The organism is Chitinophaga chungangae (assembly GCF_017742215.1).
GTDB classification, from domain to species: Bacteria; Bacteroidota; Bacteroidia; order Chitinophagales; family Chitinophagaceae; genus Chitinophaga; species Chitinophaga chungangae.
Map to the genome: position 1 here is coordinate 875,789 of NZ_JAGHKP010000002.1, position 56,291 is coordinate 932,079.

Annotated in this window: 60 protein-coding genes (2 of these 60 running past the window's edge); 34 read left to right on the plus strand and 26 right to left on the minus strand. The window is 52.9% G+C overall.

All coding sequences use genetic code 11. From position 1 onward, the window contains the following. The 4 genes from J7I43_RS11735 to J7I43_RS11750 all read left to right on the plus strand — a co-directional run. On the plus strand, positions 1-65 hold the 3' portion of the coding sequence (locus J7I43_RS11735) for a PadR family transcriptional regulator (RefSeq protein WP_209145865.1). Its footprint begins 274 nt before the window's first position; only the last 65 of its 339 coding nucleotides appear in the window; the start codon falls outside the window, past its left edge; its stop codon occupies positions 63-65. 42 nt (positions 66-107) lie between these two features. Continuing rightward, the gene (locus J7I43_RS11740; RefSeq protein ID WP_209145866.1) at positions 108-1,916 is read left to right on the plus strand and encodes a PspC domain-containing protein; all 1,809 of its coding nucleotides are present in this window, start codon (positions 108-110) and stop codon (positions 1,914-1,916) included. 188 nt (positions 1,917-2,104) lie between these two features. Then, positions 2,105-4,231, plus strand: coding sequence for a ferrous iron transport protein B (gene feoB / locus J7I43_RS11745; RefSeq protein WP_209145867.1), 2,127 nt, complete (start codon positions 2,105-2,107; stop codon positions 4,229-4,231). A gap of 123 nt (positions 4,232-4,354) precedes the next feature. Further along, positions 4,355-5,242, plus strand: a complete 888-nt coding sequence (locus J7I43_RS11750; RefSeq protein ID WP_209145868.1) for a M20/M25/M40 family metallo-hydrolase — start codon at positions 4,355-4,357, stop codon at positions 5,240-5,242. Positions 5,243-5,246: 4 nt separating this feature from the next. On the opposite strand, the gene J7I43_RS11755 is transcribed toward J7I43_RS11750, so the two are convergent. Further along, positions 5,247-5,864, minus strand: coding sequence for a hypothetical protein (locus J7I43_RS11755; protein WP_209145869.1), 618 nt, complete (start codon positions 5,862-5,864; stop codon positions 5,247-5,249). 133 nt (positions 5,865-5,997) lie between these two features. Here J7I43_RS11755 and paaA point away from each other — a divergent pair, with 133 nt between their 5' ends. From paaA to nadD, 5 genes are read left to right on the plus strand one after another with little or no spacing between them, the layout of a single operon-like run. Continuing rightward, on the plus strand, positions 5,998-6,996 hold the full coding sequence (gene paaA / locus J7I43_RS11760) for a 1,2-phenylacetyl-CoA epoxidase subunit PaaA (RefSeq protein WP_209145870.1): 999 nt from the start codon (positions 5,998-6,000) through the stop codon (positions 6,994-6,996). A 13-nt stretch (positions 6,997-7,009) separates the two neighbouring features. Next, complete coding sequence (locus tag J7I43_RS11765; RefSeq protein WP_209145871.1) at positions 7,010-7,390, plus strand: 1,2-phenylacetyl-CoA epoxidase subunit B; 381 nt, start codon at positions 7,010-7,012, stop codon at positions 7,388-7,390. After that, positions 7,377-8,141 (plus strand): 1,2-phenylacetyl-CoA epoxidase subunit PaaC, encoded by a 765-nt coding sequence (gene paaC / locus J7I43_RS11770; RefSeq protein ID WP_209145872.1) that lies wholly within the window; start codon positions 7,377-7,379, stop codon positions 8,139-8,141. Before J7I43_RS11765 ends, paaC begins: the two co-directional genes overlap by 14 nt. A 9-nt stretch (positions 8,142-8,150) precedes the next feature. Next, the gene (gene paaD / locus J7I43_RS11775) at positions 8,151-8,639 is read left to right on the plus strand and encodes a 1,2-phenylacetyl-CoA epoxidase subunit PaaD (RefSeq protein WP_209145873.1); all 489 of its coding nucleotides are present in this window, start codon (positions 8,151-8,153) and stop codon (positions 8,637-8,639) included. 27 nt (positions 8,640-8,666) lie between these two features. Continuing rightward, positions 8,667-9,239 (plus strand): nicotinate (nicotinamide) nucleotide adenylyltransferase, encoded by a 573-nt coding sequence (nadD, locus tag J7I43_RS11780; RefSeq protein WP_209145874.1) that lies wholly within the window; start codon positions 8,667-8,669, stop codon positions 9,237-9,239. A gap of 16 nt (positions 9,240-9,255) precedes the next feature. Here nadD and J7I43_RS11785 read toward each other — a convergent pair whose 3' ends face one another. Continuing rightward, the gene (locus tag J7I43_RS11785) at positions 9,256-10,332 is read right to left on the minus strand and encodes an AI-2E family transporter (protein WP_209145875.1); all 1,077 of its coding nucleotides are present in this window, start codon (positions 10,330-10,332) and stop codon (positions 9,256-9,258) included. A 214-nt stretch (positions 10,333-10,546) separates the two neighbouring features. On the opposite strand from J7I43_RS11785, the gene J7I43_RS11790 reads away from it, so the two are divergent. Genes J7I43_RS11790 through J7I43_RS11800 form a run of 3 tightly spaced genes read left to right on the plus strand, consistent with a single transcriptional unit; the run spans position 10,547 to position 11,573 of the window. Then, positions 10,547-10,741: a YtxH domain-containing protein gene (locus J7I43_RS11790; RefSeq protein WP_209145876.1), complete on the plus strand. Its 195-nt coding sequence runs from the start codon at positions 10,547-10,549 to the stop codon at positions 10,739-10,741. 29 nt (positions 10,742-10,770) lie between these two features. After that, positions 10,771-11,187 (plus strand): hypothetical protein, encoded by a 417-nt coding sequence (locus J7I43_RS11795; protein WP_209145877.1) that lies wholly within the window; start codon positions 10,771-10,773, stop codon positions 11,185-11,187. Between the two features lie 17 nt (positions 11,188-11,204). After that, positions 11,205-11,573: a hypothetical protein gene (locus J7I43_RS11800; RefSeq protein WP_209145878.1), complete on the plus strand. Its 369-nt coding sequence runs from the start codon at positions 11,205-11,207 to the stop codon at positions 11,571-11,573. A 2-nt stretch (positions 11,574-11,575) separates the two neighbouring features. On the opposite strand, the gene J7I43_RS11805 is transcribed toward J7I43_RS11800, so the two are convergent. Next, complete coding sequence (locus J7I43_RS11805; protein WP_209145879.1) at positions 11,576-12,601, minus strand: radical SAM/SPASM domain-containing protein; 1,026 nt, start codon at positions 12,599-12,601, stop codon at positions 11,576-11,578. 90 nt (positions 12,602-12,691) lie between these two features. Here J7I43_RS11805 and J7I43_RS11810 point away from each other — a divergent pair, with 90 nt between their 5' ends. After that, a complete protein-coding gene (locus J7I43_RS11810) occupies positions 12,692-13,453 on the plus strand; it encodes a glycoside hydrolase family 25 protein (RefSeq protein WP_209145880.1) in 762 nt (253 codons plus the stop codon). 9 nt (positions 13,454-13,462) lie between these two features. Next, a complete protein-coding gene (locus J7I43_RS11815) occupies positions 13,463-13,729 on the plus strand; it encodes a hypothetical protein (protein ID WP_209145881.1) in 267 nt (88 codons plus the stop codon). Between the two features lie 13 nt (positions 13,730-13,742). Here the strand turns inward: J7I43_RS11815 and J7I43_RS11820 are convergent, their stop codons facing one another. Continuing rightward, entirely contained in the window at positions 13,743-14,282 is a 540-nt protein-coding gene (locus tag J7I43_RS11820; protein ID WP_209145882.1) for a CAP domain-containing protein, read from the minus strand. 235 nt (positions 14,283-14,517) lie between these two features. Then, positions 14,518-15,072, minus strand: coding sequence for a CAP domain-containing protein (locus J7I43_RS11825; RefSeq protein ID WP_209145883.1), 555 nt, complete (start codon positions 15,070-15,072; stop codon positions 14,518-14,520). Positions 15,073-15,676: 604 nt separating this feature from the next. Here J7I43_RS11825 and J7I43_RS11830 point away from each other — a divergent pair. The 3 genes from J7I43_RS11830 (at position 15,677) to J7I43_RS11840 (ending at position 17,806) form a co-directional block, all read left to right on the plus strand. Then, positions 15,677-16,363 (plus strand): DUF4241 domain-containing protein, encoded by a 687-nt coding sequence (locus tag J7I43_RS11830; RefSeq protein WP_209145884.1) that lies wholly within the window; start codon positions 15,677-15,679, stop codon positions 16,361-16,363. A gap of 10 nt (positions 16,364-16,373) precedes the next feature. After that, entirely contained in the window at positions 16,374-16,982 is a 609-nt protein-coding gene (locus J7I43_RS11835; protein ID WP_209145885.1) for a YiiX family permuted papain-like enzyme, read from the plus strand. A 104-nt stretch (positions 16,983-17,086) separates the two neighbouring features. Next, positions 17,087-17,806, plus strand: coding sequence for a DUF4377 domain-containing protein (locus J7I43_RS11840; protein ID WP_209145886.1), 720 nt, complete (start codon positions 17,087-17,089; stop codon positions 17,804-17,806). A gap of 2 nt (positions 17,807-17,808) precedes the next feature. Here J7I43_RS11840 and J7I43_RS11845 read toward each other — a convergent pair whose 3' ends face one another. After that, entirely contained in the window at positions 17,809-18,402 is a 594-nt protein-coding gene (locus tag J7I43_RS11845) for a DJ-1/PfpI family protein (protein WP_209145887.1), read from the minus strand. 165 nt (positions 18,403-18,567) lie between these two features. On the opposite strand from J7I43_RS11845, the gene J7I43_RS24850 reads away from it, so the two are divergent. After that, on the plus strand, positions 18,568-18,699 hold the full coding sequence (locus J7I43_RS24850) for a hypothetical protein (RefSeq protein ID WP_262898705.1): 132 nt from the start codon (positions 18,568-18,570) through the stop codon (positions 18,697-18,699). A gap of 64 nt (positions 18,700-18,763) precedes the next feature. Here the strand turns inward: J7I43_RS24850 and J7I43_RS11850 are convergent, their stop codons facing one another. From J7I43_RS11850 to J7I43_RS11885, 8 genes are all read right to left on the minus strand, one after another. Further along, positions 18,764-19,804, minus strand: a complete 1,041-nt coding sequence (locus J7I43_RS11850; protein ID WP_209145888.1) for a BamA/TamA family outer membrane protein — start codon at positions 19,802-19,804, stop codon at positions 18,764-18,766. 196 nt (positions 19,805-20,000) lie between these two features. Further along, positions 20,001-20,429, minus strand: a complete 429-nt coding sequence (locus tag J7I43_RS11855; RefSeq protein ID WP_209145889.1) for a hypothetical protein — start codon at positions 20,427-20,429, stop codon at positions 20,001-20,003. Continuing rightward, complete coding sequence (locus J7I43_RS11860) at positions 20,426-21,139, minus strand: hypothetical protein (protein ID WP_209145890.1); 714 nt, start codon at positions 21,137-21,139, stop codon at positions 20,426-20,428. The genes J7I43_RS11855 and J7I43_RS11860 overlap by 4 nt, the downstream gene beginning before the upstream one ends. Before the next feature lie 4 nt (positions 21,140-21,143). Further along, complete coding sequence (locus tag J7I43_RS11865; protein ID WP_209145891.1) at positions 21,144-21,551, minus strand: hypothetical protein; 408 nt, start codon at positions 21,549-21,551, stop codon at positions 21,144-21,146. A gap of 66 nt (positions 21,552-21,617) precedes the next feature. Further along, complete coding sequence (locus J7I43_RS11870) at positions 21,618-23,021, minus strand: nicotinate phosphoribosyltransferase (RefSeq protein ID WP_209145892.1); 1,404 nt, start codon at positions 23,019-23,021, stop codon at positions 21,618-21,620. 211 nt (positions 23,022-23,232) lie between these two features. After that, complete coding sequence (locus tag J7I43_RS11875) at positions 23,233-23,925, minus strand: NUDIX hydrolase (protein ID WP_209145893.1); 693 nt, start codon at positions 23,923-23,925, stop codon at positions 23,233-23,235. A 19-nt stretch (positions 23,926-23,944) separates the two neighbouring features. Then, positions 23,945-24,334 (minus strand): hypothetical protein, encoded by a 390-nt coding sequence (locus J7I43_RS11880; protein WP_209145894.1) that lies wholly within the window; start codon positions 24,332-24,334, stop codon positions 23,945-23,947. Positions 24,335-24,357: 23 nt separating this feature from the next. Beyond that, positions 24,358-25,983, minus strand: a complete 1,626-nt coding sequence (locus J7I43_RS11885; RefSeq protein WP_209145895.1) for a M28 family peptidase — start codon at positions 25,981-25,983, stop codon at positions 24,358-24,360. Positions 25,984-26,142: 159 nt separating this feature from the next. Here J7I43_RS11885 and gcvT point away from each other — a divergent pair, with 159 nt between their 5' ends. From gcvT to J7I43_RS11900, 3 genes are all read left to right on the plus strand, one after another. Further along, positions 26,143-27,231 carry a glycine cleavage system aminomethyltransferase GcvT gene (gene gcvT / locus J7I43_RS11890; RefSeq protein ID WP_209145896.1) on the plus strand — a complete coding sequence of 363 codons (1,089 nt, stop codon included), beginning with the start codon at positions 26,143-26,145 and terminating at the stop codon, positions 27,229-27,231. A 93-nt stretch (positions 27,232-27,324) separates the two neighbouring features. Continuing rightward, entirely contained in the window at positions 27,325-27,798 is a 474-nt protein-coding gene (locus J7I43_RS11895; RefSeq protein WP_209145897.1) for an SRPBCC family protein, read from the plus strand. 14 nt (positions 27,799-27,812) lie between these two features. Further along, entirely contained in the window at positions 27,813-28,538 is a 726-nt protein-coding gene (locus J7I43_RS11900) for a 2-phosphosulfolactate phosphatase (RefSeq protein ID WP_209145898.1), read from the plus strand. A gap of 60 nt (positions 28,539-28,598) precedes the next feature. Here J7I43_RS11900 and J7I43_RS11905 read toward each other — a convergent pair whose 3' ends face one another. Next, positions 28,599-29,048: a DoxX family protein gene (locus J7I43_RS11905; protein WP_209145899.1), complete on the minus strand. Its 450-nt coding sequence runs from the start codon at positions 29,046-29,048 to the stop codon at positions 28,599-28,601. 284 nt (positions 29,049-29,332) lie between these two features. Between J7I43_RS11905 and J7I43_RS11910 the strand changes: the two genes are divergently transcribed. Then, on the plus strand, positions 29,333-33,061 hold the full coding sequence (locus tag J7I43_RS11910; RefSeq protein ID WP_209145900.1) for a DEAD/DEAH box helicase: 3,729 nt from the start codon (positions 29,333-29,335) through the stop codon (positions 33,059-33,061). Here J7I43_RS11910 and J7I43_RS11915 read toward each other — a convergent pair. Together J7I43_RS11915 and J7I43_RS11920 are read right to left on the minus strand one after the other, a co-directional pair. Continuing rightward, positions 33,054-33,734 (minus strand): response regulator transcription factor, encoded by a 681-nt coding sequence (locus tag J7I43_RS11915; RefSeq protein ID WP_209145901.1) that lies wholly within the window; start codon positions 33,732-33,734, stop codon positions 33,054-33,056. The two genes, J7I43_RS11910 and J7I43_RS11915, sit on opposite strands and share 8 nt — an antisense overlap. Before the next feature lie 4 nt (positions 33,735-33,738). Continuing rightward, a complete protein-coding gene (locus tag J7I43_RS11920; protein ID WP_209145902.1) occupies positions 33,739-35,256 on the minus strand; it encodes a sensor histidine kinase in 1,518 nt (505 codons plus the stop codon). A gap of 122 nt (positions 35,257-35,378) precedes the next feature. Here J7I43_RS11920 and J7I43_RS11925 point away from each other — a divergent pair, with 122 nt between their 5' ends. Beyond that, the gene (locus tag J7I43_RS11925; RefSeq protein WP_209145903.1) at positions 35,379-36,257 is read left to right on the plus strand and encodes a GLPGLI family protein; all 879 of its coding nucleotides are present in this window, start codon (positions 35,379-35,381) and stop codon (positions 36,255-36,257) included. Between the two features lie 23 nt (positions 36,258-36,280). Next, positions 36,281-39,010 (plus strand): TonB-dependent receptor family protein, encoded by a 2,730-nt coding sequence (locus J7I43_RS11930; RefSeq protein ID WP_209145904.1) that lies wholly within the window; start codon positions 36,281-36,283, stop codon positions 39,008-39,010. 6 nt (positions 39,011-39,016) lie between these two features. On the opposite strand, the gene J7I43_RS11935 is transcribed toward J7I43_RS11930, so the two are convergent. Then, the gene (locus J7I43_RS11935; RefSeq protein ID WP_209145905.1) at positions 39,017-39,319 is read right to left on the minus strand and encodes a hypothetical protein; all 303 of its coding nucleotides are present in this window, start codon (positions 39,317-39,319) and stop codon (positions 39,017-39,019) included. 232 nt (positions 39,320-39,551) lie between these two features. Here J7I43_RS11935 and J7I43_RS11940 point away from each other — a divergent pair, with 232 nt between their 5' ends. After that, positions 39,552-40,445 carry a hydroxypyruvate isomerase family protein gene (locus J7I43_RS11940; protein ID WP_209145906.1) on the plus strand — a complete coding sequence of 298 codons (894 nt, stop codon included), beginning with the start codon at positions 39,552-39,554 and terminating at the stop codon, positions 40,443-40,445. 12 nt (positions 40,446-40,457) lie between these two features. Here the strand turns inward: J7I43_RS11940 and J7I43_RS11945 are convergent, their stop codons facing one another. From J7I43_RS11945 to mqnC, 3 genes are all read right to left on the minus strand, one after another. Further along, positions 40,458-41,003: a GNAT family N-acetyltransferase gene (locus tag J7I43_RS11945; protein ID WP_209145907.1), complete on the minus strand. Its 546-nt coding sequence runs from the start codon at positions 41,001-41,003 to the stop codon at positions 40,458-40,460. A gap of 114 nt (positions 41,004-41,117) precedes the next feature. Then, on the minus strand, positions 41,118-41,768 hold the full coding sequence (locus tag J7I43_RS11950; protein WP_209145908.1) for a hypothetical protein: 651 nt from the start codon (positions 41,766-41,768) through the stop codon (positions 41,118-41,120). 155 nt (positions 41,769-41,923) lie between these two features. Continuing rightward, positions 41,924-43,048: a cyclic dehypoxanthinyl futalosine synthase gene (gene mqnC, locus J7I43_RS11955; protein WP_209145909.1), complete on the minus strand. Its 1,125-nt coding sequence runs from the start codon at positions 43,046-43,048 to the stop codon at positions 41,924-41,926. 119 nt (positions 43,049-43,167) lie between these two features. On the opposite strand from mqnC, the gene J7I43_RS11960 reads away from it, so the two are divergent. From J7I43_RS11960 to J7I43_RS11975, 4 genes are all read left to right on the plus strand, one after another. Further along, the gene (locus J7I43_RS11960) at positions 43,168-44,379 is read left to right on the plus strand and encodes an aspartyl protease family protein (RefSeq protein WP_209145910.1); all 1,212 of its coding nucleotides are present in this window, start codon (positions 43,168-43,170) and stop codon (positions 44,377-44,379) included. Positions 44,380-44,451: 72 nt separating this feature from the next. Beyond that, a complete protein-coding gene (locus J7I43_RS11965) occupies positions 44,452-45,690 on the plus strand; it encodes a M16 family metallopeptidase (protein WP_209145911.1) in 1,239 nt (412 codons plus the stop codon). Between the two features lie 4 nt (positions 45,691-45,694). Beyond that, positions 45,695-46,978 (plus strand): M16 family metallopeptidase, encoded by a 1,284-nt coding sequence (locus tag J7I43_RS11970; RefSeq protein ID WP_209145912.1) that lies wholly within the window; start codon positions 45,695-45,697, stop codon positions 46,976-46,978. Positions 46,979-47,041: 63 nt separating this feature from the next. Then, a complete protein-coding gene (locus J7I43_RS11975) occupies positions 47,042-47,392 on the plus strand; it encodes a phage holin family protein (protein WP_209145913.1) in 351 nt (116 codons plus the stop codon). Here the strand turns inward: J7I43_RS11975 and J7I43_RS11980 are convergent, their stop codons facing one another. Continuing rightward, complete coding sequence (locus tag J7I43_RS11980; RefSeq protein ID WP_209145914.1) at positions 47,393-48,967, minus strand: N-acyl-D-amino-acid deacylase family protein; 1,575 nt, start codon at positions 48,965-48,967, stop codon at positions 47,393-47,395. Between the two features lie 202 nt (positions 48,968-49,169). Next, positions 49,170-49,601, minus strand: coding sequence for a YybH family protein (locus J7I43_RS11985; protein WP_209145915.1), 432 nt, complete (start codon positions 49,599-49,601; stop codon positions 49,170-49,172). Positions 49,602-49,691: 90 nt separating this feature from the next. Between J7I43_RS11985 and J7I43_RS11990 the strand changes: the two genes are divergently transcribed. The 5 genes from J7I43_RS11990 to J7I43_RS12010 are packed head-to-tail and all read left to right on the plus strand — an operon-like array spanning position 49,692 to position 53,721. Further along, positions 49,692-50,885 (plus strand): DegT/DnrJ/EryC1/StrS family aminotransferase, encoded by a 1,194-nt coding sequence (locus J7I43_RS11990; RefSeq protein WP_209145916.1) that lies wholly within the window; start codon positions 49,692-49,694, stop codon positions 50,883-50,885. Between the two features lie 14 nt (positions 50,886-50,899). Further along, complete coding sequence (gene kdsB / locus J7I43_RS11995) at positions 50,900-51,634, plus strand: 3-deoxy-manno-octulosonate cytidylyltransferase (protein WP_209145917.1); 735 nt, start codon at positions 50,900-50,902, stop codon at positions 51,632-51,634. A gap of 30 nt (positions 51,635-51,664) precedes the next feature. Then, on the plus strand, positions 51,665-52,741 hold the full coding sequence (locus J7I43_RS12000; RefSeq protein WP_209145918.1) for an iron-containing alcohol dehydrogenase family protein: 1,077 nt from the start codon (positions 51,665-51,667) through the stop codon (positions 52,739-52,741). A 48-nt stretch (positions 52,742-52,789) separates the two neighbouring features. Further along, positions 52,790-53,284, plus strand: a complete 495-nt coding sequence (locus J7I43_RS12005; protein ID WP_209145919.1) for a hypothetical protein — start codon at positions 52,790-52,792, stop codon at positions 53,282-53,284. 56 nt (positions 53,285-53,340) lie between these two features. Continuing rightward, entirely contained in the window at positions 53,341-53,721 is a 381-nt protein-coding gene (locus tag J7I43_RS12010) for a group III truncated hemoglobin (RefSeq protein ID WP_209145920.1), read from the plus strand. Here the strand turns inward: J7I43_RS12010 and J7I43_RS12015 are convergent. The 3 genes from J7I43_RS12015 to J7I43_RS12025 form a co-directional block, all read right to left on the minus strand. Beyond that, positions 53,718-54,929 (minus strand): MFS transporter, encoded by a 1,212-nt coding sequence (locus J7I43_RS12015; protein WP_209145921.1) that lies wholly within the window; start codon positions 54,927-54,929, stop codon positions 53,718-53,720. The two genes, J7I43_RS12010 and J7I43_RS12015, sit on opposite strands and share 4 nt — an antisense overlap. Positions 54,930-55,028: 99 nt before the next feature. Then, positions 55,029-56,135 carry a 2-iminoacetate synthase ThiH gene (thiH, locus tag J7I43_RS12020; protein ID WP_209145922.1) on the minus strand — a complete coding sequence of 369 codons (1,107 nt, stop codon included), beginning with the start codon at positions 56,133-56,135 and terminating at the stop codon, positions 55,029-55,031. A 58-nt stretch (positions 56,136-56,193) separates the two neighbouring features. Then, positions 56,194-56,291, minus strand: partial view of a thiazole synthase gene (locus tag J7I43_RS12025; protein WP_209145923.1) — the final stretch only. 676 nt of this gene lie beyond the right edge of the window; 98 of the gene's 774 nt are visible here — the last part of the coding sequence; its start codon lies beyond the right edge, outside the window — the gene reads right to left on this strand; the stop codon is at positions 56,194-56,196.

Here is a 56,291-nt window from a genome sequence, read left to right on the forward strand (position 1 = left end):
AAAACACCTGGAACGAACTCGCCAACGCCGTGCAGCAACTCACTCAACCTAACACCATCCAATAAACGTCCATCCGTTTACCTAAAACCTAAAAACACGATTGGAAAATGAAAAAGATCATCAATATAAACTTGTCCAGCCGCCTGATCCCGATCGAGGATTCGGCTTACGAGATCCTGCGGCAGTACCTGGACAGCCTGAAGCGTTATTTTTCGCAGGAAGAGGGTGCAGATGAAATCGTAGGGGATATTGAAAGCCGCATCGCGGAGATCTTCCAGGATAAAATCCGTAAAGGCGCACATTGCATCACCGATGAAGATGTGCAGGCCATTAAAACATCCATGGGCACGCCCGAGCAGTTCGGGGAAGAGGCCGGTGGAAGTACGAACGCGAATCAGTCCAATACCTCTTCTTCCGCCACAGAATCGTTCGCTCCGTACATCCGCCCGCGTAAAAGGTTTTACCGCGATACCGACAACAAAGTGCTGGGTGGCGTTTGCTCCGGCCTCGGCGCTTATTTTAATGTGGACCCCATCGTGTTCCGCATCATTTTCGCCCTGATGGCCATCGGCCTTTATGGCGGCGGTATCGTGCTCTACTTCATCCTCTGGTTCGCCACGCCCGAAGCCGTTACGGCCGCGGAAAAACTCGAAATGCGGGGCGAGCGGGTAGACCTTAACAATATCAAGAACACCGTACAGGAAGAAATGAACTCCTTCCGCAGCCGCATGGAAAAAATGGGAGACGATGTCCGAAATTTTTCGGAGGGCCGCGGGAAACAGTTCGGTAGAGATGCCGGTTCTGCAATAGAAGGGTTCTTCCGGGGAATATTGAACATCATCGGCTTCATGGCTAAAGGGTTCTTCCTGTTCCTCGGCGTGGTAATGCTCTTCGTATTGGTGGTGACGCTCATTATGGCTGCCATCTTTTCCGCGGTCCTTATCCCGGTTAAAGACCTCATTTTCGACGCCGGCCCGCAAACTTTCCTGTTCTGGCCCGCCCTCGCACTGCTGATCGGTATCCCCATCCTGGCGCTGATATTGTTCCTCGTGCGCAAAATGACCGGTATCAAACAGACAAATAAATACGCAGGTTACACCCTGGGTTTCTTCTGGATCCTGGGCATTGTATTCGCCGTGTGGCTGGCCGTTTCCGTCACCCGCGACTTCACCGGCGCCACACGTTACGTGAAGGAGCCCGTCGCCATCACACAGCCTTCCAAAGGCCGGCTCGTGATCCGCAAAGCGGAAGACATGCTGGTGATAGACGACCTGAACATTTTCGACGGCAATCTCCGTGTGGTAGACGATACCGCCATCATCGGCGACATCAGGCTGTATCTCAGGCCCAGCCCTACAGACAGCTTCGCGCTGGAAGTGAGAAAGTCATCCCACGGCCGTACTTCCAGCCAGGCAGCCATGCTGGCCAACGAGATCAGCTACCGCATCCATCAGCAGGATTCCGTACTGTATATTCCCGGCGGCTTCTCCATTCCGCGTAATTCCGTTTATCGCAACCAGGAAGTGGATATCTACCTGTATGTGCCCAAAGGCCGCGACTTTACGATAGACCGCGGCGTGCGCCACATGGTGAACGATTGGGGTCACAAATGGTGGAGGAACAACCGCGATTACGACTGGAACGACGATGACGAGACCAGGATATACATGAACGAAAACGGATGGGAGCCTGAAGTGAAAGAAGATCCCGTGCGCCGCGGCACCGATTCGGTATACCAGAATTACCGCTACCAGGGCCCGCGCAGGGAAAACGATACCCCGGGAAAAACGCCCCCGGCTGAAAATACCACCCCCGTGGAAGACAGCAAACAGAAAGATTCCGGCTCGGTGAAAGACCGGCGCACAACAGGCGTCGCCCTGCTGAGCATGGTATTCGCCAATGCATTTACCCGCTAAAACAGCAAAAATTCGTCACAATAAGTTTAGTTTCACATAAATTGAAACAAAACCGCGGTATCCACCGCGGTTTTTTATTGAAAAGAAGGCTTTCGGGCCGCCGTTCCTCCATTTTTCCCGATCCGATCATTCTGCCCGGCTTTTAATTGCTAGTTTTGCATATTCAAAAATTGAAGGATCAGATAAGGATGAAGGTACCAATTAACATTGCACTGGTCGGAAACCCGAACAGTGGTAAGAGCTCTCTCTTTAACGCGCTGACAGGATTAAACCAGAAGGTGAGTAATTTCCCGGGGGTAACGGTGGATAAAAAAACCGGCATTTCCAGGATCAATCCCCAGCTGATGGCCAATATCATCGACCTGCCCGGTACCTATAGCCTTTATCCCAAAAGCGCGGACGAGTTCGTAACCTACGACGTGCTGCTGAACCCGGACGGGGAAGACCGACCGGACATGGTCCTCATCATCGCCGATGCTTCCAACCTCAAGCGCAACCTCCTTTTCTGCTCGCAGATTATCGACCTGAAACTGCCCGTTATTATCGGCCTCACCATGATGGACCTCGCCAAGAAAAAAGGCATCGAAGTAGACCTGGCCGGGCTGGAAAGAGAGCTGGGCGTGCCCGTGGTGGCCATCAACCCGAGAAAAAACAAGGGCCTTCCCGCACTCAAAAAGAATATTGAGCTGATCGCGCAGGAAAAATTCGGCGCACCCGCCAGGGATTTTATTGAAAACCACCAGCTGGCGCCAAGCGTGATAGACGGGGTGAAACAGGAACTTCCGGGGCTGAGCGATTACGCGGCGCTGCACGTGGCCGTGAATTACGACGAACTGGAATTTCTCGGCAAAACCCGCCGGCAGTCCATCCGCAATCTTCAGCACCAGCAGCAGTTCAACAAAACCAAAGTGCAGGCAGACGAGATCATGCAGCGTTACGCCCGCATCAAACATATTATGAACAGCACGGTCGTGGAAACCGATCCTTTGCAGCAACAGCTGCAAACCGAGCGGATAGACAACCTGCTGCTGCACCGTTTCTGGGGCTACGCCATTTTGCTGGCCGTGCTTTTCCTGCTGTTCCAGAGCATTTTCTGGATCGCCAGTTACCCGATGGACCTGATCGAAGCGGCTTTTGGCTCGCTCAGCGGCTGGGTGTCCGGCATTTTACCGGAAAATAATTTCAGCGACCTGCTGGTGAACGGCGTCATTGCCGGTCTTGGCGGTATCGCGGTGTTTATTCCGCAGATCATGATCCTGTTCGGGCTGATCACGGTATTGGAAGACACGGGTTACATGGCCCGCATCAGCTTCCTCACCGACCGCCTGATGCGCCAGGTGGGCCTCAACGGCAAATCCGTGATGCCGCTGATCAGCGGCGTGGCCTGTGCCGTGCCTGCGATTATGGCGGCAAGAAATATCGAGAACCGCAAGGAAAGGCTGATCACCATTATGATCACGCCGCTGATGAGCTGTTCCGCGCGTTTGCCGATCTATACGATCATGATCGCGCTGGTGATACCAGACAAACCGGTGCTGGGCTTCCTGAGCCTGCCGGGCCTGGTGATGATGGGGCTTTACCTGCTCGGGTTCTTCATGGCCATTCTCGTGGCTGCAATCATGAAACTGTTCGTGAAGATCAGGGAGAAAAGTTATTTCATCATGGAACTGCCCGTTTACCGCGCGCCCCGCTGGAAAAACGTAGGCACCACGATGGTGGAAAAAGCGAAAATATTCGTGATGGACGCCGGTAAGGTGATCATGGTGATCTCCGTGATCCTCTGGTTCCTGGCTTCTTACGGTCCTTCCAAACCCATGGAGGCTGTGCATGCCAAATACGAGCTGCTGCAGTCGCAAACCACCGACAGCACGCAGCTGGCCGACCTCGACCACCAGTTCCAGTCCGAGAAACTGGCCAGCTCCTATGCCGGCATCCTGGGCCATGCGATCGAGCCGGCGGTAAAGCCGCTGGGTTTCGACTGGAAGATCGGTATTGCGCTGATCACGTCTTTCGCGGCCCGCGAAGTGTTTGTAGGCACCATGGCGACGCTGTACAGCGTAGGCGAGGCAGATGAAACGGACGCCACGCTGCGTGAAAAAATGGCTTCGGCCACGCGGATAGACGGTACGCCGGTGTATACGCTGGCAACAGGATTGTCGCTGATGATATTTTACGCCTTTGCGATGCAATGCATGAGCACGCTGGCCATTGTGAAGCGGGAAACGAAGAGCTGGAAATACCCGGTCATCCAGTTTGTGTATATGACGGCCATCGCGTATGTCTGCAGCTGGATCGTGTTTGAGATCTTCAAATAATCGCCCCGATAATTGTTTCGGAAAACCGCCGGCGTTTTGCAGGCGGTTTTTGTTTTTTGTAAAGCGAAGCGTTTATATCTTTCGAACCGGCGAATCCGTATTTTTGATAAAATACCCGGCATCATGAGATACATCCTTGCTTCGCTGAGCCTGTTCGTTACCCTTGCCGCGCACGCACAGATAGATTCCACCCAGCTGATGAAAGACGTAAAAACCCTTTCCGCCGACAAAATGGAAGGGCGAAAAACCGGCTCCAAAGGCAACCGCCTGGCGCAGTTTTACCTGCTGGACCGGTTGAAACAACTGAAGATCAGTCAGTTCAGCAACACCTTCGAACAGCCTTTTTATTTCAACCGCGGGCAAGACAGGATCATGGGCACGAATCTGTACGGGTATATCCCTGGCCGGGTAGACAGCTTCATCGTGATTTCCGCGCATTACGATCACGTTGGCACACGTAAAACCGGCAATACGGCAGACAGCATTTTCAACGGCGCGGACGACAACGCCTCCGGCGTGGCCACGCTGCTCGCCATCGCGAAATATTACAAGGATCATCCCCCGAAATACAACCTCATTTTCGCCCTGTTCGATGCCGAAGAAATGGGCCTGCAGGGCGCAAAAGCTTTTGTTGCCCGTCCGCCGGCGCACGCATCGAAGATCGTGCTGAACATCAACATGGACATGGTGAGCCATAACGATAAAAACGAACTGTACGTTTGCGGCACTACGCCCTATCCCGCGCTGAAAGCCCCGGTAACTGCGGCGGCGGCCCGCAGCGAGGTGAACCTGCCTTTGGGTCACGATAAAACATCAGACGGCAGCCAGAACTGGATCCCGCAAAGCGACCATTACGAGTTTCACAAAGCGAAGATCCCCTTCCTGTATTTCGGGGTGGAAGACCACGCCGATTACCACAAAGTGACCGATGAATTTGAAAAGATCAACCTTTCTTTTTTTTATCGCGCCGCGGGCGCGGTGCTGGAAGTGGTGAAGGAATTCAACAAATAAAACGTTACATCTCCGGCGTTGAAACGCCCGTTCTGCGCAGCTCTTCCCTGACGCGGCGAAACCAGTCCCGCTGTGCCGCCAGGTTCCTGCCCTGGTTCACGGCATTGTCGAAATCTTCCTGCAGGCGGTTCATTTCCCGGAAAGATTCAAGGTATTCGTATTGGATGCGGCTGTCGTGATCGTCGATCGTGAGCGGCATAGACAGTACTTTTTGCCGGAAACGCTCGGCTGCCAGCCTCGTGATGTCGAAATGCAGCTGTTCGTGCTCGAGCGTGAGCCGGGAGGGCGGCATGGTGCGCGCCCAGGAGGCGCTTTTTACCCAGAACACCTGCAATACCAGCCGGATCTCCAGCGTGTCCCGATAACTGCGGGTGCTGCCGTCGAACGCGAAACTGGTATAACTCACGGCTTCGCTGCGGCCGGAAGAGCTGCTTCTGCCTTTAAAATCGTCCGGCGAAATGTGGCGCTGATGATAAAAAAGCGTGTCGGACGCAGGGTTTTCCGCGCGGTTTTCTTCCACAAAAACGACCTTGACCACGGGCGCGGTTTTCCCCCGGCCCTTTTCGGGGCTTTGCAGGCTGGAAATGCAGCAGCAAAACAGTGCGATGGCAGTCGTGATCATGCAATATTAAAGATCGGAAATGTGCTGCAAGACAGGCAAAAAAGTTTGTTAAATCCGCAATGGGAGCCGGAATACCAAATTGGGCGATAGTGCAAAATTCAGTAAATTACAGGATTACCAAAACAATCATTCCATGTATGGAGGCGGATATATTTTCGACGAGCCCGACAAACGGCAGTTGAAAGAAGAGCAATTGCACGACGATCCTGAAAAGCTCGTGGAATTTGAAGCGCGCATCGCCCGGGGTGAAAAGATAGAGCCCGGGGACTGGATGCCGTCTGAATATCGCAGGCAGCTGATCCGGCTGATAGAACAACATGCCCATTCCGAGATCATCGGCGCATTGCCCGAAGGCACCTGGATCACCCGCGCGCCGGGATTCAAGCGCAAACTGGCGCTTATCGCCAAAGTGCAGGACGAGATCGGCCACGGGCAGTTGCTGTACAACGCGGCCGAAACCCTGGGCAAAAGCCGTGAAGCCATGATCAACGATCTGCTCAGCGGAAAATCAAAATATTCCAACGTATTTAATTATCCCGCGGAAACCTGGGCAGACGTGACGGTGATCGGCTTCCTGATAGACGCTGCCGCCATCGTGAACCAGGTGGCCAACGCAAAAGGTTCTTACGGCCCCTACTGCCGCGCCCTCGAAAGGATCTGCTACGAAGAAAGTTTTCATCTCAAACAAGGCCACGACGCATTTATCGAACTGGCCACCGGTACGCCCGCGCAGCGCGCCATGGTGCAGGACGCGCTGAACCGCTGGTGGCAGCCCATCATGCATTTCTTCGGCCCGCCGGATAAAAATTCCGTGCACAGTGAAAAACTGATGCAGTGGAAAGTGAAAATGGCCAGCAACGACGATATGCGCAACCAGTTCCTCGACGCTTACGTGCCGAAGATATGGGACCTCGGCCTCAGCCTGCCGGATGAAAACCTGAAAAAAGACCCTGTCACCGGCAAATGGTGTTATTCCGACCCGGACTGGGACCTGTTCAAAAAGGTGATCAACGGCGGCGGCCCCTGCAACAAAGAAAGGCTCGACGTGCGGAAATGGGCCGAAGAACATGGCCGCTGGGTACGCAAGGCATTAATGAACCCGGCCGAAAAAACGACCGCGCCGGTCGCTTAACAATATACCAACCATGGATAACCAATCATTAGACCCGCGCGTAAAACGCCTCAAACTCAATACCGGCGGGGAACCCGTTACCGTACACGAAGGAGAGAACTGGAACGTTTTTGAAGTATTTCACCAGGAAAAACGCGGCGCCCATCACGAGCACGTAGGTTGCGTACATGCTCCAAACGCCCAACTGGCGCTCGTTTTCGCGAAAGAACAATTCGCCCGGCGAAAAAAGTGCGTGAATCTCTGGGTGGTGCGCAGCGCAGATATTCTCTCTTTTGATACCGAAGACGAAGACATGTTCGCCAACAATCTCGATAAAACCTACCGCGACGCCAGCGGCTTCAAGGTGATGGAGAAGATCAACAAATTCAAAAAATCGACGCATGACAAGGAATGAAGCCATCAGTCAAATGCTTACCGCCATGGCGGACGATGCGCTGATACAGGGCCATCGCAACTCCGAATGGACGGGCCTCGGCCCGATCATGGAGGAAGACATCGCATTTTCTTCCATGGCGCAGGACAAGATCGGCCATGCCTGGGCGCTTTACCGCATCCTCCACGAAAACCTGGGCGGCACGGAGCCGGACCGCTTCGCATTCCTCCGCGGCGAAAAAGATTACCGTTGCTGCCACCTCGTGGAAATGCCCAACGGGGAATACGATTTCAGCCTGGTGCGCCATTTCCTGTTCGACCATGCGGAGGCCGTGCGCTGGGAACATCTGCAGCAAAGCACTTTCGAGCCGCTCGCGCTCACCGCGCGGAAGCTGAAAGGGGAAATAAAATATCATACGCTGCACGCCAACGCCTGGATCACGCAGCTGTGCCGCGCGGGTGAAGAAAGTTACGCGAGGATGCAATCCGCCCTTAACGTTTGTTTCCCGCTGGCGCTGGGCATTTTCGAGCCGAGCCCCGAAGCGGAAACGTTGCTGGTGAACGAAAAAATTTACGCCGGCGAAGCCACGCTGAAAGAGCAGTGGCTGGACAGGACCTACAACATCCTTTCCGTGGCAGGCCTTAACCTGCCTTCAGAAGGATCGGTAACGCCCGCCTACGGCGGCCGCAAAGGATATCATACCGAATATCTCCAGCCTTTGCTGGATGAAATGGGATACGTTTTCAGGCTCGACCCGGAAGCGGTCTGGTAATCAATCAATATGACGATCACGGCAGAAAAAATATACAAAGCCCTGGAACAGGTGATGGACCCGGAGATACCCGTGCTCAACGTGCTGGACCTGGGCATGATCACCTCCGTGAAGGTGGGCGACGGCGATGCAGTGTTGATTAAAATGATCCCGACGTTTTCCGCCTGCCCGGCCGTGGAGCTGATCCGGCAGAACATCCGCACCACCGTGGAAAAGGAGCTGGGCGCCAGCGTGACCGTCGAGATCGACAAAGAAGCGCATTGGCACAGCAATCGTATGGGGCCGGCGGCGAAAGAAAAGCTGAAAAACTTCGGCATCGCACCGCCGCAGGTCTATAACGGGGAAGCCTATTCGGAAATTCTCATGCATACCGCCTGCCCGCATTGCAACAGCAAAAACACTTACCTGCGCTCGCCCTTCGGCAGCACGCTTTGCAGGGCCATCCATTATTGCCGGGAATGCGGGCACGTGTTTGAGCACTTCAAACCATTGGAGTGAGCAAACAATTTTAGGTATATTGCCTCCATGAAAATCGGTTTATATTTCGGATCGTTTAATCCTATCCATACCGGGCATTTGATCATCGCTAATTTTATGGCGTATCATACGGACCTGGATAAGGTTTGGCTGGTAGTGTCGCCCCACAACCCGCTGAAAGCCTCTTCCAGCCTGCTCAACGAGCACCACCGCCTGCACCTGGCCGAAATGGCGGTGCAGGACGAACCGCGGCTGCGCGTAAGCAATATCGAATTTTCCCTCCCCCGCCCTTCCTTCACCATCGATACCCTCACCTACATGACCGAAAAATTCCCGACGCAGGAATTTGTCGTGATCATGGGAAGCGACAGTTTTCAGAATATTCCGCGGTGGAAAAACTACCGCCAGCTGCTGGACAACTATGAAATTTACGTATACAACCGCCCGGAACACCCGGTAACGGACACTTTTGGGGCGAAGGTTGCGGTCGTGGACGCGCCGATGCTGGATATTTCTTCGAGCAACATCCGCAAATGGATCCAGGAAGGCAAGAGCGTCCGTTACATGGTGCCGGACGCGGTTTGGAAGTATATCGGCGAAAACAATTATTACAAGGGCTGATCAACAATCTGTGGAGTTATTCCCCCGTTTTTTTCATCTGTTTTTCCTTGGCGTGCGCGGTTTTCACCACTTTTACCTCGCGTTTTTTCACGAGATATTCGTTGGAGTAGATCTTTAACAGCACGATAAAAAGCGATATAAGCAGCGGCCCGAAGATCAGGCCGATAAAGCCGAAGAGGCTGATACCGATGATGACGCCGAAAATGGTGATCAGCGGGTGAACGTCGCCGATCCTGCGGGCCAGCATCATCCTGAAGATATTGTCGCTGGAGCCTACTACGCCGAACCCGTACGCGAGTACGGCAATACCCTGCCACGTTTGCCCGCCTGAAAGCATGTAAATACCCATCGGAACATATACGGCCGCCGCGCCGATAATAGGCAGCATGGCGCAGAAGCAGGTGACAACGAACCAGAACACCGGTTCGGGCACGCCGAAAATGAGGTACCCGACAAGCGAGATCACCCCCTGGATAAGAGCTATCAGCGGAATACCAATGGCGTTGCTGCGCACCATGTTCTGCATTTCATGGCCCAGCAGTTCCACGTTCTCGTCTTTCAGCGGAATGTATTCATACAGCGCTTCTTCCATTTCCCTGGCATTCACCAGCATAAAATACAGGATGAAATACATGATGGCCACGGCGGTGAGCGTGTTGAATGTGGCGCCTACAAAGCCCGGCAGCACATTGGTGATATATTCCTGGATTTTTTGCAGCCGCGCATCGCTCATCAGATCGAGGCCGGCGCTTTGTTTCAGCTGCTCATTGATCTTTTCGATCCCCGCGATCAGTTCGCCCGAATGTTTGATGGCGTAAGCCACTTTGGCAGTAAGCATGTTCACCAGCATGCCGATGGGCAGCAGAATGATAAGAAAGGAAAGTATCATGATCGTGGCGGCAGCCCAGTTCTTTCTCCATTTGCGCACCTCCACGAGGCGGAACATGTATTTGCGGGAGAGCACGTAGAACGTAACGGCACCCAGGAAGCCCGGCAGGAAAGCATACAGCTCCTTGAAAAGGATGATGCCGATAAAGGCGATGATAAGCAGGAAAACAATCTGTTTCAGGCGTTCGTTGTCGAGATAGCTCATAGTTCGGTTGCTGGGTGTTATATAATTTACGGCATTTTAACCGGATCACAAAGTTTGCCAGATTTGGCAAAATGGCGCTGAAATGCTGTTTTTATGGTTATTCCATGACGCCGAACAATTATGGAACAAAGTTTGTAACCATTAGTGTGGAGTTGAATGGGCACCCCGTACTCCTTAAAAACCCAAATCTTTCACTTTATAAAAACTCTTGATTATGAGCAGAAGTTCAAAAGCAGTGGTATCTTTTATCGTAGGAGCCGCTGTAGGCGTAGCTGTTGGATATTTCCTCAATTCCGACAAAAAAGAAGAGCTGGTAGGCAAGCTCCGTTACCAGACAGACAAACTGAAGGATAAATTCCGTGCAAAAAAGCAACAATTTGAAGATGCTATGGAAAATGAATTAACTTGATCCCGTTTCGGCATCCAAAAACCTTATGCATGGAAGATAACTTTTCCAATTATTTTACGGAAACAGGCAAGGTAGCCAGGGAATACTTGGAAACCCGGCTGGACCTTATCAAACTGCAGGCAGCGGGAAAGCTGTCGAAAGCGTTGGGCTTGTTCTTTTCGCTGATCATGGCTTTCCTGCTGTTCTTTTTCGTGGTCGTGTTCCTGGGCATGGTGCTCGGGTTCTGGATCGGGGAACGAACCGGCAGTATGACGATAGGGTTTTCCTGCGCGGCAGGCTTTTTTATCCTGTTGTTGCTTTTAATGATCTTTTTCCGCAAAAGCCTTATCCAGCGCCCGCTCGCTAATATGCTGGCGGCCGAACTGGTAGAGGAGATCGAGGAAATGGACGACAAACGCGAAGAGCGCAGGGAAGAAAAAAGAAAAGAGAAAATCATCAATGATTAAACTTTACCCTCCTTCACATGGCGAAAGTTAAAGTAAAAGACCTTGCGATGCTCGAACAGGAAATCGAGCGGCTGAAACACAGAAGCCGCCGCCTGGAAGAGCAGCTGGGCAACCGCATCGATCATCTGAAAGGAAATTATAAAAAGATGGCGGTCAATTCCGTAGTGCCCGGCATTGCCAACAGCGGCGCCATGGGCTTTCTCGGCGGAATGGCCAAAACCCTCTGGCAGAGCGGCTCCGCAAAGTCCATGCTCACCAAGGCCGCGCTTACCGCGCTGGAATTTATCGCCGTTCGTTTCGGCATTAAACTCTTCAATAATATCCGGTCAAAACGGCACCGCCGGAAAGCGGAAGCCCGCGCCAAAAGCGCCGGAGGAGAGGAATAACATCAGCCCCACACTTTCGTACCCTCACTACAGTTAGCGCAAATGTCGATATGCTTGCGGCCTTTGATGATCTGCGAACGGAAACGTACGTAATTATCGTTGTGCCAGAGCGTTTTGAAATTGGAGCTTTTCAGGTCGCCCAGGCGATGCGTGGCGTCTTTATCAAAACAGCAGGGAACCACCAGGCCGTCCCAGGTGATCACCGGCGAATGCCACAGGCGCCAGCAGTGATCGCTGAGTTTGTTTTTAATGGAATACGTGCCGTCTTCGTTCCGGTGATAGCGGGAATACTTGTCTATGGTGGGTATCAGGCGGTTGCCTTCTTCATAGTCATATACCTGGGCGGTTTTGAACCGCACTTCATCCACGCCGATCTCCGCCGCCAGCTTCTTGATGTCCTCGATCTGGTGTTCGTTCGGTTTCACTACCAGGAACTGGAAGAACACGAACGGTTTTTTCGAATTAAGCTCCTTTTTCCATTTCACGATATTTTTCGCCCCGGCGATCACTTTGTCAAGATGCCCGCCCACACGATATTGCGTGTACACGTCCTGCGTGGTGCCGTCTATGGAAATGATCAGCCTGTCCAGCCCGCTTTCCACCGTTTTTCGTGCATTCGCATCCGTTAGGTAATGCGCGTTGGTGGAAGTGGCGGTGTAAATGCCTTTGGAAGACGCATATTTCACCATATCGAGAAAAGCGGTGTTGAGGTACGGCTCGCCCTGGAAATAAAAGATGAGGTACAGCAGCTCTTTATGCAGCTCGTCGATGGTTTGGCGGAAAAACTGGTTGTCCAGCATCCCCGTTGGCCGCGTAAACGCCCGGAGGCCGCTGGGGCATTCGGGGCAGCGCAGGTTGCAGGACGTGGTAGGCTCGAAAGAAATGGAAATAGGCAACCCCCACTGTACGGGCTTTTTTCTCCATTTGCTCCAATAATAGCTTCCCAGCACCTTTCCGGCGTTCCAGCCGCGGCGCAGCGTAAATTTGGAAAGGAAGTTCAAAGCGTCGTTCAGGTTCGGTTTCGGCATAATTCGGGCCTCTTTAGGACCATAAATTTACAAAATTGCCCTATACTTGCGATTGATTTCTAAGGAGAACAGAAAAGCTTAACAACCACTGTGGCAAAAAGAAGACGCGTACGTCCCGTTATCATCCTCGTTTTTGTACTGGTATTGGCCGGAGTTGCCGGTGCATGGTGGTTCCTGCGCAATAAAACGCCGATGCAGTTCGTGCGTTACGAAGAGTTTGGGATAGACATGCCCGTTAATTATTCCATTCACGGCATCGACATATCAAAATTCCAGGGCAGCGTGAACTGGATGGCCGTGCGGCAAATGCAGGTGGAAGAGATCAGGATCAGTTTCGCTTTTATCAAAGCGACCGAAGGCATTACCCGGCAAGACGCTACTTTCAAACGAAACTGGGAAAAAGCCAAAACCGCCGGCATCATCCGCGGCGCGTATCATTTTTTTTATTCCACCCGCGACCCGCTCAAACAGGCGATCAATTTTAAGAACGTGGTGCAACTGGAATCCGGCGATCTGCCGCCGGTGCTGGACATAGAAGTGCACAACAACCAGCCTCCGGCCGTGATCCGCAGCACCGCCCGCATCTGGCTTGAGGAAATGGAAAAAGCGTACGGCGTGAAACCCATCATCTACACCAATATTCATTTCTACGAAACGTATCTCGGGAAGGAATTTGACGAATACCCGCTCTGGGTGGCGCATTATTACCAGAAAGACAAGCCCCGCAGCGCCCGCAACTGGGTGTTCTGGCAGCACAGCGATATCGGCCGGGTGAACGGCATCCGCACTACGGTCGATTTTAACGTATTCCGCGGCGATAGTTCGGACCTGGTAAACCTTTGTATTCCGTAACTTTAAAGTATGGACGAACAGAAAGACCAGGAGGAGAATAAAGATCAGTTCGACTGGCAGCTGATGATGTTTTTCGTGAAGATCATCCGCACGGTGTTCATCGGCCTGTTCTGGATGCTGATCAATATGTTTTTGGGCCTTTACCTGGGGTTTGCCGTGCCGGAAGAATCCACGCCGCTGCGGATGGGGCTGTTTTACGGCTGGTTCGTGCTGAGCCTGGCTGGTTATATTTATTTTATGTGGCGGCTTTGGCGGAAGAAAATGCCCCCGCCATGAGCCGGTTTAATTTTTATTTTGAAGTTCCGAACACCTGCGTCCACAGGCTACCCGCGCGGCCAACGCCCATCTCCCTGAAATTCGGGCTCATGATGTTTTTGCAATGTCCTTCGCTGCCCAGCCATCCGTTGATCACGGTTTCTTCTTTCGAAGGCCCGCTGGCGATGTTTTCGCCCATCCAGGTGTAATTGAAGCCGGTGGCGGTTACGCGGGATTGCGGCGTGGAGCCGGAAGGGCTGGTATGATCGAAGTATTTTTTATCCCGCATGTCGTTGCTATGTTTGGCTGCGGCCAGTTCCAGCAGCACATTCCATTTCACGGGCTCCACGGGGGGCATCCAGGTGCCTTTGCAGTTGCAGCCTTTGGCGCGCACGTTGTTTACGAGCTGCAGTAAAAGATCTTTATCCACGTTGTTTTCCACTACATCCACCGTGCCGGGGCCGGTTTCTTCTTCTTCCTGGCGGGGCTGCACGAGGGGTTCTTTCCCGCAGGAAGCCAGGAACAGGCTGATAACAACGATCAAGGGTACAAAACGAACAAGTTTCAGTGACATTATTTCCCAGTTATTGTAAACGAATAGGTACTGGGTTTTTTATAGGAAGGAGGTTAAAGCACGTTGGCTTTTTCAGAGGAGTAGGGTTAAATATTATTCCGGATCAAAGGTAAACCGAACCCGGAATAAACAAGCATGAGGCTTGCAAAAAATATGTTAACGAAAATAACAAATTAAAGATCAATATAGTGTGATCTTTTTTTCATATGGTCAACTGCGGAAATAATGCAGGCGTTTATTTGCCCGGCTTCGGGCTGGCCATTTCCTGGCTCCAGAAGTTGCCGACCTTTGCCACGCCCATGTCTGTAAAGCGGCTGCTCATCATCACCTTGCAGTGCGTCACGCTTTTGTACCAGCCTTCCACTACGGTTTTTTCGGTAAGTTTTCCCAAGGCGATATTCTCGCCCCAGGCCTGCCAGAAGTAACCCATGCGGCTGATGCGTTTGCCGGCGTTGTTGCCCTGGAGGTCGTTGTGGGAGAAGTAACTGTTTTTGTCCATATCCTGGCTGTGCAGGTAAGCGGCGCGTTCGAGGGCCTTGTTCCAGCGGATGGGCGGCGCGGGCGCCATGAAAGTGTCTCCGCACTGGCAGCCTTTTGCCCGCACATCGTTTACGAGAGACAGCAGCAGCGCTTCATTGACGGGATTGTTCATTACAAACGTCGTGTCTCCAATGGGCTCGGGCGGCGGCGGGGTATACAGCGTGAGGGGTTCCTTACTGCAGGCTGCGCACGCGAGTAGCCCTACGCATACGGCGATCCTGATCGCAGGACGGGCGAATCGTACAATCATTGTTATTAAATGATTAAAGAGTGAACAATAAAGCTGGCTTTCGGAAGGCTACGGGAAAAATATTACAGGTTGGGGTCAGGATGATCAAATGAGTGGCTGATCATAAGTATGGAGAGTGCAAAGGTATTTATCAATCCCGGATTTTACGCCTTCCGGGGTGTAAAATTCCTGTTAACGTAATGATCGTTAACCGATTGTAAATGATCTCACAGCGCCCGGGATCCAGGATCGATATGGCCGGCATAGGAAAATTCAACAGCCCGGGTGAACGTACTTTTGATGCCACAGCAAATATATAATTTTTCTATATAATGTAAAAATTTATATGTCATAGGAAAGTAGCAAAATTCCACATGGAATCTACGGTTCTTCCAAACAATGGTCGTATTTTTATTCGCTGTTATATTAATTCCAATAAATATTAATGAATCCCAACGTTAACGTCCTTTCCTTTCCGAAAAAGCTAACTTCATTGTTGTTAATGGTTGCTTCGCATCGCCAGCCGGTCGTTTTACTTCCCGGCATAAAACCTTTTGCGCGCCCCGGCGTCTTAACAAATACCCTGGCGCTTACGCGCCGAAACGGTCATACATAACCCTGCCGGATGAAATTCTTTAACAAGATATGGGGCCGGCGCCTGCGGAAAGCGCAGCCCGCCGTGAACCGTGATTTCTGCCGGTTCTTTAAAACGGACGAAGCTTGCGGCATGCAGCTGGAAAAACGTTTTATCGGCAAGCTGCACCTGCCGGGCGGCTTTATCGTTGCCTGCGATCCTTTGCTGGGGCTGCACAACACGCTTCCGTTCTCGCGGAAAGTGCCGCCGGGCGAATACCCGGTTACCATGCTGCTCGCCCGTTCGGGTTTCCGGCGGCGGAACGCTTTGCTGCTGCTGAAGTTCAAAGACCAGCAGCCATCGAAGTTCGAGCACGCAGCCCTACCCGGCCAAACCGGCCGCTTCACCCGCCGCCACGGCTTTCCCGGCTTCACGGCAGACGCAGGCATCGGCTGCATCTGCGACGCGCATACGCAGAAACACTATAACAAGCACCTGGAGCGTTTTTTTAAAGATCACCCGGAAGGAAATATTTATGATTCGCTTTTCCATAATACGTTCTCGCGGAAAATGCGCGCCGAAGAGCAACTCTGTTACAATTTTTACCTGCCTGCTCAACCGCATCTGAACGTGATCATGTTCCATACCGGGTACGGCGACGGCATTTATCCTGCCTATTGGGGCGTTGCCGAAGACGGTACGGTGTGCAGCCTGGTGATCGATTTCATCGTTTTATAAAATCATGCATATGCCCGCTGTAAAAAATTTCCTTTTCCTCGCCGCCTGTTTGTTCAGCGCTACCGTTTTTGCGCAAACCCAACAGCTGAAGGAAGGCGACATCATTTTCCAAAGCAATATTTCCCCGCAATGCAAGGCCATCGAGCTGGCCACGCATTCCAGATACAGCCACTGCGGCATTCTTTTTAAACAAGACGGCCGCTGGATGGTGTTTGAAGCCGTACAACCCGTGAGTATAGCCACTTTTGAAGAGTGGACGATGCGCAACAACAAACATTACGCGGTGAAACGCCTTAAAACGGATTCGGTCATCACGCCGGAAGTGATCTCGAAAATGAAGGAAGACGGCAAACAATTTCTCGGCAAAGATTACGACAGCTACTTCGAATGGTCTGACGACAGGATCTATTGCTCCGAACTGGTGTGGAAGATTTACCGTTCTACTACGGGAATTGAACTGGGCAGCCCAAAACCGATGCGCGAATACGACCTCTCTCATCCGCTCGTAAAATCTACTATGAAAGAACGTTACGGCAACAACATTCCGCTGGACGAAAAAATGGTATCACCGGGCGTTATTTACGAAAGTCCGCTACTGGTAACGATTGTAGAGCAATAATGCGCGATCTGACACAAATTGTTTTTTGCGTTTTGAATTTAATTTCATCATTCATGCATCATCAACACAAATGCATTTTGTTTGTTATCCACTAAAACGATCTTATGAAAAAGCATCACATCCTGGTGTTTGCAAGCGTCTTTGCTGTCGCGGCCTGTCAGAACAGCCCGAAAAAGGCGGCGGCGGACAGTACAAAAACCGACAGCCTGCTCATGATTCCTTCGAACGAATTCCGGTATTTCGAAGCGAGCCTGCCGGCGGCGTCCAGCCCGGGGAGATTGATCGGCCTCACGCTGCGGACCAACAGGGATGCGGTAATGACCACCGATTACCTCAACGCCACGCCTGAGATCGTGCAGATCGGCAACTGGTCTGTGCCGGAAGACAGTCAATACCTGGTCACCCTGGTAACAGTAGGCAGCGGCAATCCGGTTAAAGACACGCTTGTTTTTCGTTGGGAAAAGGAAAGCCTCCGCTATATCGGCAGCGATTATGGTACAGACGGGCTTACGCTACTGAAGAAGGAAAAACCCGCTCCCGCCAGCAAGGAGCTGATCGTGTGGGTAAAGGCGGAAGACGAATGCGACCGCGGCCCGGGTTTCGGCAAAACAAAATGTTACGAGGTGCAGTACGGCGACAAACTCATGGCTTCAACCAGCGACGCCTGGGACAAACTGATGGAACCGATCGAAGGGTTCACGTTTGAAAAAGGGCACCTGTACAAACTCAAAGTCAACCGCATCCCCCGCGACCCTAAGATCCAGGATGTGGGCGCGTATGAATACAAGCTGATCGAAGTGATGTCGAAAGAAAAAACGAGGTGACCCTATTCATGCCACAGGTTTTGAAACTCGGGCTTGTGGAAAAAACCGAACCAGAAAGCGAACTGCTCGTTCTTCAGCAATTCCAGTTTCGACACGATGGCGTGCGCGAAGGCCGTGCCCGCCGTGCCATTGGCGGTAATCACCTGTCCGGCGGTTACGGCGGGTTTCTGCATGTAATTTTTCTCTCCTTTATATCCCGGAACGGCTGCTTTCAGCAGGCCGAGGTCGTTGCTGGTGTGGGGGATATCGTCCAGCAGGCCTTCGCTGGCCAGGTAGAGGGTGGCATCGCAGATGGCGGCCAGCAGTTTGCCTTTCCCCAGAATGTCCAGGATAAAAGGGCCGATCTCCCGGTTTTTGCCTTCGCCCCAGGCCGCGCCGCCGGGCAGGATAACGATATCGGCCAGTCCGGCGTCCAGCTCCTCCAGCGAAAGCTGCGGAATTACCCGGAGGTTGGCCGCAGACACGACTGCATTGCCGTCGATCGAAAAGGGACGTACCTCGTATTCGGAGAATTGTTGCAGCGAAGCCGCCGCCAGGGCGGGTTCCCAGTCGGAATAACCGTTGAAGACGAAAAGATAACAAACTTTGTTTTTCATGACCTTCAGGATTAAATGGTGATGATACAAAGATCGTGCGGGGGCGCGACAGCCGTGTGTCAGCAGGGAAACGGGAGCGGGGAAATTTTAAATTTGACGAAACTCATTGTCTATTTCGGCATAATGCGCTAACTTGCCCTCTGAAATATCTTAAAACTGTATATCATGCTGTTGAATGTATTACTCAACTCTACTTACGAGTTAGGCAACAAGATCGGCCATTACGGCGTCTGGTTTTGCATCATCATTTTTGGGGCCATGTTCCTTTACGCCATGGTGAAGTACGTAAAACGCTAATTCCAACTTACTCCAGATACCGGCTGCTCCCGCAAGGGGCGGCCTTTTTTATTGCCCGGGAGTTTTAGAAGGCTTCCGAAACGGACAGGTAGAACCCGCTCTGCCGTTTTTCTCCCGCTCTTTTTTCACCCCAGCCATAATCCAGCCGCACGGTAAGGCGGGTATGTTTGTCGTAAAAATAACGGATGCCCAGCCCGTAGTTGGGTTTCAGCCGGTCGAAAGAAAAGTTGCGGTTGTTGAAAACGGTGCCCGTACCGGCGAAACCGGCCAGCGCAAAGGTTGGCTGCATATCGATGAACCACACGTTGATGCGCATTTTCGGGTCGAAATAATAACGGTATTCGGCCTGGGCCGCCAGGTAGTTTTGATCGCGGTAACGGCCGGTATAGTAGCCGCGCATGATATTGTCGTTGCCCATTTCCGGCAGCAGGTAAAACGGCAGGGTGTTTCCCTGCAGCGATTGTCCATAACCGTTCAGCCCCAGCGTACTGCGCTGCGAGATGCGGAAAAACTGGCTGGCCTTCGCTTCCACGCGCCAGAGCGGGTGTTTGCTCAGAAATTGAGGGGCGTATGCCACGTTGAGCCGGAAGTATGTGCCCAGCGTACAATAGTTCTGGTTATCGCGGTTGTCGTAAATGCCGGTAACGCCGATAAAAGTAACGTAACCGCCGTCTTTGTCCACCAGCGGCATTTCCGGGTAAATGCCCTTGTCTTCGTCTTTCGTGAACGCATCGTGCTGGTACATAACGGAGAGGCCGGCGTAAAAGTGGCTGGTGATGCGCTTTTCGGCTTCCGCCATCAGCTTATAACGTTTGTTGCCCACGAGGGAACGGTCTGCATAATGCGTAGTATCGCCCAGTCCGTAGAAATAGAACGGGAAATCGTGGTAACGGATGTTCGTTTTAACGTGCCAGTCGTTGTTCCGCGTCCAGTTATCGGTGCGGAGGTCGATCTTCAGCTGTTGATTGGTGGTAAAAGTGGCCAGCAGGCTGGCGGTGGAGTTGCGGGTAAAGGGGGAAGGATTTTTTTTATCCGCGTAATACGAGTAAAGCGTCGCGACGCCCAGTTCCAGGCCTTTTTCCGGTGAAAAACCGAGTACAGGCAAAGGAAACAGGCTTGTTTTCCTATGGGCGAGGATTGAATCCTGCGCCTTCAGACCGGAGCTTGCCAACACGCACAGAGAAAGGGCCGAGATCGCTTTACGCATAGGGCCGCAATATGCAAAAAAATATTTGACCGGCAATATGTTATATTATTGTGCGGTTTGCGGTTGTTTAACTTAAATGTTTGTTAAAATAGCATCATTTTTGAATATTTTTTGAGCCGCGGATAAAGCCGGCGATGAGATTAAAAACAAAAGCAGCCTGGCCGGCAAAGAACAGCAGCGTAATAAAAACCTCGACCGGATCAAAACCGGCGAGGGCGTGGATCTTTTCCGCAGAGAAGTTTGTCTGTTCCGGCTTAAGGAAGATGATTATGTAAAACGCGGCGAGAATGAACGTGGTGGCTATGTGGAAATATTGCAGCCACCTATATTGCCGGTAATGCCGGGTGGCATAATAGAACAGCGCCTCAAAACAGATAAATAGCACCGACCAGATAAGAATGGTGAGAATATCTGTGATCTCAAAAAATCCGCTATTGGGGCTGAGGATGATGGCCGTGGTGATAAGGGTCAATAGAAAAGCCAGCAGGTACAGCTGAAAATCGGGGCGGAGTAAGCGTTTCATGAGAGAGTGGTTTTTTTGCCGCGGCAAAACCCCGCAATAACATTTACAATAAAAGCCAGCTGCCCCACAAGGAAAGCGATCACCGCCAGCCATAAACTCAGCACGGGAACCAGCATACCAAACATAAATCCTTCATGAATGTCCGGGAAAACGGGAAGGTCTGCCGGAAGCAGCACAGGAGCGAAATAACAGGCAACACCCGCCGCGAGCGCCAATAAAGCGATAATGTAAAGTTGCAGCGCAGGCTGTGGCTGACCGGGAGCCTGCGATGTTTTCGGGCCCCTGATAAATCCCGCGATAATATTAATAACGAATCCCGCCTGCCCGATCACCAGCAACATGGTCGTGAAAAAAGTTACCGGGTCAAAAACGCGGCCGGAAAATATAAGCGGCCGGTCATGGTAATCAAAATAACGGCGCGGCATCGGCGGACTTTCTACCGTAACGTAAGCGAGAAGGAAAAGCAAAAGGCTCGCCACATGCAAAACCTGCAACCACCTGAATTGACTGAAACGCAGCGTGAACGTGTATATCAGCGCTTCCGCCGCGATCATCAGGCAGGCCCACAGGTAACTTTTGTCCGCAAACGGCCCGTGAGTATCGTGCATGTGTATGTCGATCACTGAATGAGAAACAATGAGCATGCCGCCGAAAAAGACCAGCACGGCGGTAATGTACATTTGAATATCAGGTCGGGAGAGCCATTTCATGGTATCAGGATTTTCTGCCGCGGAAAAATCCCGTGATGATGTTTATGATAAACCCGATATGCCCGGCCAGGAAGATCAGAAAGATAACAATAACCATCCGGGTCAGGGGATCGTTGAGGAAAGATCTGTTATACTCAAAATATGTTTGAGGCATCCCTGGCGATGGGTTGTAATGCATACTGCCTGAAAAGATGAAAAACAGCGGCGGCAGCAACAAACCGATGATATGAAATATTTGCAGCCACCGCCATTGCCTGAACCAGGAAGTAGCCGTATACAGGCCAGCTTCTGTTATCAGCAGAACGGCGTAAATAATCGCAATGTTAAAGTAACTGATCACGACATAAGTGTCATGAAGATGGATATCTATGACCGCATCGGCAGAGGAAGCCGCGCCAATGGCAACGAGCAATAACGCGATAATAAGCAACAGGATGTCTGGCCGGGATAAATATCTTCGCATAGGTACTTAAATATACTACAAAGCCGCAAGTTTCCTGATTTCTTCAAACCGCTGGTCTTTCACCAGTTTCCCGTTCTCAAACACAGTTTCCAGCAGGTCGTTGCCCGCCGCGGATGAGGCTACTGTCTTCAAGCCGCCCGCATCCTTTATCAGCTTCAGTTTCCCGGCTTTCGACTTTTTGAACGAGGTACGGAGAAGGCCTTCCGCATCCATTTCAACCGGCGATTTATACACGTCCACGCTTTTGCCGCTGATCTCCGCGTAAGAACATTTCAACGCAAATTCCTGTGTATCGCGGTTCACCCGCTGCAGCAACGCGCCGCCCATTCCCAGCACCAGGTTTTCCGCGCTTACGCCCGCCTGTTTCAGCGCTTCGTATATTTCAGGGATGGAACTGTAGCTGATGCCGTCTCCCTGTATCACCCGCACCTGCGGCGGCAGCACTTTGTAGCCTTTGTCATTGACGGTATACCCGAATTTCCCCATCAAAATATCAAACACTTCCAGCAACGTTCTCACCGGGTCGCCGGAATCGGGGCGGATCACCAGCGTGCCTTTCCGCGCCAATATCTGCTCCTTCAGCTGCGTGCCCCAATATTCGGAACAGGCCCGGAAGATGTTGTAGGAATCCGACACGCAGGCGATAGTGCCCGTGGGGAACGTATCCAGTACATGTTTGAAAATAGCCGCTTCGCCTTTTTCCCCCAGCAGCGTAACGATGGAATGTTCCGTGGCCGGAATGGAAAGTCCCGGCGCGGTTGCCGCGTGATAATATCTTTTGGCGAACGTAGACGCTACCAAAGTATCGCTGCCGTTGAAGTTCACCAGGTGCGCGCTCCCGCCGATACCCGCCGCTTCAACGGAACTGGCGCCGCGAAAACCGAAATCGTTCAGCACAAGATCGATCCCCGCAAAAGAGGCCTCGCTGGCCGTGGATTGAAAATATTGCGTCACTACTTTTTTGATCTCCCGCGACAAAGTGGCCACCGTACACGGATACCACACCTGCATCAGCAAAGTTTCCAGGAAATTGGTGAGCCAGTAACACGCGGGGTCGGTGTTTTCGATCGTCATCAGCACATTTTTCACCGGCACCACCATGCCTTCAGGCACCGCGCGGATCTTCACCGGCAACAGACCGCCATGTTTTTTCAGAATATATTCGAACCGCGAAGGATCGTACACATCGTTGCGCCCAAATACTTCCGGCAGCATTTCGCCCGCCTCACGGATCTTGTCCGCGGTAATCACCGGGCCTTCGAGATAGGCTTTCAGGAAATATTGCAGGCCGTAAAAAACCGTTTCTTCAAATTTGCCGCCCCGGCTTTCGAGGTAAGAATAAATGTGCGAGGTGCCCGGAACGTAGAGCTTGTGATGGGAATATTTATAAGCGTCCGCCAACAAAATGAGATTCTCCATATGCTGAATTGGGTTAGCCTGTACGAATGTAAGCCTTCAAATTGAACTTACAGGTGATCTTATCCCTCCAATTGCATGAAAGTCAATACAGATATGGGTTTTGCTATATGCATAACAGGTTTCCCGTATTTTTTACACAAACTTTTTACATTTTACTTTAATTGCATATATTATTTGTGTAAAAAGAATGCAAAATTTGATAACCAATCTGTTAAGAGAAAATCTCGATATAGCCGCTTTTTTGCTTCAATTCAGCGAATTTTTGCCGGTTGAAGCTATATAATTGAGCAGGACGGCCTTGCAAAGGATGTTTCAATTTTTCCTGCTGCATCGCCAGCAAACCGAGGGAATGCATTTTTTTCTGGAAATTCCGGCGGTCGATCTGCCGGTTGTATACCCATTCATAGAGTTTTTCCAATTCCGAAACGGGAAACTTCGGGTCCAGCAGCTCAAAAGCCAGCGGCTCGGAACGCAACCGCGTGCGCAGGTGCTCGATGGCGCCGAGGATCACTTCCGAATGGTCGAATGCCGTGGCCGGCAGTTCTTTCACCGGGTACCAGCGCGCTTCTTTATTGCCGGCGCCCAGGACCAGCTTCGATGCGGAAGGTTTTATCAGCCCCAGGTGCGCCACGCAAAGGATCCGCCCGCGCGGGTCGCGGTCTGGCGCGCCCCAGGTGCGCATCTGCTCGAGGTAATTCACCTTCAGCCCGGTTTCGTCGCGGATCTCGCGGTGCACGGCTTCTTCCAGCGGCTCGTCGTTCTGCACAAAACCGCCGGGAAGGCCCCATTTGAAAATGTGCGGGGGAATGCTGCGTTTGCTGAGCAGCACCATCATTCCTTCTTTTGATGAAAACCTCAATACTACGGCATCTGCCGTCACCCTGATATGTTGATGAACTGGCAAGGGATAAAATTTTAGGGAATCATTGGCCGCTTACATACTGTTTCACCTGCGACGTTCCTTTATGCAGGTTCACGAAGAGCGGATTTTTCTGCGGGTCAAACACGATGATCGTTCCGGATTCCCAGGCATCCGCGGGGGCGGGCAGCACAATTTCAACCTGTAACCCGTTCTCACGGCGGAACATCAGGCTGTCTTTCCTGATATACCTCGCGGTATAATGATTCGCTTCCAGGAAGCTCACAATACTGTCGCGGTTCGCATTCACCGCACTGTCTGTACGGATGGGATGCTCTCTCAGCACGAAACATTTTTCGCTGATCACGTCGTAATGGGTGGTGTCTGTCTTTTCACGGACAGGGTTACACGCAGCTGCGGATAACAGGGCCATCATAAGAACGATATTTCGCATGCTGCAAGTTATAAAAACCGCGATTAAAAACTGATATCAAATACTTTATCGGTTTCGCCGCGTTTGACGGTAACGGTTGTTTTGTCGCCGGCCTTAAATTTCCCGAGGGCGCTCATGTACGTTTCGATGTCTGAAACCGGGTAATCGCCCAGTTGCGTGATGAGGTCGCCGGTAAGGATGCCCGCTTTTTTCGCGGGTTTGCCGTCGCTCACGCCATCCACTTTCACGCCGCCCTTGGTCCAGGTGTAATCGGGCATAATGCCGAGGGTAACGGAAAAACGCGCGCTGCTGCCCATTTGCTGCTCGCGGGTTTTGGTGAAGGCGAGTTTGGGCTGGCCGTTCGTTTTTTCGATGATGTCGTACACCAGTTTCACGACGGTGAGGCCGCCTTCGTAATTGATCTTGTCCACATCGTCGCCGGGTTTGTGATAATCGGCGTGCGTGCCGGTGAAGAAAAATAAGACGGGTACGTCTTTACGGTAAAAGGAGGTATGGTCTGAAGGGCCGGTGCCGGAGGAATCGTAGCTGACCTTCAGGCTGGAAGGAACTACGCTTTTCAGCACGCCGCCCCAAACGGGGGAAGTGCCGGTACCGCCGATCTGCAGCCCTTTTTCCGGGGCGAGGCGGCCTACCATGTCCATATTTACCATGTAATTCACGGCGGTCATGGGCACGGTGGCGTGCTCGGTGAAATATTTACTGCCGAAAAGCCCCAGCTCTTCGCCGGAAAAGGCCACCAATAAATAATTGTTATTTTTCAATTTCGAGGCTTTCAGCAAACGCCCCAGCTCGATGAGCGCGGCGGTACCGCTGGCGTTATCGTCTGCCCCGTTATGAATGGCCTTTTCGCCGGGCGCCAGGGAATTATGGTCCTCCCCGTAGCCAAGATGGTCGTAATGCGCGCCCAGCACCACGATGGTGGCAGCGCCGTTGTCGATATACCCTACCACATTGGTGCCGGTGCGTTTGCTCGGTTTAAAATCCACTTCCAGGTCCAGCTGAAAACCGTTGGCATCGTCTGCCGACAATATTTTACTGGCTTCGGGCCCTACCCAGACGGCAGGGATGGGCAACTCAGCCGCCTCTTTCCCGTCGAGCCAGCGGGTAACGGTGCGGGCGTCTTCCGGCCCGTTGAAAAATACGATGCCGGTGGCGCCGCTTTGTTTGGCTTCCTTGGTCTTTTTAATATAGAATTCCAACGGTTCGGCGTGGGGATTGATCTCGTCTTCGGAGGCTTTTACATTGATGAGCCATACATTGTCCGGCTCGTTTACGCCGGGCAGCACTTCGCCTTTGGCGGCTTTGCTGGCGCTGAAGGGCAGCGGCAGGTATTGCCCCGCCGGCAGCGGTTTATGATTGATGAGCAGCCGGGTTTTGTCGCCGGCCTCTCTTCCTTCCCTGACGGTAAAGGTCTGCAGGTATTCGCTGTCGCCTTTCGGGCTTACGCCGGCGAGCTTCATCTGTTCGGCGATATAGGTGGCGGCAAGCTGTTCCCCGGCAGTGCCGGTGCGCCTGCCTTCCAGTTTGTCTGAAGACAGGTAAGTGATATGGGTCTGCAGGTTTCCGAGGGTTTTCCGGTCTGCTTTCTTCTGCGGATACGCCGCCAGCGCGATACAAACAAGCGGCAGTAACAGGTAAGTCTTTTTCACTGCAAGGGGAATTTGGTGACAAAAATAGGGAAACGGTTATCAAACGCGATAATTATCACGGGATTGTCTGACCCCGCCCCCTCTTTGTTTTATACTCAAATTATATGCTAAATTTGCCGCACTCTGAAGGAGTTACAACAAAAAAAGAAAAGTCAAGTAATGAAAAACACGCCATTCACAAACAAACACATTGCGCTGGGCGCGAAAATGGCCCCGTTTGCGGGGTACAACATGCCGATTTCCTACACAGGTATCAACGACGAACATGCCGCCGTGCGGAACAGTGTGGGAGTGTTTGACGTGAGCCACATGGGCGAATTTATCCTGAAAGGCGAAAACGCCCTCGACCTCATTCAGCGTGTAACCACCAACGATGCTTCCAAACTCACGGCCGGCAAGGCGCAATACAGCTGCCTGCCCAACGAGGAAGGCGGCATTGTAGACGATCTGCTCGTGTATTGCATCGAGGAGAACAATGTGTACATGCTCGTTGTGAACGCCAGCAATATCGAAAAAGACTGGAACTGGATCAGCCGCTTCAACACCAAAGGCGTGGAAATGCACAATATTTCCGACAAAACCTGCCTGCTGGCCATCCAGGGCCCGAACGCCACCAGCGCTTTGCAGGGGCTGACAGACAAAGACATCGTGAACCTGAAATACTACACCTTCGTAAAAGGCACCTTCGCCGGCGTGGAAAACGTGCTGATCAGCGCCACCGGCTACACCGGCGCGGGCGGCATCGAGATATATTTCGAAGATAAAGACGGCGCGGCCGACAAGGTGTGGGACGCTATTTTCGCCGCGGGCGCTTCCAAAGGTATCAAACCGATCGGCCTCGGCGCCAGGGACACGCTCCGCCTGGAAATGGGCTTCTGCCTCTACGGCAACGACATCGACGACCGTACCAGCCCGCTGGAAGCGGGTCTCGGCTGGATCACCAAATTCACCAAAGACTTCACTTCCCGCTCCATTTTCGAAAAACAGAAAGCGGAAGGCGTTCAGCAGAAACTGGCAGGCTTTGAAATGATCGACAAAGGCATTCCCCGCCACGATTACGAGATCAAAGACGCGGCCGGCAACACCATCGGAAGGGTGACCTCCGGCACCCAGTCGCCCTCGCTCCAGAAGGCCGTTGGGCTGGGGTATGTAAAAACAGCCTTTGCAAGCCTCGATTCAGAGATATATATTGCAGTGCGCGACAAGCTCCTGAAAGCGAAAGTGGTGAAGGTGCCTTTCCTTGGGTAAGGCCGTGCCGGCGGGCAACTTTACAGGAACAGCAGCGTTATTGAAGCCAATTTTAGCCATTATTCACGACCATATCTTTTAAAGTACTCTGCTATGCCGCTTATTCATCTCACCACGGTTATTCACGCGCCCCTGCCCCGGGTTTTCGACCTGAGCAGGAGCATAACGCTGCACAAACGCAGCATGGAACATTTACAGGAAGAGGCTATAAAAGGCCGCACCAGTGGTTTGATTGATTATAATGAAACGGTTACCTGGCGCGCGAAACACCTTAGCAAGACACGGGAGCTGACCGTAAGGATCACCGCGATGCAAAAACCGCAGTATTTTTGCGACGAAATGGAAAAAGGCGATTTCACTTTTATGAAACACGAGCATTTTTTCCGGGAGATCCAAAACGGCACGGTGATGATCGATATTATGGAATTTGGCACGCCTTACGGAAAAGTTGGCAGGTGGTTTGAAAAGTTATACCTGAGGAAATACATGAAACGGCTGTTGTTGTTGCGCAACAAGATCATCAAAGATTACGCGGAGAGCGAAAAGTGGCGCGTGATCCTGGACTAAAACATACAAAACGAATGACCGAGAATACCAAACCAAGGCTGGAAGTCTGTTTATCTCCGGCGCTTCTGCACCTGTTCGACGTAAAGAACAGCATTGTGGTGATCATCGACGTGCTGCGCGCTACTTCCACCATTTGCACGGCGCTTTATAACGGCGCCGCCAAAGTGATACCGGTAGCCACCGTGGAAGAATGCGTAAGCATCGGCCGGCAGCTGAACGCCATTACCGCGGGCGAAAGAGACGGCAAGATCGCGGAAGGACTGCTGCATGGCAATTCGCCCTTCGAATACCCGAATGAATTTATTGGCGGCAAAGTGCTGGTGCTCACCACCACCAACGGTACCAAACTGCTGCACATGGCGAAAGACGCGGTGCAGATCATTACCGGTTCCTTCCCGAACATTTCCTCCGTTTGCGAATACCTTATTTCCCAGGGCCAGAATGTAATACTCGGCTGCGCCGCCTGGAAAGACCGTGTGAACATGGAAGATACCCTGTTCGCCGGCGCCGTGGTGAGCCGCATCCGCGAACATTTCGACGTGAACTGCGATTCCGCGCTTGCCGCCGAAACGCTCTACCAATGCGCGAAAGGCGACCTTTTCGGGTTCATGAAAAAGGCCAGTCATTACCAGCGCCTGGCCCGCTACGGACTGGAAGAAGATATCCGCTTCTGCCTTACGCCGGACGGCGCCGATGTGCTGCCGATACTCCGGAACGGGGAGCTGGTGAAAGAAAAATAATGCGAAAGGGTGAGTTTCCGAAGAAAGCTCACCCTTTTTTGATTGGTTCCCTTTATAATGTTACGCGGCGAGATTGCCGGAATGTTTTTTTGCACGCAGCACGCTGTCTATCGAATACACGCCGCCGCCGTTCAGGATAAAGAAGGTCATGATCAGCAGCATGGTGAAGGGGGCGTACCAGTCAATGATACCCGTGCCCGTAGCGCCTTTCAGGATGGTCGCCATAATCATGGTGAAGGCGAGGAAAGCGGCCGCTGGGCGGGTGAAAAGACCGAGCGCGAGCAGCAGGCCGCCGGCGAACTCGGCCAGCGTGGCCATCAGCCCCCAGAAAACCGGCCACGCCGAAATACCTACGAATTGCATGGCGCTGCCTACGCCGTTCCAAACCTGTTCGCCGCCGGCGATCTTTTGCCAGCCAAACACGAAGAATAATATGCCGACCCCTGCGCGGAGGATTAAAAGCCCGAGATTTCTTGTTTTAGCGTTTTCGAAAAGTGTGTTGTTTCCCATAGATAATTTTTATACAAAATTACCATCATATACCCCCGGTACTCAATGGATAATTTTTTGTTTGAGTTGCACATTTTTCGTCATCCACTCCCCGGAAAGTGCTATTCCTTCCCTTTCGCACGCGCTATTTGAATTTTTATGCTTACTTTTGTGGATTGCCTTTTCATGAGCCGTTTTTTTAGAAAAATTGAGAAAAAAGACCAGTGAAAGTCCGACAGACCGACGTTTAAGCATTTGTTAAAATAACCCTGGCTCATGCAAAAGAAGGTAATCACAGGAAAAGCATGTCGCTGCCCCATTTATTAAAATATGTGTACAACAACGGAACCGACGAGGTGATCCGGCGGGGGAAACGCATCTTTGCAACGGGAGGCGTGGAACTGCTGGAAGGCGATCCTGTGCTTCGTTCGGCCTCTTTCCGCGTGAAAAGCGACACGCACGCCAACTATTATAAAGTTACCATCAACAAATACCACGAGCCGGCCACCATGAGCGTGCGCTGCCAATGCCCCTACAATCTCGGCGACATTTGCAGGCACGAAGCCGCCGCACTTTTCCAGCTCCAGGAAATGCTGGACCGCAACCATTTCGAAGCATTCGAAACGCAATACGACCAGCAGCACACGCTGGTAAAAATGAAGTCCATCGATCTTAAAACGATCAAACTGCTCACTTCCAGCACCATCATGGCCGAAGCCGAACGCATCCTGCGGAAAACGCAGGCCGTGATCAAATCCGCCAAAGACGAAAAGGTGGAAGCGGAACTGCGGCATGAAGGCAAAAAATACCCGCTCATCATCCAGCGGAACGAAGAACGGAACTTCGATACCCATTGCACCTGCGACGAGCACGAACACCCGATCTGCGTGCATAAAGCCGCCCTGTTCCAGCAATTGCTGCATGCCCACGGCCCGTTTTATTTCGATACGCTCCGCAACTGGGACAAAGAAAAGAACAAACTCCTTTCATTATACGGTTATTCGCTCAGCGACGACCTGGACGGTAAATTCGCGTTCTCCTACCTGAACGGCAAACCTTTCCTTCGCGTGCTGGACCCTTCCATCAAAAAAGTGGAAACGCCCGTGAGCGCCCAGCCAGAGCCGCCCGCCGAAGAAACGATCACGGCTATACGCCGCTTGGGTGTGGTACTCAACGCCAACGACACGCTGTTCCCTTATTTCCAGGCGGAACTGGTGAGCGGCGAAGCCAATGAAGACGAAACGGAGTTCGTTTCCCTCGTAAGCCGGCTCGACCTTACCAAATACGTCGATTTTTACCAGTTCAAAGAAAGGGACCGCGACCTGATCACACCGATCCGCAAATTGCAGCATTCTGAGATCAGCAAGTTCCTCAATAAAAATTCCCCTTTCGCCGGCATCTGGGAAAATATCATGCATGAAAACGAAGACGGCCTGCCCATGGAAACCATGGAACTGATCGTGGACTACATGCATCCCAAACTGCTGAAGCTCCTGCCTACGCTGGCCGATCACCGCCTGGTATTCCTCCTGCGCGACGGGCAGCCTTTCAAGACCAAAAACCTCCAGCTGCTGCAGGTGGAAACCCAGCCGCTGAAACCATATTTTAAGGCAGACCAGGTAGACGGGCACGTGGAAGTGACCGCGTGGGTGGATATCGACGGCGAGCCCGTGAACGTTTCCGCCAACCAGTGGGCCAGCCCCATCCTGTTCCTCTACAACGGCGCCATTTACCCCTTCGCCAATTCGCAGGACGCCGTCAGCATCATGCGGTACCAGCAAATGCACGCCCTGAAAGTGCCTACCAGCGAGTGGCAGGACTTCCTCAAAGACGTGATGCTGCCCCTCGGCAAAAATTATCCCGTTCAGTTCGACAGCGGGCTGCTGGCCGAAGTAGACGACATTGTGCCCGAAACGCGCGTGTACCTGAAAGAAATGGGCGAAACCTTCGTGATCCAGCCGGGCTTTGCTTATCACGGCCACGAAGTGGAGTGGAACGAAGAAATCCGCATCACCGTGCAGGAAGGCAACAAAGTGCTGGTGATCCACCGCAACAAGGAAGCGGAAAACGCTTTCGTAGCCAAACTGCGCACGCTGCACACCAACTTTACGCATCTCAACAACTATAATTATTTCTATCTCCGCTCCAAGGAAGCACTGAAAAACAACTGGTTTTTCCTCTTTTTCGACGCGCTGAAAGAAATGGACGTGCGCATTTTCGGTTTCGAACAACTGCGCAATTTCCGCTTCAACCCCCAGAAACCCGTTACCAACCTGCAGATCAGCTCCGGCATCGACTGGTTCGACGCGCAGGTGGAAGTAGTGTATGGCGATCAGAAAGTAGGCATCCGCGACATCAAACGCGCGCTGGCCAACAAACAGAATTACGTGCAGCTGGCAGACGGCACGCTGGGCCTGCTGCCGGAAGAATGGCTGAAAAAATATTCCCTCCTGTTCAAAATAGGCGAGGAAAAAGATAAAGGCGCCGGGCTGAAGCTCAGCAAATACAACTTCTCCGTGATCGACGAGCTGTACGAGTTCATCGACGACGACCGCATCCTCGTGGAGCTCGACGAAAAACGCCGCAAACTGCTGCAGTTCGACGAGATCAGGAACGTGCCGCTGCCCGGGAATGTGAACGCCAACCTGCGCCCTTACCAGGAAAGCGGTTTCCAGTGGCTCAATTATCTCGACGAAGTGAAGTGGGGCGGCATCCTGGCCGATGATATGGGTCTTGGTAAAACCGTGCAGGCGCTTACTTTCATCCAGCATTACAAAAACGTGCACGAACAATGCACCATGCTGGTGGTTTGCCCTACCACGCTGATCTATAACTGGGAGAACGAGATCAAGAAATTCACCCCGGGCATTGCCTACCACATCCATCACGGCCCGGCAAGGCTGCGCATTGCGGAGGAACTGCAGAGGAACGACGTGATCATCACCACTTACGGTACCCTGCGCAGCGATGTGCAGCTGCTGATGAAGATCGATTTCGATTACGTGGTGCTCGACGAAAGCCAGGCCATCAAAAACCCGCAAAGCAAGGTCACCAAAGCCGCGCAGCTGCTCAATACCCGCAACCGTATTGCGCTCAGCGGTACGCCGATGCAGAATAACACGTTCGATATCTACGCGCAGATGAACTTCCTCAATCCAGGAATGCTGGGCAGCGTGGACTTCTTCCGCAACGAATTCGCCACGCCGATCGACAAGTTCCAGGACGAGGAAAGGAAAGAACATCTCAAAAAGCTAATTTACCCCTTCATCCTGCGCCGCACAAAAGAACAGGTGGCGAAAGACCTGCCGGAAAAGATCGAAACAGTGATCTTCTGCGAAATGGACCCCGAACAAAGGCACATTTACGACGCATACCGCAATACTTACCGCTCGAAGATCCTCGGCGTGATAGAAGACCAGGGCATGGAACGCAGCCAGCTTACGATCCTGCAGGGCCTTATGAAGCTGCGCCAGATCTGCGATTCGCCCGCCATTCTCAACGAAACGGAAAAATATCCCAACCACTCCGTGAAACTGCATGAGCTCACGCGCGAGATATCCGAAAACATCGGGAACCACAAAGTACTGGTGTTCAGCCAATTCCTCGGCATGCTTGGCCTCATCCGCGACAGGCTCGCGCATATGAAAATTTCCTACGAATATTTCGACGGCAGCACCAGCACGATGGACAGGGAAAAAGCGATCCAGAACTTCCAGCAGAACGAAGACTGCCGCGTGTTCCTGATCTCGCTCAAAGCCGGCGGCGTAGGTCTGAACCTTACCGCGGCCGATTACGTGTACATCGTAGACCCCTGGTGGAACCCCGCCGTGGAACAGCAGGCCATCGACCGTACGCACCGTATCGGGCAAACGAAGAACATTTTTGCTTACCGCATGATCTGTAAAGACACGGTGGAAGAAAAGATCCTGGAATTGCAGGAACGCAAAAAATCGCTGGTGAAAGATATTATCGCAGACGACAGCGGGTTCATCAAAAAACTCACCAAAGAAGACGTGCTCTACCTCTTCAGCTAATCAGCTTATAACCGACGCCGCGGATATTCACGATCTGAATTCTCGGGTCTTCTTTCAGGTACCTTCTCAGCTTGGTGATAAACACGTCCATGCTGCGGGCGTTGAAAAAATTATCGTCGCCCCAAAGCTCCTGCAGCACCGCTTTCCGCTCCATCACCCGGTTTTTGTTCTGGCAAAGGCGCATCAGCACTTCCGCTTCGCGGTGACTGAGAAATTCCGCGTGATTGTTGCGGGTGAGGGTTTGTTTGGTATAATTAAAAACGTACTGCCCGATCTGCACCGCGTCTTCCGCAGGCAGCGGCATTTGCTGGAAACGCCCTAGCAGCGCTCGGATGCGCACGATCAGCTCGTCCATGCTGAAAGGTTTTTTGAGATAGTCGCTGCCCCCGGTCTCAAAACCTTTGATCACGTCGGCGGTTTGCGATTTGGCGGTGAGGAAGATGATGGGCGTTTGTTTGTCTGTTTTCCGCACTTCTTCCGCAAAGCTGAACCCGTCCATGTTCGGCATCATGATGTCGAGCACGATCACGTCTGGCCGCTGTTCGCGGTAAATGCGCAGGCCTTCCCGGCCGTCCGCGGCGCACATCATGTCGAAGCCGCGCGTTTCGAGGCTGTCTTTCACGATCTGGGCCAGCTGCCATTCGTCTTCTATAAGCAATACGCGTGGGTTCATACCATTAAGTTAAAGGAATTTCCAGCAGGAACTCGCTGCCTTTGTCCGGCTCGCTTTTCACCCGCACCAGCCCGCCATGTTTCTCCACGATCTTTTTCACATAACTCAGCCCAAGCCCGAAACCCTTTACGTTGTGAAGATTGCCGGTGGGCACGCGGAAAAATTTCTCGAAGATATTGTCGTGGTAAGCATGCGGAATACCGATGCCGTTGTCTTTCACGCTGATCTTTAACCGGTTTTGCTGGCGGGCCACCATGATGCTTACCTGTACCGGCTCCGGCGAATATTTGATGGCATTGTCTACCAGGTTGTTGATCGCGTTGGAAAGATGCGTGCGGTCTACCGTTACTTCGGCGTCTGCCAGCAGGGTATAAGTAAAGTCAACCTTTTTGGAAGATTTGAGGCGGTGATTGGTAATGATGCCGCTGATGAGATCGTTGAGATCGGTGGGCTCGGGCAACAGCTCGAAATCTTCTTTTTCTTCCGCGGCGATGTGCAGCACTTTTTCCACGAGATCGTTGAGGCGGTGCAGTTCGTTGCGGGAAATGCCGAGGTATTTTTCGGTGCGTTGCCGGTCCTGCAGGGCGTTAAAATGCTGCAATGCCTCGACGGCCGCAGATACAGTGGCGATGGGCGTTTTCAGCTCATGGGTCATGTTGTTGATGAAGTCGTTCTTCACTTCAGACAATCTTTTCTGCCGCAGGATGGTGCGCAGCATGTAGATAAAACAAAGCACCATCAGCAGCATCAGGAAAGCGGAGGAAAGCAGGCTCCAGATCATTTTGCCGAGAATGAGCATCAACGGGCTGTTGAACGTGGCGGACACGAGCAGGTTCCGCACGGGATTGAAGGGAATGGGCGCAGTTTGCAGCTGGTTGACGGGGAAAGTGAAGAGCGAATCGTCCCGCTCCGGGTCCATGCGCAGCGTATCCAGCCTGAAACCCGTGTGGATGCCGCGTGCGGCGAGCTCGGCGGTAAACATCGTGTCCAGCCGGTTGAGCGTAAGGGTGGAATCGAAAAAACGGTTCAGCACCAGGATGTTGGAAATGCGGCGGGAAAGGGAATCCGCCGCTACGCGGTAATTCGTGTCCTGCGCGAGGTTCACCCGCACGGTTCTCCCGTCTTCGGTAAATTCTTCATAGTGCATCGAATCATTCAGCGAAACGCTTTTGCTGACGAAAAATGCGGCTCTTCCCCTGCGGCGTTCCGCCGGGATGGCGGGCATCGGCTCCATTACCGCTTCGCCGCGTGGAAAGGTGCGGCCGGCCGTGAGCCCGCGCATATGCATCCGCGGAACAACGTTTCCTGCGCGGATGGCGACGGTTTCGTTATAACCCAGCAGCTTGCCCGCATCGCTGAACTGTTTGTAGAAAACGGCGGTGCGGAGGGCGTCGTTGATGTCCCGGTTGAACTCCTGCAGCCGTATCTGGTAAGCCTGGTAGAGCCAATAGCCCTGCAGCGCGAAAATACCGGCCGTAGAGGCAGTGATAAGGATAAGAATATTTCGGATTCTGTTGCGCATCGGGTGTAAAACTATCGTATCTGCCGCAACGGGCGCAAAGGCTTAACACTATTTAACACTAAATAAGATTGCTTAACCGCCCGGCTGGGCCGTATGACTGAATTTTACGAAAAAATCGGAACATGAAACAGATCATCACCGCCGTATTTGCGGCAACAGCGTTGCTGGCAGCGGAAAAAGAAGCGGCCGCCCAGCAATCGGGCGTAATTGAATACGAAGTGACTGCGCGGATGGACCTTTCACAGGCAAGGATCGTAACAGTAACATCCGACGGACGAAGAACGGAAGGCGCGCCCGAAGGGGGAATGCCCGATATGCCCAATCTTATCACCACCAAACAGACCCTCACCTTTTCAGGCGGCAAAGGCAAACTGGAAACGGAAGGCGGCGGCGGGCCGAGAATGATGATGATGTCTTCCCGCGGGGGCAACGTTGTCCAGCGCGGCAATACGGTAATGGTTCCCGACGGCGCTCCCTCAGCGGGCTTCGCTCCCGGCAGGCCGCTGGCGGGAAATGCACTGCGCCCCCCTGTCAGTAACATGACGTACATTGATCTTCAAAACCGGAAGTACCTGACCGTTACCGAAGAAAGAAAAGACAGCGTATTGGAAAACACCTGGTATTCGGAAGAAGATTATAAAGCGGCGGCCGAGCTGAAAACCTCAGGAAAAACAAAAAAAATAGCGGGTTACAGCTGTCGGCGCGCTACCGTTACCGTGGGCGACGAGCAGTTCGTGCTCTGGTACACCACCGAGATCCCCGTCACGTTTTCGCCTGTGAACGGCGTATTGCCGGAACAGGGCGTCGTGTTGTCTATCGAAAGCAGCAAACGCTCCTATGTCGCGAAAAAGGTGGAACTGAAACCCGTTCCGGAAACAGCGGTAAGCCTGCCTGCCACGGCAAAAAAACTCACGGCCGAAGAACTGAAGGAAAAAAGACGGGCCATCATGGAAAAGTGGCACAACGAACAGTTTAAAAAGATGCAGGAACAAATACAGTAGAAAGACACAGGACAAACCCCCTTATGAAACAACGAGTACTCTTAACCCTGTTGGCCCTCACCGCTTTTGCGGCCCTTGCGCGGGCCCAGCAGAAAGATAACAGGATCACAGGCAGAATAGCAGACAGCTCCAATAAAGAAGCATTGCCCAATGCCGCCGTAGCCTTGCTGGAAAGAAAGGATTCGAGCGTTTACACCACTGCGGTGGCGGATGCGAAGGGCGTGTTTTCCTTTACCCGCTCCAAGCCGGGGGAATATTTCCTGGTCGTGACCTACATGGGTTTCCGGCAACTTTCGAGGCGGGTGGATGTGAAGGACACGACGACGGTAATAGACCTGGGCCTCCTGGCCATGAAACGCACCAGCGTCAATCTCGACGAAGTGGAAGTAGTGGATTACGTGCCGCCGATCCGCATCAAAGAAGATACGATCGAGTTCAACGCGGGTTCGTTTAAAACGAGGGAAAACGCGATGGTGGAAGACCTGCTGAAAAAACTGCCGGGCGTGCAGGTGGATAAAGACGGTACCATCAAAGCCAACGGCGAAACGATAAAAAAAGTGCTGGTAGACGGGAAGCCCTTTTTCGGCAACGACCCAAAAATGGCCACCCGCAACCTTCCCGCGGACATTATCGACAAGATCCAGGTGATCAACCAGAAAAGCGAACAATCGCAATTCACCGGCATTGCAGACGGGGAAATAGAAAAAACACTGAACCTGACGGTGAAGGAAGACAAGAAAAAAGGCTTCTTCGGCCGCGCCAGCGCGGGTTACGGTACCAACGACCGGTACCAGGCCGGCGCTACGTTCAACCGCTTCCGCGAATCGCAGCAGCTTTCCATCCTTGGCAGCACCAATAATGTGAACGCGCCGGGTTTTGCCGTGGGTGAAGTAAGGGGCGGCCAGGGCCAGGGACTTACCCGCAGCTGGAACGGCGGGGCGAACTACAGCGATATGTTCTCCAAAAACCTCCGCGTCAACGCCAGCTATTTCGTGGATAAAAAGGAATCGGAGAACGAAACGGTGAGCGGGCGCCAGAATATTTTCCGCCCCGATTCGTCGTCGTTCGTCAATAATTTCAACAACGCATTGTCCGACATGGTGAACCATCGCGCATTCATGCGCATGGAATACCAGATCGATTCCAGCCATTCCCTGCTGGTAACGCCTAATTTCTCCTACAGCAACGGCAACACGGTGACCGAATCCGGCAGCACCACGCTGAACAACGCGAAAGATACGGTCAACAACAGCCGCAACCGGTCGACAACCTCTTCTAATGCACCCACCTTCAACACGCAGGCGCTTTTCCGGAAAAAATTCGATAAAAAAGGAAGAACGCTCAGCGCCAATTTTAATTTCGGGTTCAACAAAAACGAACAGGAATCCATCAACCAGTCTTTCATGAACTTCCACGACGCCACCGGGCAAAGGCTGGACACCATCGACCAGAAAGTGATGCAGGAAAGCAGCAGCAACCGCGCCGGCGTTAAAGTGAGTTATACGGAACCCGTATTCCGCGACCGGTACCTGGAGATCGATTACGGTTTTAATTACAACAAAAGCACCAACGACCGCTATACTTTCGATAAGTCCAAGACCGGGGACATTTACGACCAGGCGGTAGACAGCCTGACGAATCTCTTCAGGAACGTGTACTCCGGCCACCAGGCTGGCATCAGCCTGATGACGCAAAAGCTAAGGTACAATTACACGCTCGGCCTGTCTCTCCAGCAAAACACGCTGAACAGCGACAACCTTTCCACCGGCGAAAACATTCACCAGCAAACCTGGAACTTCGCGCCGCTGGCGGTATTGAACTATAATTTCTCTTCCAGCAAACGCCTCACGTTCAATTACCGCGGCCAAACGCAGCAGCCTACGCTGGAGCAGCTGCAACCCGTGCCGGACATCAGCAATCCCCTGCTGATCAGGGAAGGCAATCCGGACCTGGAACCGACATTTCTCAATAATGTTGCGCTGAGTTTCAACGACTACGACCATAACACCATGCGCAGCCTTTTTGCATCGGTGACCGGTACGTTTACGCTGAATAAGATCGTGAATTCCAATACGATCACAAAAGAAGGCATACAGATCGTAAAACCGGTGAATGTAGACGGCTCCTACAACCTGAACGCATACATTGTGAACGGTTTGGCGCTGAACAGGCAGCAGAAGGCCAACTTAAACACCTCTACCGTGCTCACGTACAACAGGGACATCAGTTTTGTGAACGGCGCGGAAAATATCACGAACAACCTGAACCTGATGCAGGGCGCGAATGTGAACTGGATGTATAAGGAATTGTTCGATGTGGCTGCGGGAGGCACTGTGAGTTACAACCGGGTGCGTTTTTCACAGAACGAGGCCAACAATGCGAATTATTTCAACTACACCCTGACGTTCGATTTTAACCTGAACCTGCCGCTGGGGTTCATAATCGGGGGAGACCTGGATTATATCGCCAATACCGGGCGCAGCGCGGGGTTCAACAACCAGTATACGATGGTGAACGGTTTTGTGTCCAAAACGGTGTTCAGCAAAAAGCAGGGCCTGCTGAAGCTGCAGGTATTCGACCTGCTGAACCAGAACGTGAGCGTAACCCGTACTGTGGCAGACAACTATATCGAAGACACACGGAGCATGGTGCTGAACCGTTATTTCATGTTGAGCTTCTCTTATTTCCTGAACCGCTTTGGCGGCAAGTCGGCATCTATGGGCCGGGCCGCAAGACCCATGCCCGTGTTCTGACAGCAGTTACTGGCCGTTAACGACCCGCTTTTTCTGATTCGCCGTCCATTGCTGGGTGATATATACCACGAAGCGGCTGATGGTGAAGGTGGGGATGAAGTCCAGCCCGGGGAACAATTCCTCTATCAGGTTGAACACACCGCCGAACGCGCCCAGCGGCCCGCCGAACATCCGGTAAAAAATGATGGCGGAGATCGGCGCCCAGATCACATCGCTCACTTCGCCCAGTAACGGCACCGCATAGCTGGCCAGACCGATCAGGTCCATCAGCAGGCACATTGTTAAACTGGGAGTAGTTTTTCTTTCCATACACCCTCGCTTTTGCATATATAATCAAATAACCTACCAAAATGTTTCGCCCCCTGGCGGCCACTTTTCGCAAGGCGTCCGCCGGAACGGCTGAAACTCCCTACTGTAGAGGGTTTTGATACGAATTGCATTGGTCAGGTATTTACCCGGAATATCAAAAAAACGTAGTTTCCGTGATACTTGCATTTAGCGGGGATTTAGCATAAATTCACCCTTGGTAAAACGTCACGTTATGGCAACCCATTCCACCCGCAGAGATGCGATCAAAAAAGTAGCAACTATGGCCCTCGCAAGCACCGCCCTTTCTTCGCTCACCAACCGCGTTTCCGCGCACGAACAGGCGCTGGACGATAAACTCAAAGGCAAGATCAGGCATTCCGTGTGCGCCTGGTGTTATGGAAGCATTCCCCTCGAAGAACTGTGCAAGGCCGCGAACAACATCGGCATACAAAGCATCGACCTGGTAGGCCCGAAAGACTTCGATCTCATTAAAAAATACGATCTCACCAGCGCGATGGTGGCATCCAACAGCAAGGAGTGGGGAATCACCCGCGGCTGGAACCGCAAGGAACATCACGAAGCCCTCATAGAATATTTCAAACCCATGATCGACGCCACTTCGGCCGCAGGCTTCACCAACCTGATCTGCTTCTCCGGCAACCGCGAAGGGCTGGACGATCAGCAGGGCATCGAAAACTGCGCCGAGGGCCTCAAAAAGATCATCGGATACGCCGAAAAGAAAAAAGTAACGCTGGTAATGGAACTGCTGAACAGTAAAGTAGACCATGCCGACTACCAGTGCGACCATACCGCATGGGGCGTAGAGCTTTGCAAAGCCATCGGATCGGACAATTTTAAGCTCCTGTACGACATCTACCATATGCAGATCATGGAAGGGGACGTGATCCGCACCATCCGCGAGAACCAGCAATATATCGCCCATTACCACACCGGCGGCGTGCCCGGCCGCAACGAAATAGACGAAACGCAGGAACTGTATTACCCCGCCATCATGCAGGCTGTGCTGGACACAGGTTTTAAAGGCTTCGTGGCGCAGGAGTTCGTGCCCAAAAGGCCCGATAAGCTGGCTTCCCTGAAGCAGGGCGTGCTCATCTGCGACGTTTGATAAAAGGAGGGATCATTGGGGCTTCCAGTCTTTACGGAGCATTCCCATCACCACCATGTCCACATACTGGCCGTGTAATTTCGCGCTCTGGCGGAGGATGCCTTCTTTGGCGAACCCGAGTTTGATGGGTATCTGCGCGCTTTTTTCATTCTGCAACACAAAACGGATTTCCACCTTGTTCAGCCGCATGGCCGCAAAGGCATACCCGATAAGGGTTTTGCACGACTGTGTAACGATGCCCCTGCCCTGCGCTTCGGGTGTGATCCAGTAGCCGATCTCGGCCTTTTGCAGCGTATGGTCCCAGTCGTGGAGGTCGATTACGCCGCACAGCTGGTTATTAAACCAAATGCCAAAAGCAACGGCTTCCTGCTCGTCTGCTTTCCGCATCATGAGCTCTATAAAACGGAGGGAATGTTCTTCGTTGGTGTTATAATCCACCCAGGGAAGGAATTTGCGCAGCGTTTTGCGGCAGTGATTGATCAGCCGGAAAAGTTCCGGGGCGTCTGTTGTCCGCAGCTGACGGAGAAGGGTGGTATCGTTTACAGGCAGTTCAAGCATAGAGTAGGCCGGTAAACATATGAAAACTCTCTAAAAACACCAACAGGCAACCTGCTCTTACGCAAGTTACCTGCCTGATGTTGATTATGACGGTACTGTACTACTCTTGATGTACTAACGCCGGGAGATCAGCTGCTGCTTCGTCATGTCTTTGATCACCTGCTGGCTGTACACTACGGCCATGCGCGCGGCGGATGAAGGATCGAAGGTTTCCGTTTGCACGGAATAGATCAGCTGTTTGTTCTTCAGGTTATAAAGATTGCTTTCGAGGAAATATTTTGTGTTGGTGGTGTAATAGCCCGGTTCGTACACGCGGCCGTACATCCAGTTGTAATAAGGCCAGAAGCGGCCGTAATACATCGGGAACGGGCGGCCGTACATCGTTCTGCCCGGCACGTAATTCTTTTCCTTGGATTTGTCCAGCATCACGATGGTCAGTACCTGGTCTGCATCCGTTCTGCGGATCCTGTTCATGGCTTTTTGTTCGTTCAGGCCTTTTAATGCATGAGGCCCGAGTTCGTTGTAAGCCGAAACGGCGTTGTAGCCTTTTTGCCGGAGCGTGGTCACCATTTCCCTTTCCATATTGTTTCTCAGGCTGCCCTCGCGGTCGCTTACGAGCGCCATCACGAGGATCTTTTGATCAGCATTTATAGCAGCCTGCGGTTCTTTCCAGGAGGAAGTGACCTTTGTGCTGGAACAGGATGCAAGGAACAACACCAGTCCTGAGAGCATCCCCACGGTTAAAAATCTCATCTTGTTCTTCATAGCTCTAGTGTTTATATTCTTTAGACGGCGAAGGCGGTACAAAAGATACATGGGCTTCCGCTATTTAACATAACTTTTGGGGAACTGTTAAAATAGTATAAAAACAAAGACCGCTCCACGGGGGAACGGCCTTTTCATCATCAGAAGTAAAAATATTAGTAATTGATCACTTGTTCTTCGATCGTTTGCGGGATTTCGCGGAACTGGTAGAGCTGGTTGCGCAGCTGCGGCTCGAAGCCCGCTTCGCGGATCGCATCCTGGATGCTGCGGTAAGTGAAACGGTGCGGCGCACCGGCGGCGCTCACCACGTTCTCTTCGATCATGATAGACCCGAAATCGTTCGCGCCTGCGTGCAGGCACAGCTGCGCAACGGATTTGCCCACGGTGAGCCAGGAAGCCTGGATGTTTTGGACATTCGGCAGCATAATGCGGCTCATGGCGATCATGCGGATATATTCTTCGGAGGTGGTCATGTTATGAACGCCGCGAATGCGCGCCAGCAGGGTGTCTACATCCTGGAACGTCCAGGGGATGAAGGCGGTGAAGCCGTAGTGCCCTTCCGGTTTTTCGCTTTGCACCTGGCGGATGGCCACGAGGTGCTCAAACCTTTCCAGCACGGTTTCAACGTGTCCGAACATCATGGTGGCGGAGGAAGCGATATTGAGCTTGTGCGCCGCGCGCATCACGTCGAGCCATTCCTGCGCGCCGCATTTGCCTTTGGAGATCAGGCGGCGCACACGGTCGTTAAGAATTTCGGCGCCGGCGCCGGGCAGGCTGTCCATCCCCGCTTTTTGCAGGGCGCGGAGCACTTCTATATGCGTGCTTTTTTCGAGCTTGGTGATGTGCGCCACTTCGGGGGGGCCGAGGGTGTGCAGGCGAAGCTCGGGATAAAGCGATTTTAATTCGGAAAAAAGATCCGTGTAGAATTTCAGGCCGAGCTCCGGGTGATGGCCGCCTTGCAGCAACAGCTGATCGCCGCCGTAGCGGAGGGTTTCGTCGATCTTCACCTTGTACTCTTCGATGCCGGTGATATAGGCATCTTTATGGCCGGGAATACGGTAGAAATTGCAGAATTTACAGTTGGCCGTGCATACGTTCGTTGTGTTCACATTCCGGTCAATCTGCCAGGTAACCTTGCCATGGGGCACCTGTTGTTTCCTCAGCTCGTTGGCTATCTCCATCAGTTCGGCCAGCGGGGCGTTCTCAAACATATAAACACCTTCCTCCGCCGTCAAAAAGCCGAATTCCTGCGCCTTTTTGTATAAGTCCTGTAATTGCATCTTGCAAACAAAGGTAGGGTATCCGGAGAATTTATTTTGCCGCTTGTACGAATTAGATGAAAGCGGTTTGACCAGAAATGTTAAATTTAGGTAAATACGATGTATAGCACCTTTTGATTATGGGAGCCAAAGCCTTTTTTCACGTTATCGTCCTGTGCCTGCTGTTCATTCCTCCAGTCTTTGCGCAGGAAACCGAAGACGCCGGTGAAGAACCGGAAGCCCGGCTTATCACCCGTTTCCCGTTTAAGCAGTACTATGGCGGCGTGGTGGTGATCTCCGCCAAACTCAACAACTTCCCCGATACCCTGCAATTCCTGCTGGACACCGGCAGCGCCGGCATTTCCCTGGACACCGCCACCTGCATCGAGCTGGGGCTGAAGCTCACCCCGTCTGACAAGATCGTGCGTGGCCTCGTAGCCAGCAAAAACATATCCTTCGCGACGGACAATACCCTGCATCTGCCCGGGCTGCAGATCGACAGTCTTGATTTCCATGTAAATAATTACGAACTGATCAGCCAGGTATATGGCATCCAGATAGACGGCATCATGGGTTACAGCGTGCTGAGCAAGTATATTTTCCAGGTGGATTACGACAAGGAAGAAATATCGATATGGTCCAAAGGGCGCTTCAAATACCCGCGCGGCGGGCATATGCTGAAGCCCAACCTCACCTACATTCCCGTGGTGAGCTCGCCGCTGCGCAGCGGCAAACATAACGTGACCCACCGCTATTATTTCGATACGGGCGCGGGCATGTGCCTGCTGCTGAGCACGCAGTTCGTGAAAGACAGTTCGCTGCTGGTGAAACGCAAAGCCAAGGTGATACCCACCGAAGCCCAGGGCCTCGGCGGCAAAATGCAGATGTACATCACCACCATGAACGAATTCAGGGTCGGGTCGTACAATTTCAGGAACGTGCCCACCTATCTTTTCGACGATGTTACCAACATTACCTCATACCCCTCGCTGGCGGGCATGATCGGCAACGACCTGCTGCGCCGCTTCAACCTCACGCTCAATTACGGCAAAAAGGAGATCCACCTGATGCCCAATACGCACTTCCGCGACCAGTTCGATTATTCCTACACCGGCCTCATTATTTACCTGATAGACAACCGGATAGAGGTCACCGACGTGATCCGGAACTCCCCGGCGGAAAAGGCCGGTTTCAAGCCCGGCGATTTCGTGCTGGCGATCAACAACAATTTCACTTCCAACCTGCAGGTGTACCGCGACATCCTCAAGAACATCGGCACGCGCCCCACGCTGCTCATCATGCGCGACGGCGAGCTGATGCTGAAAAAACTGCCGATCCGCAGCATATTGTAGCTATCCGCATTTGTCGTAAATTTGCATGTTTTGGCTGAAATAACGGCCAAAACGCTATTATTGCCATCAATTATGATCCATTACAACAGATTCACCCTCGATAACGGATTACGTGTGATCGTACACGAAGACGCCACTACGCCCATGGCCGTGGTAAACGTGATGTACGACGTGGGCGCGCGCGACGAAGATCCCGCGCAGACGGGTTTCGCGCATCTTTTCGAGCACCTCATGTTCGGCGGCTCCGTGAACATCCCGGAATACGACGAGCCCCTGCAGATGGCCGGCGGCGAAAACAACGCCTACACCACCAACGACCTGACCAATTATTACATAGAACTGCCCGCCGAGAACCTGGAAACGGCCTTCTGGCTGGAAAGCGACCGCATGCTTTCCCTCGCGTTCTCCGAAAAAAGCCTCGAAGTGCAGCGCAAAGTGGTCACCGAAGAATTTAAAGAACATTACATCAACAAACCCTACGGCGACGTATGGCATAAAATGCGCGAGCTGGCCTACAGCCGCCATCCGTACCGCTGGATGACCATCGGCAGGGAACTGGCGCATATCGAACAGGCGAAGCTCGAGGATGTAAAATCCTTCTTTTTCCGCCACTACCGCCCCATCAACGCGATACTCGTGGTGGCCGGGAAAGTGACCACCGCACAGGTGAAAACGCTGGCCGAAAAATGGTTCGGAGACATTCCCAGCGGCGAGAAATACGTTCGCAACCTGCCCGCGGAACCGCAACAGCAGGAAGCGCACCTGCTCGAGATCAAAGCAAAAGTGCCGCTGGACGCGCTGTATAAAACGTATCACATTTACCCGCGCAAAGACCAGCGGTATTACACGGCAGACCTTCTCAGCGACATCCTCAGCGGCGGCGGTTCTTCGCGCCTGCACCAGGTGCTGGTAAAGGAAAAGAAACTGTTCAGCAACATCGACTGTTATCATTTCGGCAGTCTCGACGCAGGCCTGCTGGCCATCGACGGCAAGCTGGTGAAAGGCGTGAAAATGAAAGACGCCGAAAAGGCCGTGCAGGAAGAACTGGTGAAAGTGCAGCAGGAGATCATCCCGGAAAGGGAGCTGCAAAAGGTGAAGAACCGCGTGGAAAGCATGCTGGCCTTCGAAGACATGGGCCTGCTGAGCCGCGCCAACAATCTCGCCTTTTACGAGTTGCTCGGCGACGCATCGCTGATGAACAGCGAGTTTGAAAATTACGAGCGTGTGACGGCCAAAGACATACAGGAAGAAGCGCGGATTATTTTTTCGGAGAAAAACTCCAACACCATTCACTATTACGCAGGAAATTAAAGACATGATCAACAGAAAGAAGGCCCCCGCTATAAAAGATGCAGTGGATTTTGATATTGTGCTGAAGCCGTACGAACAGTTCAAGCTGGACAATGGTATTCCCGTGTACGTAGTGCGCTCGGAAGAGCAGGAAACGTTGCAGCTGGAACTCGTCTTCCCGGCGGGCAGCTGGTACGAAACCGAGAACCTCGTTGCATCCGCGGCGAATTTTCTCATGAAGAACGGCAGCAGCAAACACTCCGCTTTGCAGATAAATGAAATGGCCGAATATTACGGCGCTTATCTCAACCGCAACTGTTTCCACGAAAATGCGACGTATACGCTGCACTGTCTTACCAAACACACCGCAGAACTGCTGCCGATCCTGCAGGAAGTGATCCTCGACCCGGTATTTCCCGAAGAGGAGCTGGCCGTGTTTTCGCAGAACATGAAACAGAAACTGGCCGTGAACCTCCAGAAATGCGAGTTCGTCGCCAACCGGCATATCGACAAATACCTGTTCGGCGAGTTTCACCCATATGGCCGCGTAAGCAGCATGGAAGCGTACGATGCGTTGCAGACCGAGAGCCTGAAAGCGTTTTACCAGCGCCATTACAACTACGCCAACTGTAAAATATTTATCGCGGGAAATCTTCCTGAAAACATCATCCCGCTGCTGAACCAATATTTCGGCAGCACGAACTGGAACGGCGACACGGTTACCTTGCGCCCCGAACTGCCCATTCTGCCCGCGGAAGAAAAGAAATACCGCATCTTCAACGACGAAAACGGCGTGCAGGGCGCGGTGCGCGTGGCAAGGCCTTTTCCGAACCGCTACCATCCCGATTTTCCGAAGATGCTTGTGCTGAACACGATCTTCGGCGGTTATTTCGGATCGCGGCTGATGAGCAATATCAGGGAAGAAAAAGGATATACCTACGGCATCCATTCGCAGCTGTACAACTTCCGCCAGGCCAGCGCCATCAACGTTTCCACGGAAGCGGGCCGCGATGTGTGCGAAGCCACGCTGGTGGAAGTGTATAAAGAAATGGAGCGGCTTCAGAAAGAAGCCGTGCCGGAAGAAGAGCTGAGCCTGGTGAGGAATTTCATGATCGGGTCTATCCTCGGCGATCTCGACGGCGCGTTCCAGGTGATACAGCGCTGGAAAAACCTGATCCTGAACGACCTCGACGAAAATTATTTCTACAACAATATCCGCACGATCAAAACTATTACCGCAGCGGAACTGCAGCAGCTTGCACAACAATATTACAACAAGGAGGATTGCTATGAGCTGATCGTGATATAACCATCCGAGTGAACATTCAGCATACTTTTTGTGTAATTTCTATATAGCCAAATTTCCGCTATCATGGGAATATTGATCCGTATACTCGTTACCGCCCTGGCGGCGCTGCTCACCGCCTATATTTTACCGGGCGTAAAACTGGAGAATTTTACCACTGCCCTGATACTTGCCATCGTATTGGGTTTGCTGAATCTTATCGTAAAACCGGTGCTGGTGATACTTACGCTGCCGGTTACCGTTGTCACGCTGGGCCTTTTCCTGCTGGTGATCAACGCGCTGATCGTGTTGTGGGCCAGCAGCCTGGTGAAAGGTTTTAAGGTAGACAACTTCTGGTGGGCGCTTATCTTCAGCGTTGTACTGTCCATCATCAGCAGCATCATGCTCAGCCTCGGCCCGCAGGAACGCGGCGAATGATCATTGGTTCAGCCTGAGCACGGCACCGTTGCGAATGCCGCTGTGTTTCCCGTTTTCGAGCGTTATTATGCCGTTTACCAGCACATATTGGAAGCCGGTGGAGTATTGATGCGGAGCCGTGAAGGTGGAAAGGTCTTTTACCGTTTCAGGGTCGAACACCACGATGTCTGCCGCGTAACCCGGCAGCAGCAAGCCTCTCTGCGGCAGGCGGAACTTTTGCGCGGGCAGCGAGGTCATTCTCCGCACCGCTTCTTCCAGCCTGATCACCTTTTCTTCCCGCACATATTTGCCGAGCACGCGCGCGTTGGTGCCGTAACCGCGCGGATGCGGAACGCCCACGCCGAATTCACGGATGCTCGCGTCTGAGGCGAACATGTTGTAAGGATACTGCATGATGTATCTCACATCTTCCTCGCTCATGCCATGAAACACCATGCCGGCGTTGCCGATCTCGGAAATATCGAGGATGGTTTGTACTTCATTGGCCAGGTTGGATTTGCGGCCGCGCATTTTGTTGATCTCCGCGATATTTTTGCCGTTGTACGTCGTGTCTTGCCTGAAATAAGCCACCACGGCATAGTCCAGGTGCTTGAGCTTTCTTCGTTTATACGTGGCCGTCATTTCCGAAGCAATGCGTTTGCGCAGCACGGGATCTTTCAGCCGGTATACAATGGAATCCTGCCCGCCGGAAAGCGCCCAGTCGGGCAGCATCGTGCGAAGGCTGGTGCTGCTGGCGGTATAGGGGTATTGATCGATCGTTACTTCCAGCCCTTCTTTCCTCGCTTTTTCGACCATAGCCAGCGTTATGTTGGAGCGGCCCCAGTTTTGTTTGCCGCCTATTTTGAAATGGGAGATCTCTACCGGTATCTTCGCTTCCCTGCCGATGGTGAGCGCCTCGTTGATGGCGGCTTCCACGGCATCGCCTTCGTTGCGCATGTGCGTGGCGTACACGCCGCCGTGGCGGGCCGCTGCTTTGGCGAGCCCCACTACTTCGGGCGTTTTGGCGTAGAGGCCCGGGAGGTAAATAAGACCGGTGGAAAGGCCTACCGCGCCGTCCTGCATGGCTTTGTCTACCAACGCTTCCATCTGCTGCTGCTCCGCGGCCGTGGGCAGGCGGTCCGTACTGCCCATCACCGCCCGGCGCACATCGTTGTGCCCGATGAGGGACGCCACGTTGATCGACACTTTCATGCTGTCCAGCTGGCTGAAATATTTCCCGATGTCTACGTTGGAAGAGCCGCAGTTGCCGGTCACGACGGTGGTAACGCCATCGAAGATGAAACTTTCCGCCGTTGGCACTTTAAATTCGTCTCCTTCGATATGCGTGTGCACATCGATAAAGCCCGGCGCTACTACTTTTCCGCCGGCATCGATGGTGCGGGTGGCCGTGACGTTGATCGGCATGCGGCTGGTTTGCAGGATGCGGCCGTCTTTCACGGCGATTTCGCCGTAATACCAGTTATTGCCCGTGCCGTCGATGATGCGGGCGTTTTTGATGAGAATGTCCGCCGTTTGCGCCCTCAGGGAAAAAGCGGCCAGCAGCATCGCCGGGAGTAGAAAGGAACATTTATGCATAGCAGGTTTGGATGTACCACAAAATACACATCGGCAGGCGTTTTTTTTATAACCGGCAGGTTATTTCCGCTTTCGCAGTTCCAGGAAAATACCCCGGCTGACAAAGCTCGCCACGCTTATTACAGCCAAAATGACGACGATCACCGATTTTCCAAGCATAGGGATAATGTTAGGTGTAAAGTATTGGGCGGTTAGTCGATCACTAGCTCGAGTGGTCTGCCACGATCTTCCATTCCCCGTTTATTTTGCGGAGGAGGATGGAAAAATGCCCGGAAAGGTCGCCTATCGTGCGTTTCAGCTCCCATTTCCCCACTACGAAATAGACATCGGGCGATAATTTTTTAAATTCCAGCAGGTTAAAGGAAAGGGAGCCCATCCCTTCTTTGCCGGGATAGGATTTTTTATAATTGTCCAGCGTAGCCTGCCAGCCGTAGGTCACTCCTTTTTTGCCGATAAAAAGCAGCGAATCCGACTTCCAGTAGGTTTCCATAAAACCCTCGATGTTTCCCTGGTTCCAGGCGTTTACCTGCACATCCATGAGGGCTTTGATACGGCTTACTTCGGGATCCTGCGCCCGCAGCGGGTTAAGGGCCGAAATCGCGGAAATGGCTATGATAATGACGAGCGAACGCATGTTAAATTTTTAGCAAAAGATAAACGTTTTTTATGATTTACGCATTCGGGGATTGTTCTACCTTTGCACAACTACAAAAATTATAGCAATATGCCCGGATTTGAACTATTTGGCGCTGAAGAGAAAAAGGAAGTAAATGACGTACTGGAAACAGGCATTTACATGCGTTACGGCTTCGACGGCCCCCGCAAAGGCATCTGGAAAGCCAAGGAACTGGAGCAGGCGCTCCGCGAAAGATTCAACGTTAAGTATGCGCAGCTGACCTCCAGCGGCACCACCGCCCTTACCACCGCTATGGCCGCATTGGGCCTGGGCGCGGGAGACGAGGTGATCATGCCCACTTTTACCTTTGTAGCCAGCTTCGAAGCGGTGCTGAGCGTGGGCGCCACGCCCGTGCTGGTGGATGTGGACGATACCCTCACCGTCGACCCCGCCGCGGTAAAAGCAGCCATCACGCCCAAAACCAAAGCCATCATGCCCGTGCATATGTGCGGTTCCATGGCAGACCTGGACGCGCTGATGGCCATCTGTAAAGAACATGACCTTTTGCTGCTGGAAGACGCCTGCCAGTCTACCGGCGCTACCTATAAAGGCCGCGCGCTCGGTTCCATCGGCCACGCGGGCACTTTCTCCTTCGACTTCGTGAAAACCATCACCTGCGCCGAAGGCGGTGCGGTGATCACCAATTCGGAAGACGTATACACCAAATGCGACGCGTATTCCGACCACGGGCACGACCACCTGGGCGGCGCAGACCGTGGCGCAGACGGGCATCCATATCTCGGTTACAACTTCCGTATTTCCGAACTGCACGCCGCCGTTGGCCTGGCGCAGATCCGCAAGCTGGATAAATTCCTCGCCATCCTCCGCAACAACAAGGAAGTGCTGAAAAACACGCTGGCAGAGGTTCCCGGCATCACTTTCCGCCGCATTCCCGATCCGGAAGGCGACAGCTGCACGCATCTCACCTTCTTCCTGCCCGACCTGGAAACCGCCCGCGCGGCCGCCAAAGCTATCAAAGCCGCCGGTCTGCCCGCATTCCACTGGTTCGACAACAACTGGCATTATTTCCGCAAATGGGACCATCTGAAAACCAGCTCCGTGCTCACGCGCTTCGCCGCGCCGCTGATGGAAGCCCTTGCACAGTATAAAACAAAAGAATTCCCGGCTTCCGACGCCGTGATCGGCCGCTGCATTTCCTTCCCCATCAGCCTCGCCTGGACGGATGAAGAACTGCGCGACCGCGCCGCGAAACTGGCCGCCGCCGTGAAAAGCGTTTTATAATCCAAGCATCGTACATGAAGACAATAGCCTTGATCCCGGCAAGATACGCAGCCACGCGGTTCCCGGGGAAATTGATGGCCGTGCTGGCGGGCAAAACCGTTATCTGGCGTACTTACGAATCCGCCCGCGCAACCGGTGTGTTCGACGAAGTGATGGTGGTAACGGACAGCGAGATCATTTTCGAAGAGATTACCCGCAACGGCGGAAAGGCCGTGATGAGCAAACGCGAGCACGAAAGCGGGTCAGACCGCATTGCCGAAGCCGTGGAAGATATGGACGACGTGGACATTGTGGTGAACGTGCAGGGCGATACCCCTTTCACCCAAAAAGAACCTTTGGAAAAACTGCTGAAGGTGTTTGAAGGCGAAGCCGGTAAAAAAGTGCAGGTGGCGTCGCTGATGCAGGTATTAAAAGACTGGAAAGACATTGAAGATCCGAACTTCGTGAAAGTGGCTGTGGACAAGGATTTCAACGCACTTTTCTTTTCCCGCTCCGTGATCCCTTACCCGCGCGACAAAGCCGTTAACCCGGTTTATTACGAGCACATCGGCATCTACGCATTCCGCCGCGACGCATTGCTGCAATTCACCCGCACGCCCATGAGCCCGCTGGAAGCCGCCGAAAAGGTGGAATGCCTGCGTTACCTGGAGAACGGCATCTCCATGAAAATGGTAGTGACCGAATACATGGGCGTGGAGATCGATACGCCGGAAGACCTCGAGCGCGCTTCGAAACTGCTCGGGCATTAATTACAGAACACCGCAAAACTTTGTGAATACATGAAATTCAGGAATTTTAAACTCGTAGGTTACGTCATCTTCGGCCGCGGCGCCTTCAACCAGGTAGACGAGATCGTTGCTCCCCACCGCAAAGGCGATGCGCCGATGATATTTTTTGTCGATCATTTTTTTGAAGGCAACCAGCCGTTCGTTTCCCGCATTCCCCTGCGCGGAAAAGACAAGATCGTGTTCATCGACGTGACCCATGAGCCGAAAACCGTGTATGTGGACCGTTTGAGAGATGAACTGAAAGCCGAGTTCGGCGAAGTGAGCGGCATCATCGGCATCGGCGGCGGCTCTACGATGGACATGGCGAAAGCCGTGGCCCTTATGATGACCAACCCCGGTTCCTCCGCGGATTACCAGGGCTGGGACCTCATCAAAAATCCTGCCGTATATAAAGTGGGCATACCCACGCTTTCCGGCACCGGCGCGGAAGTGAGCCGAACCACGGTGCTCACCGGCCCTACCAAAAAGCTGGGCATGAACTCAGATTACACACCTTTTGACCAGATCGTGCTGGACCCTGAGCTGACCAAAAACGCGCCGGTGAACCAGCGTTTTTATACCGCGATGGACTGTTACATCCATTGCATCGAATCGCTGGAAGGCACGTACCTCAACGCTTTCAGCCGTTCTTACGGCGAAAAGGCGCTGGAGCTTTGCCAGGAGATCTACCTGCAAAAACCGGCCTGGGACGACGATGCGGACGAAAAACTGATGATGGCGTCTTACGCCGGCGGCATGAGCATCGCGTATTCGCAGGTGGGCGTGGCGCACGCGGTGAGCTACGGTTTGAGTTACCTGCTGGGCACCAAACACGGTATCGGCAACTGCATCGTGTTCGACAAACTGGAAGAGTTTTACCCCGCCGGTGTGAAGGAATTCAAGCAGATGGTGGAAAAACACCAGGTGGAAATTCCGCAGCACATTACCAAAGGACTTACGGACGATGACTTCGAAAAGATGATCGACGTGAGCATGGGCCTGGCGCCGCTTTGGGAGAACGCGTTGGGCAAGGACTGGCAAAAACTGATGACCCGCGACCGTTTAAGAAAGTTATACGAACGACTTTAACCTTTTCATAGCTGCACCTTTGGGTGCAGTTTTTATTTTTTTTACACTATGAATAGTATCAGCGAACTCACGCAGGAATATACCGCGGTGCTGCAAAAGGTGCAGGAGCGGCGCGCTTGCTGGCAGGCGAAATCCAAGCCTTTCCTCATCCAGTTCCTTTCGGGCGTCACCGAAAAACACAAGCTCAACTGGAAAGCCGGGGCCAACGAACTGATGCTGGGCCTTGAAGCCGTGTATCTCGTGTTCGACCACGAGCCGAGCGGCATCGTGGAGCAGTCGCCGTTCAGCATCGTGCAGAAAATGAAGATCGGCGGGATCCTGTCGTTTTCACAAACCCGCAACGGGCAGATCGTAGTGTGGATCAGTTATCCCTTTATCGACGGGATGGCGGAGGACAAACCCAAGAACGATACGCTCGAAACTATTGAGCCAGAAGAAATTACAGAAGAAAACGTGACCCGTTACATCCAGAAGTTCCTGGTGGAGATCATTGAGTGGGAGAACAATGCGCGCGACGAGATCGGCTTTGTGCGCCACCGCTAAGCGGGGAAATGATCTTAATCATCGGTAGAAACCGCCGGATGCCCGAACTTTGTACCATGCGTGATATTGAGCAAATACAGGACATACAGCTGCTGGTAGACACCTTCTACGCAAAGATCCAGCAAGATGCTTTACTGGGGCCGGTTTTCGCGGAACGTATCGCCCCCGAGGCCTGGGGTAAACATCTTCAGACCATGTACCGCTTCTGGGGGGCCCAGCTGCTGGGCATTATGGAATACCAGGGCGCTCCTTACGCCAAACACCGCACGCTGCCCATCGACAAACCGCATTTCGACCGGTGGATCGCCCTGTTCCACCAGACGGTAGACGAACTGTTCCGCGGCCCGCGCGCTTCCACGGCGAAAGTAAAGGCCGCTTCCATCGGGGAAGTGTTTTTAGGAAAAATGCGTTTCGAAAGAGGGCAGTTCAAGTCCTAATGCCTGCCGGCATAGGCGCGGATCGTTTTCCGCATATACCTCACATACTTGTTCCGGTAAATGAACACCAGGTAAACAGTGGCAAGGATCGTAACGATCGCCATGATATAGAACACCCGTGGGAAATGCGTGGGGTCGTTGTTGTACCATTGTGCTGAAAAGAAAGCCCCCAGCCCGATACCCGCTTCCAAAGCAATATACATACTGCCTAAAGCGCGCCCCCGGTGCTCGGGGAGGCCAAGGTCGATCGTCCAGGCGGTAACGGCCGGGCTGTTGATGCCCAGCGCCACGCCGTATACCAGCGCGCCTGCCAGGAGAAAGGCCGGGCTGTCTGCCCAGGCGATCATCAGCATACTGATCGCCATTAGCGTGGCGGATATTTTCAGCAGCGGCACACGGCCGTATTTGTCAGACGCTTTGCCCGCCAGCAGCCGAATGCCGATGGAGCTGGCGGTGAAAAAAGTAAAGAAAAGCCCTTTATTCTGCAGCCCCAGGTGCGCGCTGAAATCGGGGATGATGGTCAATAACGCGCCATAGCTGAAATACGTTAGAAAGGTGATCACGACCGGCGCCATTACCAGCGGCTCGAAGATCTCCTGCCGGGAAATTTTCAGCAAAGCCGGCCGGAAGCTTTGCCGCGAATGCAGCGTTTCTTTCATTCCGATCAGGATCACTACGGAAAGCAGGGCGAACACCGCGGAAACCTGGAACATCGTCATGATGCCCCACATATTGGCGATGGAACCGCCGATGGAAGGCCCGAGCGACAGCCCGATGGTGCTGAAAAGCCCGACCATGCCCATGGCTTCGGCCCTCCGGTTGAACGGCACCATGTCTGCCACATACGCGGAAGTGCCCGTGGGCTTGAAGCCGGTGGAAAAGCCGTGGAAGAAACGAAGGAGGAGGAAAGCGCCTACGGAACTGATGAGCGGATACAACATGCTGCAGATCACGCAGACCACCGAACCGAACACCATTACCGGCACACGGCCGATCGTATCCGTCAGTTTGCCGGAAAACGGGCGGCTGAGCCCTGCCATCAGGGTAAACAGGCCGATGATATATCCTTTATAATCCGCGCCGCCAAGGTTGGTCAGGTAAGCGGGAAGCTCCGGGATCATCATGTTAAAACTGGCGGAAAACAGCAGATTGCTGGTGCAAAGCAACCAGAACTGCATCGTGTACATCTTCCCCTTCGACTGATCCATGCCGCAAAGTTAGGGGGATGCCCGCAAATCCCGTGTCATTTTTTGTCTTGCCCCGTTCGTCAGCGGATGAAAACGATTCCCGGACAGGCATCCGCCTATTTATTGAAACGCACTCCAGTCTTTCCATACCGGCTCGTAACCCTGCCGCCGGAGCATATCCGCCACTTCGCCCGGGCTGCGTTCGTCGCTGATCTCGAACTGTTCCAGCGACTGCGGGTCTACCGCGTAACCGCCGGGATTGGTTTTGCTGCCCGCGCTCATGGTGGTGACGCCCAGTTGCACGATGTGATCGCGGAAACGGGCGTTTTCGCGGGTAGACAGGCTCAGTTCCACTTCTTCGCTGAAAAGGCGGTAAGCGCAGATGAGCTGTACCAGCTCGCGGTCGCTCATGTTCACTTTGGGCGCAAGCCCGCCGGAAAAAGGGCGGAGGCGCGGGAACGAAATGCTGTAGCGGGTTTGCCAGTATGTTTTTTGCAGGTAACCGAGGTGAAGGGCGGTAAAAAAGCTGTCCGTGCGCCAGTCTTCCAGCCCTATCAGCACGCCCAGCCCGATCTTGTGAATCCCAGCAGACCCAAGCCTGTCGGGTGTTTCGAGACGGTAATGGAAACGCGATTTTTTTCCTTTCGGATGATGTTTGCGGTAATCCCCTTCATGGTAAGTTTCCTGGTAAACCAGCACGGAATGCAGCCCCAGCAGGATCAGGCGCTCGTATTCATCACGGTCCATGGGCTGCACTTCCATAGACACCTGTGCGAAATGCTGCCTGAACAGCGGGAGCGTTTTGCTGAAATATTCCATGCCCACGGTTTGGTGCGCTTCGCCCGTAACCAGCAGCACATGCTCGTAGCCCAGCGCCTGCACGGCGTCTATCTCCCGCAGGATCTCCGCGCCGGTAAGCGTTCTCCGCCGCAGCGGGTTATCGTAGCTGAAACCGCAATAGGTGCAGATGTTCTGGCATTCGTTGGAAAGGTACACCGGCGCGTACAGCTGCATGGTTTTCCCGAAACGTTGCTGTGTGAGCTGCCGGCTGATGCGGGCCATCTGTTCGAGGTACGGCGCGGCGGCGGGAGACACGAGCGCCATAAAATCGTCCATCGTGCGGCGGGGCCGGGCGAGGGCCTGCTCCACGTCGGCGGGCGTTTTTTGGTAAATGGCGGATTGTACGTCGTTCCAGGAGTGCTGGCGGAATATATTTTCGAAAGACATAAATACGAATGTTTTGAGCTTTCCGGAATGATTGGGTTTTGAAAAAGCATCCAGGGCGTTACTCGTCGAGGAACGCAACCAGCGGACTGCTGGCGTTGGCATGCGCGCTAACGTTCCCCAGCCCCGCGAGATATGCTTCGCGGCCCGCTTCCACGG

Coding starts and splice junctions, on each gene's coding strand:
- J7I43_RS11795 (WP_209145877.1), top strand. CDS start 10,771: ATGGAAGATAACTTTTCCAATTATTTTACGGAAACAGGCAAGGTAGCC.
- mqnC (WP_209145909.1), bottom strand. CDS start 43,048: ATGCAATTACAGGACTTATACAAAAAGGCGCAGGAATTCGGCTTTTTG.
- J7I43_RS11905 (WP_209145899.1), bottom strand. CDS start 29,048: ATGGGAAACAACACACTTTTCGAAAACGCTAAAACAAGAAATCTCGGG.
- J7I43_RS11750 (WP_209145868.1), top strand. CDS start 4,355: ATGAGATACATCCTTGCTTCGCTGAGCCTGTTCGTTACCCTTGCCGCG.
- J7I43_RS11970 (WP_209145912.1), top strand. CDS start 45,695: ATGATCAACAGAAAGAAGGCCCCCGCTATAAAAGATGCAGTGGATTTT.
- J7I43_RS11900 (WP_209145898.1), top strand. CDS start 27,813: ATGACCGAGAATACCAAACCAAGGCTGGAAGTCTGTTTATCTCCGGCG.
- J7I43_RS12015 (WP_209145921.1), bottom strand. CDS start 54,929: ATGGATCAGTCGAAGGGGAAGATGTACACGATGCAGTTCTGGTTGCTT.
- J7I43_RS11975 (WP_209145913.1), top strand. CDS start 47,042: ATGGGAATATTGATCCGTATACTCGTTACCGCCCTGGCGGCGCTGCTC.
- J7I43_RS11940 (WP_209145906.1), top strand. CDS start 39,552: ATGGCAACCCATTCCACCCGCAGAGATGCGATCAAAAAAGTAGCAACT.
- J7I43_RS11945 (WP_209145907.1), bottom strand. CDS start 41,003: ATGCTTGAACTGCCTGTAAACGATACCACCCTTCTCCGTCAGCTGCGG.
- J7I43_RS11805 (WP_209145879.1), bottom strand. CDS start 12,601: ATGCCGAAACCGAACCTGAACGACGCTTTGAACTTCCTTTCCAAATTT.
- J7I43_RS11840 (WP_209145886.1), top strand. CDS start 17,087: ATGAAAAAGCATCACATCCTGGTGTTTGCAAGCGTCTTTGCTGTCGCG.
- J7I43_RS11860 (WP_209145890.1), bottom strand. CDS start 21,139: ATGAAATGGCTCTCCCGACCTGATATTCAAATGTACATTACCGCCGTG.
- J7I43_RS11785 (WP_209145875.1), bottom strand. CDS start 10,332: ATGAGCTATCTCGACAACGAACGCCTGAAACAGATTGTTTTCCTGCTT.
- nadD (WP_209145874.1), top strand. CDS start 8,667: ATGAAAATCGGTTTATATTTCGGATCGTTTAATCCTATCCATACCGGG.
- J7I43_RS11825 (WP_209145883.1), bottom strand. CDS start 15,072: ATGATTGTACGATTCGCCCGTCCTGCGATCAGGATCGCCGTATGCGTA.
- J7I43_RS11880 (WP_209145894.1), bottom strand. CDS start 24,334: ATGCGAAATATCGTTCTTATGATGGCCCTGTTATCCGCAGCTGCGTGT.
- J7I43_RS11960 (WP_209145910.1), top strand. CDS start 43,168: ATGGGAGCCAAAGCCTTTTTTCACGTTATCGTCCTGTGCCTGCTGTTC.
- thiH (WP_209145922.1), bottom strand. CDS start 56,135: ATGTCTTTCGAAAATATATTCCGCCAGCACTCCTGGAACGACGTACAA.
- J7I43_RS11755 (WP_209145869.1), bottom strand. CDS start 5,864: ATGATCACGACTGCCATCGCACTGTTTTGCTGCTGCATTTCCAGCCTG.
- J7I43_RS11910 (WP_209145900.1), top strand. CDS start 29,333: ATGTCGCTGCCCCATTTATTAAAATATGTGTACAACAACGGAACCGAC.
- J7I43_RS11830 (WP_209145884.1), top strand. CDS start 15,677: ATGAAATTCTTTAACAAGATATGGGGCCGGCGCCTGCGGAAAGCGCAG.
- J7I43_RS11985 (WP_209145915.1), bottom strand. CDS start 49,601: ATGCGTTCGCTCGTCATTATCATAGCCATTTCCGCGATTTCGGCCCTT.
- J7I43_RS11845 (WP_209145887.1), bottom strand. CDS start 18,402: ATGAAAAACAAAGTTTGTTATCTTTTCGTCTTCAACGGTTATTCCGAC.
- J7I43_RS11980 (WP_209145914.1), bottom strand. CDS start 48,967: ATGCATAAATGTTCCTTTCTACTCCCGGCGATGCTGCTGGCCGCTTTT.
- J7I43_RS12010 (WP_209145920.1), top strand. CDS start 53,341: ATGCGTGATATTGAGCAAATACAGGACATACAGCTGCTGGTAGACACC.
- J7I43_RS11835 (WP_209145885.1), top strand. CDS start 16,374: ATGCCCGCTGTAAAAAATTTCCTTTTCCTCGCCGCCTGTTTGTTCAGC.
- kdsB (WP_209145917.1), top strand. CDS start 50,900: ATGAAGACAATAGCCTTGATCCCGGCAAGATACGCAGCCACGCGGTTC.
- J7I43_RS11920 (WP_209145902.1), bottom strand. CDS start 35,256: ATGCGCAACAGAATCCGAAATATTCTTATCCTTATCACTGCCTCTACG.
- J7I43_RS11925 (WP_209145903.1), top strand. CDS start 35,379: ATGAAACAGATCATCACCGCCGTATTTGCGGCAACAGCGTTGCTGGCA.
- J7I43_RS11965 (WP_209145911.1), top strand. CDS start 44,452: ATGATCCATTACAACAGATTCACCCTCGATAACGGATTACGTGTGATC.
- gcvT (WP_209145896.1), top strand. CDS start 26,143: ATGAAAAACACGCCATTCACAAACAAACACATTGCGCTGGGCGCGAAA.
- J7I43_RS11950 (WP_209145908.1), bottom strand. CDS start 41,768: ATGAAGAACAAGATGAGATTTTTAACCGTGGGGATGCTCTCAGGACTG.
- J7I43_RS11915 (WP_209145901.1), bottom strand. CDS start 33,734: ATGAACCCACGCGTATTGCTTATAGAAGACGAATGGCAGCTGGCCCAG.
- feoB (WP_209145867.1), top strand. CDS start 2,105: ATGAAGGTACCAATTAACATTGCACTGGTCGGAAACCCGAACAGTGGT.
- J7I43_RS11855 (WP_209145889.1), bottom strand. CDS start 20,429: ATGAAACGCTTACTCCGCCCCGATTTTCAGCTGTACCTGCTGGCTTTT.
- J7I43_RS24850 (WP_262898705.1), top strand. CDS start 18,568: ATGCTGTTGAATGTATTACTCAACTCTACTTACGAGTTAGGCAACAAG.
- J7I43_RS12000 (WP_209145918.1), top strand. CDS start 51,665: ATGAAATTCAGGAATTTTAAACTCGTAGGTTACGTCATCTTCGGCCGC.
- paaA (WP_209145870.1), top strand. CDS start 5,998: ATGTATGGAGGCGGATATATTTTCGACGAGCCCGACAAACGGCAGTTG.
- J7I43_RS12005 (WP_209145919.1), top strand. CDS start 52,790: ATGAATAGTATCAGCGAACTCACGCAGGAATATACCGCGGTGCTGCAA.
- J7I43_RS11815 (WP_209145881.1), top strand. CDS start 13,463: ATGGACGAACAGAAAGACCAGGAGGAGAATAAAGATCAGTTCGACTGG.
- J7I43_RS11870 (WP_209145892.1), bottom strand. CDS start 23,021: ATGGAGAATCTCATTTTGTTGGCGGACGCTTATAAATATTCCCATCAC.
- J7I43_RS11765 (WP_209145871.1), top strand. CDS start 7,010: ATGGATAACCAATCATTAGACCCGCGCGTAAAACGCCTCAAACTCAAT.
- J7I43_RS11990 (WP_209145916.1), top strand. CDS start 49,692: ATGCCCGGATTTGAACTATTTGGCGCTGAAGAGAAAAAGGAAGTAAAT.
- paaC (WP_209145872.1), top strand. CDS start 7,377: ATGACAAGGAATGAAGCCATCAGTCAAATGCTTACCGCCATGGCGGAC.
- J7I43_RS11935 (WP_209145905.1), bottom strand. CDS start 39,319: ATGGAAAGAAAAACTACTCCCAGTTTAACAATGTGCCTGCTGATGGAC.
- J7I43_RS11930 (WP_209145904.1), top strand. CDS start 36,281: ATGAAACAACGAGTACTCTTAACCCTGTTGGCCCTCACCGCTTTTGCG.
- J7I43_RS11740 (WP_209145866.1), top strand. CDS start 108: ATGAAAAAGATCATCAATATAAACTTGTCCAGCCGCCTGATCCCGATC.
- J7I43_RS11895 (WP_209145897.1), top strand. CDS start 27,325: ATGCCGCTTATTCATCTCACCACGGTTATTCACGCGCCCCTGCCCCGG.
- J7I43_RS11800 (WP_209145878.1), top strand. CDS start 11,205: ATGGCGAAAGTTAAAGTAAAAGACCTTGCGATGCTCGAACAGGAAATC.
- J7I43_RS11820 (WP_209145882.1), bottom strand. CDS start 14,282: ATGTCACTGAAACTTGTTCGTTTTGTACCCTTGATCGTTGTTATCAGC.
- paaD (WP_209145873.1), top strand. CDS start 8,151: ATGACGATCACGGCAGAAAAAATATACAAAGCCCTGGAACAGGTGATG.
- J7I43_RS11790 (WP_209145876.1), top strand. CDS start 10,547: ATGAGCAGAAGTTCAAAAGCAGTGGTATCTTTTATCGTAGGAGCCGCT.